This window comes from Bradyrhizobium sp. SRL28 (assembly GCF_018596315.1).
In the GTDB taxonomy this organism is placed as follows: domain Bacteria; phylum Pseudomonadota; class Alphaproteobacteria; order Rhizobiales; family Xanthobacteraceae; genus Bradyrhizobium.
The window spans coordinates 1-57671 of sequence record NZ_JAHEAG010000029.1 but is presented as its reverse complement, the minus strand read 5'-3'; the positions used below and the strand labels follow the sequence as shown (position 1 = coordinate 57671).

Genomic DNA, 57671 nt, shown 5'->3' with positions numbered 1-57671 from the left:
CCGCGACCCGCGCCGCGCGCGAAGCCAACATCGCCAAGCGGCGTGACGTGCTGACGGGCGCGAGTGAATTTCCGAACCTGCATGAGGCTGAGATCGCCGTGCTCGAGGCGACGCCGGTGGTGCTGCCGCCCTATGGCGAGGCGAAATTCAAGTTCGATCCCGTCCCGCCGATGCGGCTGGCCGCGCCGTTCGAGGCGCTACGGGACAAGTCGGACGACAAGCTCAAGACGTCGGGCGCGCGGCCAAAGATATTCCTCGCCAATCTCGGCACGGCCGCCGACTTCACCGCGCGCGCCACCTTCGCCAAGAGCTTTTTCGAGACCGGCGGCATCGAGGCGATCGACACGCAAGGCTTTGCCGACCCAGCGGCGCTCGCCGCCGCGTTCAAGGGGTCCGGCGCGGCTATTGTTTGCCTGTGCTCGTCCGACAAGGTCTATGCGGAACACGCGGCGGCCGCCGCAAAGGCCCTTCAAGCCGCCGGCGCCAAGCATATCTATCTGGCAGGCCGGCCCGGCGAGCAGGAGGCCGCGCTGCGCACGGCTGGCGTCGGCGACTTCATCTTTGCCGGCGGCGACGCGCTGGCGATGCTGCAGGAAACCTGGCGGCGGATGGAGCGAGCATGACGGAGAACAACCACAAGACGGTCCTGACCGGCGGCTGTCAGTGCGGCGCCGTCCGCTTTTCGGTGTCGAAAGTGCCGCCCAAGGTCAGCATCTGCCATTGCCGGATGTGCCAGAAGGCATCGGGCGCGCCCTTCGCCTCCCTCGCCGATATCGAGCACGAGCATTTCAGCTGGACCCGCGGCAAGCCGGCGACGTTTCAGTCCTCCTCCATCGCCGAGCGCGATTTCTGCGCGGCCTGCGGCACGCCCCTGACCTACCGGCTGATCGGCGGCCCCCATATCGAGATCATGACCGGCGCGTTCGACCGCCCCGACCGGGTGGTGCCGACGCGGCAGTATGGAACCGAATCCCGGCTCGGCTGGGTGGTCGGCATCGCCAACCTGCCGAGCCAGACCACGCAGCAGAATTACGGCCCGGAGAAGATGGCGACCATCAGCAGCCACCAGCATCCGGACCATGATTAGGGGTGACGATCCCCGACGTTCACATGTGCTATAATGGGTACCATGAGCCGCATACCGAACTTCGCAGATATCGCCTTTGAATCGACCGCGCCCGCGCAGCCCGCCGGTAGCGCCGAGCCGTGGCTGACGCCCGAGGGCATCCCGGTCAAGCCCGGTTACAGCGAGGCCGATCTCGAAGGCATCGACTTCCTTGAGACGTACCCGGGCGTCGCGCCCTATCTGCGCGGCCCCTACCCGACCATGTACGTCAACCAGCCCTGGACCATCAGACAGTACGCCGGGTTCTCGACGGCGGAAGATTCCAACGCGTTCTATCGCCGCAACCTCGCGGCCGGACAGAAGGGCCTTTCGGTCGCGTTCGACCTCGCCACCCACCGCGGCTACGATTCCGATCATCCGCGCGTCTCCGGCGACGTCGGCATGGCGGGCGTGGCGATCGATTCCATCTACGACATGCGCACGCTGTTCGCGGGCATTCCGCTCGACCAGATGAGCGTGTCGATGACCATGAACGGCGCGGTGCTGCCGATCCTCGCGCTGTTCGTCGCAACCGCTGAGGAACAGGGCGTACCGCCGGAGAAATTGTCGGGCACCATTCAGAACGACATTCTGAAAGAGTTCATGGTGCGCAACACCTACATCTATCCGCCCACCCCTTCGATGCGGATCATCTCCGACATTTTTGCGTACACCTCGCAAAGAATGCCGAAGTACAACTCCATTTCCATTTCCGGCTACCACATGCAGGAAGCCGGCGCGACACAGGATCTCGAGCTCGCTTACACGCTGGCCGACGGTGTCGAATATCTGCGCGCCGGGCTTGCAGCGGGCCTCGACGTCGACCGCTTTGCGCCGCGGCTGTCGTTCTTCTGGGCGATCGGCATGAACTTCTTCATGGAAGTCGCCAAGATGCGCGCCGCGCGGCTGCTCTGGGCCAAGCTGTTGAAGCAGTTCAACCCGAAGGACCCGCGCTCGCTCTCGCTGCGCACGCACTGCCAGACTTCCGGCTGGTCGCTGACCGCGCAGGACGTCTTCAACAACGTGATGCGCACCACCATCGAGGCGATGGCGGCGACCCAAGGGCATACGCAATCGCTGCATACCAACGCGCTCGACGAGGCGCTCGCGCTGCCGACGGATTTTTCGGCCCGCATCGCGCGCAACACGCAATTGTTCCTGCAGCAGGAAAGCGGCACCAACCGCATCATCGATCCCTGGGGCGGCTCCTATTATGTCGAACGGCTGACGCGCGATCTCGCCGCGAAAGCCTGGGGCCATATCCAGGAAGTCGAGGCGCTCGGCGGCATGGCCAAGGCGATCGAGGCCGGCGTGCCGAAACTTCGGATCGAGGAAGCCTCCGCCAAGACGCAGGCGCGAATTGACGCCGGACGTCAGGCCGTGATCGGCGTCAACAAGTACAAGCCGGTCAACGAGGCCGCGATCGACGTACTCAAGGTGGAGAATTCCACCGTGCGGCGGCTACAGATCGACAAGCTGAAGCGGCTGCGCACCGAGCGCGACCAGAAGGAAGTCGATTCTGCGCTGGCTGCGCTGACGCGCAGCGCCGGCGAAGGCAACGGTAACCTTCTGGCGCTGGCGATCGATGCTGCGCGCGCGAAGGCAACCGTCGGCGAAATTTCGGACGCGATGGAAAAAGTATTCGGGCGTCACCGCGCCGAAATCAAATCCATCACCGGCGTCTACAAGCGGGAGGCGTCGGCCATGTCCAACCGGGTCGAAAAGGTGCAGGAGCTGATCGATGCGTTCGAGACTGCTGAGGGCCGCCGCCCCCGCATCCTCGTCGCCAAGATCGGCCAGGACGGCCACGACCGCGGCCAGAAGGTGATCGCATCGGCCTTTGCCGATGTCGGCTTCGACGTCGATATCGGGCCGCTGTTCGCCACCGCCGACGAGGCAGCGCGGCAGGCGGTGGAGAACGACGTGCATATCCTAGGCGTATCGTCGCTGGCGGCCGCCCATCTCACCGCGGTGCCGGAATTGAAGGCGGCGCTGAAGAAGCACGGCCGCGAGGACATCATGATCATCATCGGCGGCGTGGTGCCGCCGCAGGATTATGACGCGCTCTACAAGGCCGGTGCAGAAGCGATCTTCCCGCCCGGCACCGTGATCTCGGATGCCGCCGAAGAGCTGATCCAGAAGCTCAACGCCCGGCTCGGCCATAGCAGCGAGGCGGCGGAGTAGTTCTCCGCCGGGCGCAGCTACTTTCCAAAGGATCGCCCTTGCGCGGCATTGCATTCCTCACACGCGTCAGGACCATTGGTTTTGCGGGCGCAGTCGCATGCGGTGCGGCGCTGGGCTTGGCGTTTGCCGCCGAGCCCAAGCCAGATTTTTCCATCAAGACCAAATGGGTCGAGGCCAGCGTCATCCTCGACGCGAAGGTCAAGGCCGATCCGGCGCTGGCGGCGAACTGCCTGGCCGAGGGAAAGGCATGGGCCGTGAAGAACCGCAGCGATGCCGACAAGGAACGCAAGCAGGATCCCGAGTTGTTCCGCAACCCGTGGTCGTTTGAGCGGAAATACGAGACGCGCTCGGTGGTCGATGGCCGCTATGTCAGCATCGTCAGGAGTGACTACGAATATACTGGCGGCGCGCACCCCAACAGTTCGTCCGACACGATCCTGTGGGACAGGTCAGCGGGCAAACGCATCAGCATCCGTCCGTTCTTCACCGAAACAGCCGACAACGGCCCGACGCTGAAAGCGATGCGGCAAGGCGTCATTGCATCCCTCGAGGCCGAGAAAAAGAAACGCGGCGCGGAAGGCACTGACACCAGCGCCATCGAAGCCATCGAGGCAAAGCTGCTCAAGATCGGGCCGGTCTCGCTGGCGCCATCGACCGAGGAAGGCAAGAGCTCCGGCCTGACGTTTCACTACGCCCCTTACGCGGTTGGCTCCTACGCCGAAGGCGAGTATATCGCCTTCGTGCCGTGGGAGACGTTAAGGCCGTATCTGACGCCGGAAGGTGCAAAAATTTTCGGCGGCGCGCGACCGAAGGACGACGAAGACCGGCCGCAATGACGGCTGCACCATCAAGCAGCCTGGCGGCCGAGCGCCCTTTCGAGCGAATGGGTCCAGTCCGGAATCCATGACTGGAACAAATTCTGCCAGCGATCGCTATCCTGCGGTTCGGTGTCGAGCCGGACCGACCATTCGATGAACGTCCTGTTGCCCTCAACGACCGGCAGCAGGTGCATCGTCCCCTCGTAGTGCGTCGGCGCGGGCGCGTCCGGAACAAGCCCGGCAGGAAACGGGAACGGCTCGATGCCCGCATAGGTGAGCGAGTGCGCTTCTTCGGAATGGCCGGCCAGCCGCTGCCTGATCCAGTTGCCGAGGTAGCAGAAGCGCCTGACCGCGCCGACTTCGTCGCCGCCCTTGTCGTCTTCGATCACGCTTTCGCTGACCCCGCCGATATAGGCCGGGTAGTTGTTGAAATCGCGGATCAGGTCCCACACGGTTTCCAGGGGATGGTCCAGCACGGTGCTGTAATAGGCTGTCGTCATGGTTCTCTCCGCAATCGATCGCGGCTCGATGACTGAGCCGCACACGGATACCTATTTCGGCTAGCCCGCTCGCCGCCACCCGATTTCCGGATGTGGCGAGATGCCCACCGGGCGATGATCCTCCTCATGAGCCAATGCCTTGCGACCACAACGCAAAGCCGCCTAGAATGTCGCATCACAAGAGCGTCCGGCTTCACGGATGCCGCAGGGGAGGACCACCAATGTCCAAGAAAATCACGCGCCGCGCCTTCGCGGCTTCATCCGCCGCTGCTGCGGCCGTCGCGGGTTTGGGCTTCAAGCCGGCTTTGGCGCAGGCCTATCCGGCGCGCCCCGTAACCGTGATCGTGCCCTGGGGCGCCGGCGGCGGCACCGACGCCACCGCGCGCATCGTGGCGGCGCTTTTGGAAAAGGATCTCGGCCAGCCTTTCAACGTGGTCAACCGGACCGGCGGCTCCGGCGTGGTCGGCCATTCGGCGATCGCGACCGCGCAGCCCGACGGCTACACCATCGGCATGCTGACGGTGGAAATCTCGATGATGCACTGGCAGGGGCTTACGGAACTCGCACCCAAGAGCTACACGCCGCTTGCGCTGATGAACGAGGATCCGCCCGGCATCCAGGTCAGTTCCACCTCGCCCTACAAGACCGTGAAGGAGCTCGCCGACGCCATCAAGGCCGCGCCTGCCGGCAAGTTCAAAGCCTCGGGCACCGGCCAGGGCGGCATCTGGCACCTAGCGCTGGTCGGCTGGATGCAGGCGATGGGACTTGCGCCGAACCACGTGGCCTGGGTGCCGTCGAACGGTGCTGCGCCCGCGATGCAGGATCTCGCGGCAGGCGGCCTCGACCTCACCACCTGCTCGGTGCCGGAAGCGCGCGCCATCATCGAGGCCGGCAAGGCGCGCAGCCTCGCCGTCATGGCTACGGCGCGCAACCCCGCCTTCCCCGATGTGCCGACGCTGAAGGAGGCGATTGGCATCGACTATTCGACCGGCGCGTGGCGCGGCATTGCCGGCCCCAAGGGCCTGCCCGCCGACGTCGCGACTAAACTCACCGCATCGCTGAAGAAGGTTTTCGACTCCAAGGAGTTCAAGGAGTTCATGAGCAATCGCGGCTTCGGAACGGTGTGGGGCGACGCGTCCGAATTCGCCACCTTCATGGACAAGGGCGACGCCCAGATGGGTGTGGCGATGAAGGCCGCCGGTCTCTCCAAGGCCTGATCTTCATCGGTTAGTCTCGTCCGGTATCCGCGGAGCTTCCTATGCGTCTTCCCGATCGCGTCACGGGATTGTTTCTCGTTGGCCTCGGCGCGGCGGCCGCCTATGGCGGCTGGCAGTTGCCGCCGGTGCCCGGCCAGCCGGTCGGGCCCAATGTGTTTCCGCTGGTGATCGGAACGGGCCTGGCGCTGTGCGGCCTCGCGATCGCGTTCGGGATCGGCCATTCCTTCGAAGAGGAAGAGGAGCTCATTCCGGTCGAGGGCGGCGGCCAGCCGGCGCCACCGACCGGAAAGTTTTACGGCCTGCGCGCCCTGCTGCCGCCGGCGCTCTTGCTGTTCTACGTGGCAGTGGCCGACCGGCTTGGCTTCATCATCACGGCGGGGCTGATCGTTTTCGTAACGTCAACCGCACTCGGCGCCCGCTGGAAGCTTTCGCTGCCGCTTGCGGTGCTGGCGCCGATCGGCGTCCATCTGATTTTCTCAAAGTTGCTGCGCGTGCCCTTGCCGGCCGGGCTGCTGCCGATGCCCTGGTGATCGATGCTCAACACCCTCGCCCAAGCGTTCGCGCTCATCTCCACCTGGGAAGTCATCATCGCGATGTTCGCGGCCTCGGTCTATGGCCTCGTCATCGGATCGCTGCCCGGGCTATCAGCGACGATGGCGACCGCGCTGCTGGTCCCCGTCACCTTTTATCTGTCGCCGATCGCTGCAATCGCCACCATCGTGGCTGCGTCCACAATGGCGATCTTCTCCGGTGACATCCCCGGCGCGCTGCTGCGCATTCCCGGAACCCCCGCCTCTGCGGCTTACGCGGACGAAGCCTATGCGATGACGCGCAAGGGCGAGGCCGAACTGGCGCTCGGCGCCGGCGTATGGTTCTCCGCCGTCGGCGGCATCGCGGGCACGCTCTCGCTAATGATCCTGGCACCGCCGCTGGCCGAGATCGCGCTGTCGTTCTCGACCTTCGAATATTTCTGGCTCGCATTCCTGGGCCTGATGTGCGCCACGCTGGTCGCGCGCTCCTCCCCGGTGAAAGCCATCGCGGCCATGTTTATCGGCCTGCTCGTCGCCTGCATCGGCATCGAAAACCCCGGCGGCGTGCCGCGCTTCACGTTTGGCATGACCGACCTGTTCGGCGGCATCGAGCCGATCCCGGCGCTGGTGGGCGTCTTCGCCGTGGCGCAGGTGATGCGCGCGATGCTGACGCCGGAGCCGCCGCCGATCCCACGCCGCAAATTCGGGAGCATCATGGCGGGCCAGTGGAGGCTCACCAAAAAGTATCACGTGCAGATGACGCGCGGGAACATCATCGGCATCATCATCGGCGTGCTGCCGGGTGCCGGCGCCGACATGGCCGCCTGGGTCAGCTACGCCATGTCCAAGCGTTTTTCGAAGGAGCCGGAGAAATTCGGTACCGGCCATGTCGAGGGCCTGGTCGAAGCCGGCGCCAGCAACAACGCCAGCATCGCCTCGGGCTGGGTGCCCTCGCTGCTGTTCGGCATCCCCGGCGACACCATCGCGGCGATCGCCATCGGCGTGCTCTACATGAAGGGCCTCAACCCCGGTCCGACGCTGTTCACCGAAAAAGCGTCGAGCATGTATGCGATCTACCTGATGTTCATCATCGCCAACATCATCATGATCCCGCTGGGAATCATCATGATTCGCCTGGCGAGCTACGTGCTGCGCGCGCCACGCTCCTCCGTGATGCCGGTCATCATGCTGTGCTGCGCGGTCGGATCGTTCGCGATCGGCAACAACATGTTCGGCGTCGTCACCGTCGCAACCTTCGGCATCATCGGCTACGTCATGGAAGAAAACGGCTACCCGGTCGCCGCGATGGTGCTCGGCATCGTGATGGGCACCATGATCGAGCAGAGTTTCGTCACCTCGCTGATCAAATCCGACGGCAGCGTATTCCCGTTCTTCGAGCGGCCGATCGCAGCGATCCTCGCCGCCATGGCGATCGGCGCGCTGATCTGGCCGGTGCTGGTCTGGATATGGCGGCGGCTCAGGCGCGAGGCGCCCACCGCCGCGTCGGCGCGCTGAAGGACTGCGTAGGGCCCCCTCGCCTGCTTGGCGCGGGCGTTGTAAACCAAGCCATGACCCTGCCGAAGAATCCTTCCCCCGATGTCGGGAAACTCGCCAAAGAACTCCGCGCCGGTCACCGCGCCGCCCTGGCGCGCGCGATCACCCTGATCGAAAGCAGGCGCGCCGATCATCAGGCCGCGGCGCGCGATCTGGTGCAGGTGCTGCTATCAGACACCGGCAAGGCGGTCCGCGTCGGCATCACCGGCTCGCCCGGCGTCGGCAAATCCACCACCATCGACGCGCTTGGCATGTTCCTGATCGAGCGCGGCCACAAGGTCGCGGTGCTGGCGGTCGATCCCTCCTCGGCCCGCACCGGCGGCTCGATCCTCGGCGACAAGACGCGGATGGCGCGGCTGGCGAACTCGGAAGCCGCCTTCATCCGGCCCTCGCCTGCGTCCGGCACCCTCGGCGGGGTCGCGGCAAAAACCCGCGAGGCGATGCTGTTGTGCGAGGCCGCCGGCTTCGACGTCGTGCTGGTGGAAACCGTCGGCATCGGCCAGTCCGAGACCGCCGTCTGCGACATGACCGATTTCTTCCTGGCCCTGATGCTGCCCGGCGCCGGTGACGAATTGCAGGGTATCAAGAAGGGCCTGGTCGAACTCGCCGACATGATCGCGATCAACAAGGCCGACGGCGACAACATCAAGCGCGCCAACCTGGCGGCGGCCGAATACCGCGGCGCGCTGCATATTCTCACCCCCCGCTCGGAGCATTGGCATCCGCCGGTCCTGACTTACTCGGCGCTGACGGGCACGGGTATGGACACGTTGTGGCAGAAGATTCTCGATCACCGCACCGCCATGAACGCCTCGGGCGAGTTCGCAGGCCGGCGGCGGGAGCAGCAGGTGAAATGGATGTGGTCGATGCTGGAGCAACGGATGATGGCCCGCCTGCGTTCCGACGCCGCGATCCGCGCCAAGGTAAAGAAGACCGAGACCGAGGTCGCCGACGGCCGCATCACGCCGGCGGTCGCCGCCGAACAGATCGCGGAGTGGCTGCGGTGAGCGAGAAACTTCGCATTCTCGTCACCGGCTTCGGTCCGTTCCCCGGTGCGCCCTACAACCCGACGCAGCCCCTGGTGGCGCGGCTAATGCGCCTGCGTCGTCCTGCCTTCACCGACGTCGAACTGTCGAGCCATATCTTTCCGGTGACGTACAAGGCGGTCGATCGCGAATTGCCGCTGGCGCTCGCGAAACACCGGCCGCATGCGCTGTTGATGTTCGGCCTCGCCGGCCGCACCGGATACGTCCGGATCGAGACCCGCGCCCGCAACGCCGTCACCATGCTGTGGCCCGATGCCGCGCAAACCCGCGCCCGCAAGGGTTCGATCGCCGATGGCGCCGCTGCGCAAAACTTCGGCCCGCATACCGCGAAACTGCTGCGTGCCGCTGAGGGTACCGGCCTCGATGCCCGCGCCTCGCGCGATGCCGGAAGCTATCTCTGCAACTATCTGAGCTGGCGCGCGATCGAGGCCGTCAATGCCGATAGCGGCCCCCGGCTCGCCGCCTTCGTCCATATCCCGCCGCTCGCGCGCGGTGGCGCGGTCAGGCGCAAGGGGTTTTCGCGCATTACGCTGGACGAACTGGTCGATGCCGGCGAAGCGATGCTGCTGGAAATGGTTCGGTTGGCGAGAAGGGCGAACTAGACTCCGTTGTCGTCCCTGCGAACGCAGGGACCCATAGCCACCGTTGCCAATTGTGAGAAAAGCCGTCTGCCATTGTGCCCCTTCCAAGGGCCGCGGCGTATGGGTCCCGGCTCGCGCTTCGCTTGGCCGGGACGACGTGGATTGACTGTCGTACCCAACATTAACCCTACCCCGAACAATCGCCGCCCTCGGCCTGCGTCTTCACCATGCTGCGCTGCATTTTCGCGATACCTATGAATTCGCGAATGCCAGAACTTGCATCGCGCGAGGGCCATTCACCATGGACATGAACCGCCGCCATCTCATTGGAGGATCCGCCGCCGGTATGGCCGGCGCACTTGCGATGTCGCCCGAGCCCACGCGCGCGGCGCCGCTGACCTCCACGCTCGGCCGCGACGTCACGCAGTATGGCGTGCGTCCCGGCAGCCCCGACGATCAAACAGCAAAACTGCAGCGCGCGATCGACGAAGCCGCACGCGCGCAAGCGCCGCTGGCGCTGCCGCCGGGGGTCTATCGCACCGGCATGCTGCGCCTTTCGAACGGCACGCAACTGGTCGGCGTGCGCGGCGCGACCAAGCTCGTGTTCAATGGCGGCGTCTCGATGCTGCAGGGCGAAGGTGCCAACAATGTCGGCCTGACCGGCATCACCTTCGACGGCGGCGGCATTCCGTTGCCAGAGCGGCGCGGTCTCGTGCATTGCCTTGGCGGGCGCGACGTCCGCATCGCCGACTGCGAAATATCGCGCAGTGGCGGCAACGGCATCTGGCTGGAGCAGGTCTCGGGCGACATCTCCGGCAACATCTTCACGAAGATCGCGACAACAGCGGTTGTATCCTTCGACGCGAAGGGCCTGATCGTCTCCCGCAACACCATCACCGATACCAATGACAACGGCATCGAAATCCTGCGCACGGCGATCGGTGACGACGGTACGCTGGTGATCGACAACCGCATCGAGGACATCAAGGCCGGCCCCGGCGGCTCCGGGCAATACGGCAACGCCATCAACGCTTTCCGCGCCGGCAACGTCATCGTGCGCGGCAATCGCATCAAGAATTGCGACTACTCGGCGGTGCGCGGCAATTCGGCATCGAATATTCACATCACCGGCAACAGCGTCAGCAATGTCCGCGAGGTCGCGCTCTATTCGGAATTCGCGTTCGAGGGCGCCGTGATCGCCAACAACACGGTGGATGGCGCGGCCGTCGGCGTCTCCGTCTGCAATTTCAACGAGGGCGGGCGCATCGCCGTCGTGCAGGGCAACATCGTCAGAAATCTGCTGCCGAAGCGGCCGATCGGCACCGCACCCGACGACGACGCCGGCATCGGCATCTATGTCGAGGCAGACTCGACGGTGACCGGCAACGTGATCGAAAACGCGCCCTCCTTCGGCATCATTGCCGGCTGGGGCAAATATCTCCGCGACGTCGCCATCACAGGCAATGTGATCCGCAAGGCCTTTGTCGGCGTCGGCGTGTCGGTAGTGCCCGGCGCCGGCACGGCGCTGGTCAACAACAACATGATCTCGGAAACCCCGCGCGGTGCCGTGGTCGGGCTCGATCACGCCCGTACCATCACGACCGACCTTTCTAGCGAGGGCGCCCAGCGTTACGCGCAGGTGGTGGTCGGAGGCAATGCGGTGCGGCGGTAACCCCTCCTCGCCCGCTTACAGCGCGTTGCGCAGCAATGGATAGCGGTCTTTCATCGCGTCGAGATCGAGTGCGGGGAACTGCATTTCGTCGAGCGCCAGCACGTCGGGTACGGAAGGCGCCTCATTCGCGACGAGCTGGCTTTCCAGCGCGACCAGAACGTCGGCGGGGACATCGCGCGACGGCGGCCCTGCAACTGGCGCTGGTTTCGGCTGAGGCTGCACCGCCGGCCGACGGAACCCTTCATCGCGCGGCAGCGGCGTCAGCAGCAGCGGCGCGGTTCGACGGCGGCCAAGCCAGGCCAAGTCGACCGCGGAATTGTCGAGCGCGGCCTCGCGGCTCAACAGGTCACGCCAGGTTTCGACGGCGGCCTTGGCTTCCTGGATGTTTTCGAGAAATTCGCGTTCGGTGTGAAAGCGGCGCCAGCGACCGGTCTCGAACAGTTCAGTGAGGTATGCCAGCCGTTGCTCGGCAAGGTTGCACCAGCGCGCAACGATGTTGCGGCCACGTGCCACGTCTGCAGGATGTGCCATAAATCAGCCCGTAAGAGAGAGACGGACGCAGACGCAACCTGTGACGAATCAATTGGACGTGACAGGTATATTCTGTGGAAAACTTTCTCATTGTCCAGTGCGTGCAGCTACGGAGCACGCGGCAATCGAACAAAATCCGCACAAATACGGAGTTATCAGCTCTATCCACCGTCAAGCTGCACGGCAGCATGGCCGCGTTGCGATGCGCAGCGCGATCATGTCGTTCGAAAAGGCGCGAGGAAATATCGGGGCGTCACGCAAACAGACGGAGAGCTTGCGGTTCGCAAAGCCGGGACGGCACCGCGCACGACGCGGCTTCTTCCAAGAAAACCTGTGCCAGAAATGAAAGACCCGTCCGGGGGGACAACCGGACGGGTCAAGCCATATGGGGCGCTTGGGGTGGATGGGCGCTCGCGCCGAATACAGCCGATGGGGAGGGATTACCGCTCCCACATAGATAAGTCGCAGCACCCTCGCCGGACGTTCAAAATATCAGGCGATTTTTTTGACCTCGGCTTCAGGGGAGATTGCCGGAAAATCGCTGCGGAGCAGGCTATTTCGCGGCGTTTGCGGCCGATTTGTCCGACGCCATCGACGGCGGGGGATCGTTCAGCGCCCGGCTCACGGAAGCGTTATCGGCAGACGGGTCAAGCGCCGGCGATTTTTCTCCCGCAGGCTTGCCGGAAACCGAGGCAAGCGGAACTGCCGGCGCGGCGGTCGCCGCGGTGACGGCGGCGAAGGCGTCCGTCCCGCCTGCTCCGAACTGATCGTCGCGGCCGGGGGCGCCGAGATCGCGGGCGGTCTTCGTCAGGATCGCGCGAACATCGCCAGGCTTCAATGCAGGATTGCGCTCCAGCATCAGCGCCACAACGCCGCTGACATAGGCCGCGGAGAACGACGTGCCCGACGTGATCTGATATTTTTCATCCGGCGCCGGCAGGAAGATATCCGCGCCCGGAGCTGCTATCGCGATGTGGTTGCCCCGGTTCGACGCCGCAAACAGCCTTTCCTGCGCGTCGGTTCCGCTCACCGCGATCACGTTCGGATTGGCGCCCGGATAGAGCGGCGGCGATTTCGCGCCGGCATTGCCGGCCGCAGCCACCATCAGGATGCCACGGGCTGCGGTGGCGGCGATCCCCCGCTCGATCAGCGGATCCTTTGGACCGGCAAAGCTCATATTGATGATCTGCGCGCCATGCTCCGCCGCGTAGTCCAATCCCCTCAGGATCACATAGGAGGTGCTCTCCGCGCCCTTCGATCCCGCACCGAATGCGCGGATCGCAAGCAACCTCGCCTCCGGCGCGCTGCCCATCAGTTTGGCATGCGCGACGATCGCGCCGGCAATGCCGGTACCGTGGACATGCGGACCCTCGCTGCTGCCGAGCGCGTCGAAACTGTCGGCGACCGAATTGGCGAGTTCGGGATGTTTGACGTCGACACCTGAATCGATCACCGCGATGGTGACGTTCATGCCGCGGACGAGCGCGTGTGCCTGCGGCAGCCGGAGCTGGGCGATCGCGTATTGCGCGGCGTCACCCTCGATCGCGGGCTTCTTCTGCTGCTGCAGAAAGTAGCGGAAATTGAGCTGCACCGAACGCACGCTGCCGTCGGCCGCGAGTTCGCGGCGCACCGTGTCCACCGGCCGCCGATCGACGATGCGGAACAGGCCGATGGTGCCGCCGAGCAGCGGGAAACTCTGCGAGGCGATGCGCTCCAGGCCATGACGCCGCGCCAGTTCATCGGCCTCGGCGGTGGATAACGCGCCGTCGATTTCGGCGACGAGCTCGTTCTGGACCGTGCGCAGATTGACCGCGGCCTGCGCGTTGTTGTTGCGCGATCCGCCATTGCCCTTCTGGGCCGAGCCGCCATTGCCGTCGCCGGCCGACATCACCGGACGATCGAAACATTCGCCGTCGGGGCCGCGGAACGCATACTGGCAGGCCGGATAGAGGTTGGGCGAAAACCGCGCATGGGGCAGCGTCGACGGCACGCCCGCCCCCGGGCGGACCCGCAGGGTCGAACTCATGGTGCCGATCCGGGACGGCGGCGTCCGCGCGACGGTATCGGCGCGCACGACCGGCCGAGCCGCGATGGTCGGGTTGACCCGCGGCGTAATCGTTGGATTGATGGTAGGCGTCCGCGCCCCGACATTGAGATTGGGCGTGCGCATGATGCTTTGCGCATGAACCGCCGAGGCTGCGAACGCCATCAATGGCAGAAACGCCGCCGACAAAATCAATGCCGCGCGGCGCGTCTTCATCAGCCAATTCGGGCCATCGTGAATCATGGAACCTCGGCCTTCCCGGGGCGCCGGCAGCCTCTACGGCGTTGCCACCGCGAGGCTGACGATCTTCTCGCGCTGCAGCCTGGCGAGCAGGCCAGCAGCTTCATCCTTGCTCATCGCCTTGTTGCCAAACTGCAGCCGGAACATGCCGCCCTTGGCGCCGTCGACGATCGAGGCCTGGTAATTGTCGAGCAACGCGGTGATGTCGGCGATCCGGGCTTCCGGCGCAAACCGCACCAGCGCGCGCGTCGGCGCGGCGCTGCTGCCAAGATCGCGCGTGATGGGCGCGGACGACGACTCGTTCATGCTAAGCGAGGCGGTCTGGAACGAAGCGGTCTGGTTCTTCATCAGCACGGCGCCAATCACGCCGGCCTGCAACAGCAACGCCACGGCGCCGAGGCTCGCCGACCAGGCCAACGTGCGCGGCGACAGCCTTGCGAAAAATTCCGATATCCGGGCAGACAGGCTGACCTGGACCGACGGCTTGCGCTCGGGCTCTTCGTCGATCGCAGCAAACAACTTCGCCATGGCGCGCGCCGACGGCGCACCCAGGCTCTCGTTGAGGCTGATCGTCTCGGCATATTCTTCGCGGATGACGGCAAATTGGCGGGCGAGGTCTGCATCGGCGGCGAGCGCTTCCTCGACGCGACGTGCATCGCGCGCGCTCAAGGTACCGGCCGCATGGAACGGCAACAGCATCTCGATATCGCTGGGCTCTTGATCCAGCATTTTTGTGCTCGCTGCCATCATGGCCAACCTCGCTCTATGCCTGCTGCCTTGAGCAACTCGGCCAATTTCTTGCGCGCATAAAACAGGCGCGTCTTGACGGTGTTCTCCGGAATACCGACGATTTCGGCCACCTCTTCCACGGACTTCTCGTGGTAGTAGACGAGATCGACGATTTCCCGATGCTCTGGCGAAAGTCCCGTCAGGCACTTCCGCAACGCTTCACCCGTATCCTTTTTCTGCACCACCACTTCCGGATCGTCGGACGTATCCTCGATCGCGTTCGCGGTCTCGTCGTCCAGCCCAACGTCCTTGCGACGCCTAAGTGCCGAAAGGGCCTTGAACCGCGTAATCGCCAACAGCCAGGTGGTAACGGCGGATCGGCCTTCGAACTTGCCGGCCTGGCGCCACACATCGAGAAAAACCTCGCTGATGAGGTCTTCCGCAATCTGTTCATCCCTTACGAGCCGAAGCCCGAAACGGAACACCCTGACATGGTGCCTTCCGTAAAGCACCTGCATGGCGAGCCGGTCGCCTTGAGCGATCCGAGCGATCAGAACTTCGTCTGAAGCCGCCTGTGTCGCGCTCAATGGCCGTCTCGCAAAGTTGGTCTGACGGGAGAGGCCGGCGGTTCGATGTGAAAGGTGAGATTCTTCACATTACGGCAATGCCCGGAGTGCATGTGTGATCTACCCCACAGACGGCCTTTACCAGGCCACTTTTCCGGCGAGAACGAGCTGAATCGCAAAATTGGTACCATAATACGGAAACACTTTCCTAAAGACGCCTCACCCCACAACCTTAGCAAGGCTTCGCGGGCGGGGCAGCATCTGCGTTACGCCCAGGGCTCCCGTACAAGCGGGTTCCGCGCTATCGGAATCCGGCAGATTTCCGTTACGAAACAGTGCAATGGCAGGGTTTTAACGGACCCGATTCAGCTCAAAAGATACCAAACCTAAAGGCTTTATTCCCTAAAGTTTCGTCCGGCACACTCCAATAGCGACGGGACATGAGCAGCGCGGCTTCATTGCTTCAGGGGCAAGGCTCCAATAGTGCGATCGCGCACGCGGCCCGCCTTCCGCTCGAAGTATTACAGCGCCGCGTCGGCCAGCGCCGCCATATGCTGGCCGTCCAGGGCGTCAGCTACGCGCTCATTACTTCGGTCCTGCTGGTCTATTGCTACGCCGGCACCATCCCGATCATCATTCCGTCGGCCTATTTCCTTTCCGGCATCGGATTGCTCTCGGTGTTTGTCGTGTTGTCGGAAGCCCACTTCAACGACCGTTTCGAAGACCACTATCTCACGATCTTCCAGGTCGCCGGCCACCTCGCACTCCAGATTTGTTTTCTGCTGGCGGCCCCACAGATCGGGTTTGTCTTCCTGAGCGTCGTATTCCTAATATTCGGATTCGGCGCGCTGCGAATGACCTCACAGCAGGCGATCATCTCCTGGACGCTCACCATGATCGGGCTGGCGCCGATCTTCCTCTTCAGCAGCACCCCGATCGGCCTGCCGATTACCACCCAGACCGAACGCGTTGCGGCCATGCTTTCCTTTGTCCTCACGATCGGACAGTGCGCCTTCGTGGGACTGTATGGCAGCACCATGCGCAAGATGCTCTACGACCGCAGCTTCGAACTGAAAGCGGCGTACAAGCGCATCGAGGAGCTTGCCGAACTCGACGAATTGACGGGGGCATCCAACCGGCGCTGCATCATGCGAATGCTGGAGGAGGAGATCGCCCGCGCGACCCGCGGCGGATCGCCCTGCTCCATCGCACTGATCGACCTCGACTGGTTCAAGCGCATCAACGACGCCTACGGCCATCCGACCGGCGACGAGGTGTTGCGGACATTCTCGATCACCATGTTCGCCAACATCCGCAGCGTCGACCGGTTCGGCCGCTATGGCGGCGAGGAATTCCTGCTGGTGCTGCCCGACATGGACGCCGGCCAGGCCATGCGGGCGCTCGACCGGCTGCGCGCCATTATTGCCGAGCTCGACTGGAGCGCATTCTCGCCCGGCATGAAGGTGACGATGTCGGCAGGCGTTGCAACGCTGAATTCGAACGAGACGTCAGACACATTCCTCGCGCGCGCCGACAGCGCGCTTTATGCAGCCAAGGCACAGGGACGCAACCGCATTACCAGCGCCTGATCCGACATATTCCAGCTCCGGTCGCGGAGAATCCGCCGCCGGTCTTTGCTCCAGGACAGAGTCATGATTTCGAAAGCCGCCAAGTCTTCCTCTCCCGGATCTCCCTCCCCCGGAAGTCTGCTCGACGAGTTGCAGTCCACCCTTGCGCACGGAACCGTCGCTCGCCGGGTAGAAACCCTGCGCCGGGTAACCGATCTCTTCATCAACGGCGCGGTGGACTATTCGGACGAGCAGGTCGGGCTGTTCGACGATGTCTTCCAGTGCCTGATCGACCACATCGAAACCTCGGCCAAGATGCTGCTGGCCAACCGTCTAGCCCCGGTCGACACCGCCCCGCCGCTCACCATTCGCGCGCTTGCTTTCGATGATGTCATCGAGGTGGCAGGTCCCGTGCTGTCGCAGTCGATGCGACTCGACGACAAGACCCTGATCGAGAATGCGCGCAGCAAGAGCCAGGCGCATTTGATGGCGATTTCGACCCGCAAGACCCTGAGCGGCGCGGTCACCGATGTACTGGTCCAGCGCGGCAACGATGAGGTGATCCAGTCGACCGTGAAGAATCCGGGCGCGGAGTTCACCGAGCGCGGCTTTACCCGCCTCGTCAGCCGCGCCGAGGGCGACGACAATCTCACGACCTGTATCGGCCTGCGTCCGTCCGTGCCGCGGCATCTCTATCTGAAACTGCTCGCCAAGGCCTCCGACACGGTGCGGCAGCGGCTGGAGGCCGCCAACCCGCAGCAGGCGGCGCAAGTGCCGACCGCGGTCAAGGAAGCGACGCGGCGCGCGCGCTCGGCGACCGCGACGATCACCAAGGACACTGCGATTGCGCACGCGCTGGTCAAGTCGCTGTACGAGGACGGCCGGCTCGACGAATCCGAGGTGGCGTCGTTTGCCAAGGCCGGCAAGTTCGACGAGGCCAATGCGTCGATCGCAGCGCTCGCCAACGTCCCGGTGGCGATCGCCGAGAACATGATGATCGAAACCCGAGCCGAAGGCGTGATGATCCTGGCGAAGGTCGCAGGGCTGTCGTGGTCGACAGTCAGGACCATCATCAGGATGCGCGACGAACTGTCCGGCGGGGAGCCGGCCGACCTTGCCGCCTGCCAGGACACCTATGAGCGGCTGCGGCCGTCGACGGCGCAGCAGGTGCTGCGCTTCCACCGCATGCAGCAGAATGCGCCCACAGCGCCCGCGCCTGGTATCTGAGCCCTGCTGCCAGAATTCAGCTAGTAGCCCGGATGGAGCGCAGCGCAATCCGGGGTTCCTGCCCGCTAGCGAAAGAGTCCCGGATTTCGCGGAGCCTGTCATCGGGCGCGCATTCGCGCGACCCGTTGGCTGCATCCGGGCTACGCTCTGGCGCCTAGTACCTGAGCAGCTTCGCTCCGGCGAGCGCGCCGATCGCCGTCACCAGCGCGGTCGCGATCGTGTACCAGGCAGCCACGAACAGCGGTGAATCGTCCGTGCAATGCGAGGCGTAGAGCGTCGCCGCCAGTCCCGCCGACAACAGCCCGGCGATGGCGCCGGCGACCGCCGGCCGCGCCGGCGCACCGTGACGCAGCCCGATCAGCGCACCGGCCAGCAGCGGTAGCGACATCAGCGGGATCGCGGTCAGGCACGTCCACCAATTCTTGCCGACCAGCCGCGTCATCATCGGCAACCGCTGCGGCATCATCATCTCGCCGCCGATCGCCGCGCTCAAAATCCCGACCGGCGCCAGCAGCAGCCAGCCAAATCCGCGCAGCGAGGCCTCAGGCCGCGACAGATGCAGGCTGACGGCAATCGCCGCAATCGCCAGCGCCAGCGTCACCGCGAATTTCAGGTCGAAGAACGGGTTGCGCATCGCAACCATCACGTCGGGCCTGACGCCGAGTTCGGTAAAGAACATCAGAAGCGAAACCGGCGCGGCAGCCAAAAGCGCCAGCATCAGCGCAAAGCCGACGGGCCGCGCCCGGTGCGTATTGTCGGCTGCTAGCGTTCGAATGAGCTGATCGGTATCCATTCTCACAGTTCCCGTAGCTTCGCCGTCAGGCTGGCCAGCCCCCGGTGCAGCGCCACCCGCACCGCGCCCTCCGTCATCGAAAATTTCGCGGCCGTATCCTTGATCGAGGCGCTGTCGACGGCGATCGACTGCAACACGTCGCGCTGCCGCGCCGGCAGCGTCTGAAGCTGGGCGGCAACCTCGCTCGCCGAAGCGGTCTCAGCCGGCGCTTCGCCCGGCAGCGTCTCGGCGAAATCGTCGATATCGACGAAAATGCGCCGGCCGCGGCGGCGCAACGCATCGATCAGCTTGTTACGGGCGATCGCAAACAGCCATGGGGCAAACGGGGCGGTGACGTCCCAGGTGTGCCGCTTCAGATGGACCGCCAGCAAAATGTCCTGCACGATGTCCTCGGATTGATCGACCGGTTGCCCTGCCCGAGCCAGACCACGGCGCGCCGCGGCCCGGAGCACCGGCGTGACGGCCTTGAGCAGGCGATGATACGCCGCACTGTCGCCTGCAATGGCCGACCGCATCAGGCCGGTCCATTCGTCATCCCGTTCGCGCAAGAGCGCTCCTACCCTGCAATTCGGTCGATCTTTCAATTTGTTACGTCAGGACGATCCGATCACAAGGTCGTGATCTGAGTTCCCGGCGCACCGGCGCGGCGGCCCCCGTCCGGGGATCGGAACGATCGCCTGCGCGGACGGCAGGCTCATATCATTGATTGCGCGGGCTCGCATCCGGCGCAGCCCTCCCGAGGGAGGCCCGCATCGGCAAAAATGCCGACGGCATATGCTCGCTGCAACACCATTGCCCAGCTTTTGCCCGGTGTTGCCCGAAGATTCCCAGTTTTCGCCGTGCTGTGGACACGGGGCGGGGTCTTTTCTCGCGGTTGGGCGGCGGCCAATGGGGAGACTCCATAATGACGATCAAAGCCAGCGCGCGGTCGGCCTTGATTCTAGCGGCAGGACTTTTGGTAGGTTTCGCAGGATCACCGCCGGCGATGGCTGCCGGTACGGATGCGGATAGCGCCGCGGTCTCGAAGTCGGAAAGTGCGACGTCGGGCAAGTCCGTCAGGCAAGGTTCGCGTTCCCTGAAGAAGCGCTACGCCCATCGCAAAGATGCGCGCGCGGCATCGACATCCACCGAGAGCAAGAAAACCGACGAAAAGCAGGTCGCTGATGCGGGCGGCACACCGCCCGCGATTCCGGAATGGCTCGCCAACGCCAACGCGCAAATGACGGCAGCCGATGCGGCCCCCGATAGCGCCAAAGGGATGTCGGCGGCAATGTCGGAGAAAGCCAGCACGGTCCTGCAAGCGGCGGCAGACAAGCCAGCCGACGCGGAGGCGGAGACGCCGGCCGATACCGCCGTGGTTCCCCCCGACCAGCTCAACGATGTCGATCGGGCGCTGCACCCCTCGTCGCAGACGGTTGCGATGGCCTCGGCCAAACCGGCAGCGGACGCCGCTCAGGCCGCGAACAGCGACAGTTCCACCCTGGACAAGACCTCGCTGATCGGAAAGGTCTTCATCGCCTTCGGCGCCCTGCTGACGATGGCATCGGCCGCGCGGATGTTCATGGCGTAGCCATCGGCGCATCGGACGCGGACCACCCCGCGTCCGGGATCCGTTCCCGCCCCACTTGAAGCCTACCTCGGCAGCGGGCACATTGCCCGCAATCGGTACCCGGGGTGGATCATGGCGACGTACGAATACATCATTGTCGACAGCAAGGGCGCAGTCGGCATCATCACGCTGAACCGGCCGAAAATGCTCAACGCGCTGTCGTTCGGCGTGTTTCGCGAGATCGCGGCAGCCGTCGACGACCTCGAGGCCGACGACAAGATCGGCTGCATCCTGCTCACCGGCAGCGAAAAAGCGTTCGCCGCCGGCGCCGACATCAAGGAGATGCAGCCGAAGAGCTTCATCGACATGTTCTCCAGCGATTTCGCCGCCATCGGCGGCGACCGCGTCGCCACCTGCCGGAAACCGACGATCGCGGCCGTCAGCGGCTATGCGCTCGGCGGCGGCTGCGAGCTCGCCATGATGTGCGACATCATCATCGCATCCGACACCGCAAAATTCGGCCAGCCGGAAATCACGCTCGGCACCATCCCGGGCATCGGCGGCACCCAGCGGCTGACGCGCGCGATCGGCAAGTCCAAGGCGATGGATCTGTGCCTCACCGGGCGCATGATGGATGCGGCGGAAGCCGAACGCTCCGGCCTCGTCAGCCGCGTCGTCCCGGCCGACAAGCTGATGGAAGAAGCGCTCTCGGCTGCGGAAAAGATCGCCTCGATGTCGCGTCCGGCCGCGGCCATGGCCAAGGAAGCCATCAACCGCGCGTTCGAGACGCCGTTGTCGGAAGGCATGAATGTCGAGCGCAATCTGTTCCACTCGACCTTTGCATTGGAAGACCGCTCCGAAGGCATGGCGGCGTTCATCGAGAAGCGCAAGCCGGTGAACAAGAACAGGTAGGGCTTGCTCGAACTTGTAGGGTGGGCAAAGCCAACGGGTCGCGCGAATGCGCGCCCGATGACAGGCTCCGCGTGCCCACCATTTCGAAGCGCGATCGGTGATAGATGGTGGGCACGTCGCTAGCGCTCCTTTGCCCACCCTACAGCACCGGTGCTACTTCGCCCGCGCCAGCGCCGCATTGACCAGCGCACGATAGGCGCGCTCGGCAAACGTCGTCGGCCGATCGAGACCCAACCGCGCCAGGCATTCGCGCTTCCAAGCATCCGGCGGCTGCCTCATCCCCTGCCACAGCAACCCGGGCAAAAGCAGCGGCGTCCGCTGCGCTTCCCGCAGCAACTGCAGCGCCGGGATCAGCCGTTGCTCGACCTCGTCAAAATCGCTACCGAACGGGAATGACGGTAGCAGCCCAGCGTCGCGCGCAGGCTTCAGGGCTTGCGTGATCCGCTCCGGAAAGTTCTCGCGGTGGCTGCGCGGAATTTCATGATCCTTCGGCAGCTTGCCGGCATCCTTGGCGATCCCGGCCAGTTCATCCTGGAAACGGGAATCCGTGACCGCCAGCATGGCCGCGATCGTCTCGGCGTCTGATTTGCCCCTGACGTCGGCAACGCCGTATTCGGTGACGAACACGTCGCGCAGATGCCGCGGGATGGTCTGGTGGCCGTAATTCCAGCGGATGTTGGAAAGCGTTTGACGACCTGCCTGCCGTGTCGATTCCAGCGCGAGGACCGAGCGCGCGCCCTGAAGCGCGAATCCCTGCGCGACAAAATTATACTGGCCGCCGACGCCGCTCACGACCTGGCCGTCCTCGAGGCCGTCCGAGATCGCGGCTCCCATCAGCGTCGCCATCATCGCGGTGTTGACAAAGCGCGCGTCGACCCGCGCCCGGCGTTTGGCATCCTCCTCGCCATAGAGCTGGTTGGTGAAGGATACCGGCATCATCTGGATGCGCGCGAGTTGGTCGGCCGGCATCTCGCGCAACGCGCGATAGAACGATTTGGGTCCTAGGAAAAACGCGCCGTGCAGCGTCACGCCATCGACCTCGCGCTTGAGAATGCCGGCGTCGATCAGGCCGAGAAACGCCTCGATCAGCATTTCGCTGACCCCATAAAGCCCCTTCGTGAACGGCGCGCTCTCCGCAAGTGCCGCTCCCGGCGCGAGCCGCTTCATGATGGCGTGGAACTGCGCGTTGTCGCGGTGGCGAACGATCAGCCCCTGCGCCAGCGCGTCGCCGACCTGGCCGATGCCGATCTGCAAGGTACCGCCGTCAGGCACGAGCCCCGCTGCATGAAGCCCGATCGCGTATTTGGTGTCGCTGACCGGTTCGGCCGGCGGGGCGAACAGCGGGAAATCCGTCGTGGGGCTGTCGAGAACAGCGGAAAATTCATCCCCCCGCAGATCGCCCGGGCCCGGCATGAACGGCAGTTCGGAATTGACCTGCCCGATCAGCTTGAACGATGCGCGGCCCTCGTTGCGAGCGCGCAGGATGTCGAGCGTGGTATCGGTGTTGCAGCTCAGGCTGTAGCGCGTCACACCTTCGACCACACGTTTCGCGACCAGTTGGGTGACAACGTTCAGCCCGCGCGACAGCAGATAAGACGAAGCATGGGTATAGTTCGCGGAGATGTAATGCTCTTGCGCGTACGGCACGTGCAGCCATTTGCCGGCCAGGAAGAAGAACTCGATCAGCTGGATGTTGGGCGGCAGTTCGCCCTTATGCAACGCATTCGCATACGTCAGGTCGGGATAGCCGCCGAACAGGCGATCGATCACCGGGCCGATGAAGCGCCGCTCGAGCAGGCTCGAGGGCCGCGGTTTTTCCAGCGTCAGCGCCGAAAACAGAGTGAGCTTGATCGAGCGATCGGCGGCGGCGCGCGCGTACAGCGCGTTGACGATATGATTCGCTTTGCCGAGCCCGAGCGGCAAGCCGACCACGAGGTTGGGTCCGACATCGCGGATGATGTCCTCCGCGATCGCTTCGGGATCGGAAAACAGCTTTGGCATTACGTACGGACCCGGGGCATAGCTGCGGAGCCAATCGCCCTGAGTCGGACGCCAGCCAGCGAAGCTATAGCGCATTTGCTACCGAACTTCGTCTGTGACGAACCGGCAACAGCCAAGCACTGATTTCACCGAATTAATGTACTGATGTCGCGCGGCAGTTTGCCTGTGGCGGCGGCGCCCCCTAAACAGGTAAACGCGCCAAGGCTGTCGGCAGGGGCGGACAAGCAATGCATGATCCGGAATGACGGGTGACCGGCATCGAAGATCATGCCCAAACAAGCAGATAGAGCGGGATGGCTCGAAGCAGGGTTATCACGTTCTTGTGTTGGCTACGGGATCAAATGGCTGGGCGTGCCGCTAGGGTTGGCCACGTTGAAAGGCGGTTGCTTCGAACGGGCATTTGCCTTGCGGCGGCTTGCTTTGCGTTTGCGGCGCCGGCCGCACATGGCGAAGGCCTCCCTGACGCGCTGGCCAAGGCCTACCAGACCAACCCCGCGCTCAATGCCGAACGTGCCCGCCAGCGCGCCACCGACGAGAATGTGCCGCAGGCGCTTTCGGGCTACCGGCCGCAGATCGTCGCGAATCTTTCCGCTGGCCTGCAGGCGGTGCGCGACCTCTTGCCTAACAACACCATCCAGTCCGCGAACCTGAAACCCTGGACCATCGGGGTAACGGTGACCCAGACGCTGTTCAACGGTTTCAAGACCGCCAACAGCGTCCGCGTGGCGGAACTGCAGGTGCAGTCCGGCCGCGAAGCCCTGCGCAATGTCGGCCAGGGCGTGCTGCTCGACGCCGTCACCGTCTATACCAACGTGCTCGCCAACCAATCGCTGGTCGAAGCGCAGCGCGCCAACGTGGCGTTCCTGCAGGAAACGCTCGGCATCACCCAGAAGCGTCTCAATGCCGGCGACGTCACGCCCACGGACACCGCGCAGGCCGAGGCACGCCTGAGCCGGGGCCGTGCCGATCTGAACGCCGCCGAGGTCAACCTCGCCGTCAGCCAGGCGACCTATACCCAGGTCATCGGCAACGCGCCCAACTCGCTGCGCCCCGCGGATACCGTGGACCGCCTGCTGCCGCGCAGCCGCGATGATTCCACCGGTCTTGCCTTCCGCGAGCATCCGGCGGTGATGGCGGCAAGCTTCGACTTCGACGTCGCCACGACCACCATTCGCGTCGCCGAAAGCAGCCTGATGCCGACCATCACGCTGCAAGGCAGCGCCAGCCGCAGCAAGCAGTCCGACCCCACGCTCGGCACCTTGGGGACCGATCAGGCCTCCGTGACCACCCAGCTCACTCAGCCGATCTATGACGGCGGCATGGCGGCGTCACAGACCCGGCAGGCCAAGGAAATCGCAACCCAAAGCCGGCAGGTGCTGGATCAGGTCCGCAATCAGGCCCGCACCGCCGCGGTCGGCGCCTGGGTCGCCAATGAAGGCGCCAAGATCGCGGTCACCGCCTCCGAAGCCGAAGTCCGCGCCGCCACCGTCGCCCTGCAGGGCGTTCAGCGGGAGGCAGCCGGCGGCCAGCGTACCACCGTCGACGTACTGAACGCGCAGCAGGACCTGATTTTGGCCAAGGCTCGCCTGATCGGCGCGCAGCGCGACCGCGTGATCGCCTCTTACACCCTGCTCAGCGCGATCGGCCGGCTCGACGTCAAGAACCTCGGCCTCAATACGCCCGACTATCTGCCGGAAGTGCATTACCATCAGGTGCGCGATGCCTGGCATGGCCTGCGGACGCCGTCGGGGCAGTAGGTTGTATTTTCTCCCGGTGTTAACCGGGCGCTGATTATTTCTGGTATTTTCAGTCGCCAGCCATTCGCGTTGGCCTAAAACTCGGCCCGTTTCCGTCCCCGTTTTGATCGATCGATTTTGCGAGGCCTCGTGGTTGCAAACATTCTGCGCTGGTCGGCCAACGGCTTGTTGGTCCTGCTCCTGTCCGTAATCCTTGTGATCACCTCATTCCGCATGGCGGCGTCCATCCGCGAAACCGGAGCACGCGCCCAGCTGGCGCCAAAGACCGGCCACCTGGTGCCGACGCGTTCAGGCGGCGTGTTCGTGCAGGAGAAGGGTCCGGCGGATGGCATTCCCGTGGTGCTGTTTCACGGCACGGCCGCGTGGAGCGAGCTATGGCGGCATACCAGCGACGTGCTGGCCGCGGCCGGCTTTCGTGTGATCGCCCTCGATCTCCCGCCGTTTGGATTCTCAGACCGTCCCGGCGGTTATACGCGGCAGGACCAGGCCGCGCGGATCAATGACGTGCTTGATACGCTGGAAGCTGCGCCCGCCATTATCGTCGGTCACTCCTTCGGCGCCGGTGCGGCGACCGAACTCGTGATGCGATATCCGGATCGGGCGCGGGGACTGGTGCTGGTCGATGCGGCGCTCGGATTGATGGCTGCGCCGTCAGCCGCGCCCTGGGTGATCCAGCCGCAATGGATTCGCGAAATCCTGGTGTCGCTGACCATCACCAATCCGGTGGCGACGCAAATGCTGCTGCAATCGATGATCGCGAAAAAAGAGCGCGCCTCGTCGGAATATGTCGCGATCCTGCAAAGGCCGTTGGCGCAACGCGACAGCACGAGCGATATCGCCGACTGGCTGTATTATTTCCTCGGCTCCGACACACACGCCGCGAGCGCGGACCGCAATGCCTATGCGAAGCTGGAAGTCCCCGTCGCGATCCTGTGGGGCGACAAGGATACGATCACCCCGGTCGAGCAAGCTCTCGATCTCCGGACGCTGCTGCCATCAGATACGGACCTGACATTGCTGCCGGGGCTCGGCCACATTCCGCAGATCGAGGACCCCGGCATGTTCAACGATGCCCTGCTCAAGACACTCGGAAAACTCTAGACTAAATAGAGATTCGACAAGTCTTACAGATCGCTGCCGGAGACATCATGGACATCATCAGACTGTGCGCCTGGGGCTACGCCGCCCTGCTCGGCTTCGTGATTCTCACCGGCTACATCCCGGCCTTCATCGACGCCAATGACATGATCTTCGGCCTGTTTCGCCGCACCTGGTACGCCGACGGGCTGCATCTCGTCTCGGCGCTGTGGGCGGCTGCGGCGGCGATGACCTCGCGCCGCGCCTCGGAATTGTTTTTTCAATTGTTCGGCGTGTTCTACTTTGCCGATGGCGTGCTCGGGCTGGCTACTGGCAGCGGCTATCTCGACTTCGGCATCCTGATCAACGGCGTGCTCAACCTGCCGCTCTCGACGCGGTTTTTCGCCAATGCCCCGCATCTCGGCCTCGGTGGCGTGGCGATCCTGATCGGCTATGTGCTGGCGCCGCGGACGCGGTCCGTCGTTCATGCTTAGGTGGCTGCGGCGCATCCTGGCTGTTGTCGCGATCTTGATCGCGCTGTCGGTGCTTGTGCCGCTGGCCTATATCGAGGGGACCTGCCGCCCCTCTCCCGTCGCCGCAGCGGCCAGTGCGCCGGCGGTGCCCCTCCCCGCGATCGACGAGCCGGGCTACCGGCGCAAACTGAACAACACCTTCTTCACCTTCCCCGAATGGTACATCGTCTATTCCTTCGAGGATTTCGGCCGCTTCCTCGACCGCTCCAGCGAAAGCCATTTTGGCTATCTCGGTCACATCTTCGGGTTCTGGCGCAGTTTCTGCACCATCAACCGCGCCGTGCCTGCGACGGGAGAATCGCTGACCGAAGTAAAGACGATGATCTATATCATCGGCATCAGCTATTCCGTCGAATACGCCGTCAAGGGTTTCTATGAGAATACCATCGGCCGCGTGTTCGAATGGATCAGGGGCGAGAAGCGCACGCCGCAGGACGAGTTCGGCCGCGCCGTGCTGCAGGATTATGCTGCGTTCCTCTACACTATCCCTTGGTACAAATATCCGTTCCGCGAGAAGCTCGACGGCCTCTTCGCGATCTCGGCGCCGACGCCGAGCAATTTGCGCACCTGGGAGCGCGACTTCGCACTCGGCGCGGAATATTTCGTCAAGATCGGCTATGCCTCGCTGATCCAGAAGGCGCTCGATGCCGGTGGTGATACCGAGCCGCGCGACATCATGTTCGCGGTGGCGACGCTGCCACCGGGCGTGTTGGCAAAGGAACCGCGCATCAAGCCGATCCGCGCGTTAACGCCGCAATGGCAGCTGGTGCAAACGCCGCGCTACAAGGCCTTCACCGAGATTGTCCAAAGCCTGTTGGACCAGGGATACAGCCTTGCGGAAATCGCTGGGAATCACGACATCCTCATCACCGTGGTTGCGCCCGATGCCGCGAAACTCAACATCAAGGGTGCGACGGAGCTGTTCTCGCTGGAGCTGGATGCGCGGCCCGGGTTTCGCAGGGCCGGCCTGAAAGCCAGGATAGATCGATTGGTGGATATCAACCGCGAGCTCAAGGCCAGCGGCGCGAGCATTGAGCACTTCTATGACTACTGACGGGCGTCAGCAGAATCGGGCGTTGCCGCTGTGCCGCATCGCCGGCGCCATCGCCCTCGTCGTCTTTGGCTGGCTTGCTGTCGTCGTTGCGTTGACCTTTGGCTCGGCCCCCGGCAAGTCGATGGCCATTGTCGGTCCCCCTTCGCAGGCGCTGGCCGCCATCGCCAAGGCCAACGGACGGATCCTCGCCTCGAACGACTACTTCACCATCGCGCGTTCCGACGATGCCGGCTTTGTCGCCCGCCTCTATGCGGCGGGCGCGTTGCTGGTATTGGACGCCGAACAGGCCGGTGGCTGCAGCGGCCTGCCCCCATCGCTCGCCGCGTCGTCATTGCGAGCGAAGCGAAGCAATCCATATCTCGGCTAGGCGGGCTTTGGATTGCTTCGTCGCTTCGCTCCTCGCAATGACGACGAGGCGCTACGACGCGTACTTCTGGTAAAACGTATTCGTGAACAATTCCGCCGGATCGTACTTCCGCTTCGCCGCGAAGAAATCATTGATCTGCGGATACGAGCGCTGCAACTGATCGCGCGAATAATAGAGCTGGTAGGGCAGGAAAAACCGGCCCTTGTGCGCGATGGTGAGGTCGATCAGTTCTTCCGTCGCCTTCTTCATCCGCCGATTGCCCTCTTCATCGGTGGTCTGGTTGATGTAGAGCACCAGCGAGAACGCCGGCTCCGGCGAATAGGTCAGGAAATTGTTCTCCTGATGCACGACGCGCACCGAAGCGTTCAACAGATTGGTCTTGTTGTCGGTCAGCACCTTGCGCATGCCGTCGACGAACGAGACGAACTGGCTGCGCGGGATGAAATATTCGTGCAGGATGTCGGTATCGTTCGGCAGCGAGTTGCGCAGGTAAGGCACCGAATCGTGCATCGGGTCGTTGCGGTTGACGAGGCAGGCCTCCGCCGATCCGATCGCCTGCGCACGCGTCACCGTACAGGTTTCCATCCGGTGCTCGATGTGCTTTTCCGACAGCCACTTCACTTCCTGGAATAGCGGTCCCTGCTTGGACAGGTTGATGGTGAGCCGCCGCAATTTGGTGCCTGAGACCTCGCCGAGCGGTTCGCGTTTGAAATCGGTGCCGTCCACCTTGGTGTAGGTATAGAGCAGCAATTCCTTCAGGAACGAGCTTGGTGCGGTCGAGAGGTGGCCGTACATCAGGCCGATATTGCCGTCCTTCTCGATCTCGCTGGCGAACAGCGCCGGAAACTCCTTGTAGTCCATCATGCGCCGTCCGGTCTGATAGACCAGATTAGCGGCAATATCGAGTTCGGCCTCGACGATGACGCCGAACAGGCCGTAGCCGCCGACCACGAGGTTGAATAGATCCTTGTTCTCGGTCGCCGATACCGTCTGCAACGAGCCGTCCGCCAGCATCACCTTCATCGACTTGATCGACTTCGCCAGCGCGCCCGCCTGATGGTCCATGCCGTGGGCGTTGACCGAGATCGAGCCGCCGACGCTGAAAATATCGGTCGACTGCATGGCGCGAACCGCAAAGCGCGGGTGCAGCACGTTCTGGATGTCGTGCCAGGTCGCGCCCGGCTGCACCGTGACCGATCGCGAACTCTCGTTGAGCACGATCTTGTTGAAGCCGCGCATGTCGAGCACAACGCCACCCTTGCGGAAGGCGTGCCCGCCCATGCTGTGACGCACGCCGGCGGTGGTGACGGAGAGCTTGTTGTCGCGCGCAAAGGCCAGCGTCTTCGCGACATCCTCGACGCTGCGCACCTCGACCACGCCGTAGATCTCGGTCTTGTTGAGGCAGCTCGCATCATTGATGCTGCCGCCAAGCTGCGACCATTTCACGTCCTTGAGCGGCGCAATCGCCTTGATCCGCTCCAGATCGATTTTCGCCTGCTCGCCGCCGACCGACGGCCCGCAATCCTTTTCCCCGGCGGGATCGGCCGCCAGCGCCTGAAGCTTGCGATAGCTGTAAACGCCTAGCAACACGACGACCACGGCAACCACCGACGCGCCGGTTTTGAATTTTTGTGAAAATTTTCGCATGAACTGATTCCAGAGGATTACGAGATATTCCGGGCGGGCGGATGATTAGTCAAATCGGAGCGCCTTCCGGTTCGATAGAGCGGCAGCGTTACTGAACCGATAAGGCGATAGGAGACGGGCGCCCTTCCCGCGCCTCACTTCTCCCGATAATCTCCTGATCGCACCACGGGCGAAGCAACGCCCGGCGTCGAGGAGGAACGCTGAAGTCGATGGGCACGACGCGCCCTGTCCGGACACCAATAATCAACAACATAATCCCAGGGAGAACCCCAATGCTGACGCGACGCAGTATGATGCTTACCTCCATCGCAGCCGGAGTGATGATGAACAACAGAACCGCCACCGCCAAAGCGGCGCAGCCGGCAACGCCGGTGAATTTCGACGTGCCCGCAGGCGCCTGCGACTGCCACACCCATATTCATCCGGACCCTGAGAAATTCCCGTTCTTCTCCGGCCGCGTCTATACGCCCGAACTGGCCTCGCCTGAGGAAATGACCGCCCTGCACAAGTCGCTGCGCATGGAGCGCGTGGTGATCGTCACGCCTTCCATCTACGGCACCGACAATTCGGCCACGCTGTTCGGCATGGCGGCGCGGGGACCGACCGCGCGCGGGGTCGCCGTAATCGACGACAAGACGTCGGAGAGCGATCTCGACCTGATGGGCAAGGCCGGCATCCGCGGCGTCCGCCTCAATCTCGCAACCGGCGGCGTCAATGATCCGGCGGTAGCCCGGCCACGCTTCACGGCCGCCGTCGAGCGCATGAAGGCGCGCGGGTGGCACGTGCAGCTTTACACGAACCCCGCGATGATTTCCGCAATCAAGGATCTGGTCGCCACTTCGCCGGTGCCCGTCGTGTTCGACCATTTCGGTGGCGCGCAGGCGGCCCTTGGCGTCGAGCAGCCCGGATTTTCCGACCTGGCGGAACTGGTGAAATCCGGCAAGGCCTATGTGAAGATCTCCGGCGCCTACCGCGCCTCGAAGCTTGGGCCTGATTATGCCGATTGCGTGCCGCTCGCGCAGTCGCTGATCGCAGCCAACCCCGACCGGATCGTCTGGGGTACCGACTGGCCGCACCCGAACTCGGTGACACCACCCGACAAGAAGATCACCGACGTGACGCCGCTGTTTCAGATCGACGACGGGCGGCTGTTGAACCAGTTGCCGGTGTGGACGCCGGACGCAGCGATCCGCAAGAAGATCCTGGTCGACAACCCGGCGCAGCTTTACGGGTTCTGAAGCCCCGCGCTCGACATCGCGACCCGCTCAATTCCGGGCGGATCGCGATCGTAGTTGCGCAGCCAGTCGCCGGCCTTGCGCAGGCCGCCGAACGGGAACAGGTGAAATCCCGCGATCGGCGCGGTCGCGGCCGCGGGCGCACAGCGCAATCCCCTGACGACATCGTCCGGTCCGTTATCCGTCAACAGTCGGCCGAACCGGCCGATCTGGGCCCGCAGCGCGCGCATGGAATTGCCGATGCCGCAGCGGAGCGCGAATTTTGTTAATGTCGCCGGCGTGGCCGGACCGGCCAGACCGACGATGACGGGAAGATCGACGCCGGCTCGATCAAGCGCAGCGATCCATTGCAGGATCGGAGCGCTCTCGAAGCAGAATTGCGTGACGACGTCCACGCGCGCGCCTGTCCGCCGTCCCCAATCGCGCCAGGCTTTAAGCCCGTTCAGCGCGTCCGGCAGTTCGAGGAACGGATGGCCTTCGGGATGCCCCGCCACGCTGACGGCCGTGATCCCGTGCGCCTCTATTGATCCGCTCGCGCAGACATCGAGTGTGGACTTGAATGGCCCCCTTGCGGCGGCGACATCGCCTGCGATCAGGACAACGCGCGTGACGTCAGCCTCGCCCCGCGCCCGCGCCAGAAAATCGTCAAGCGCCTCGCGCGAAGCCATTTCACGCGCCGCGATGTGCGGCACCGGATTGTAGCCAGCCCGGTGCAGCGCCGTGGCGGTCTCGATATTGTGACGATAATTGTCGCCGGGCAGGAACGTGATGGTGACATCAGTGCCAGCAGCGAAATGGTCACGCAGTTCCGCGATCTGATGCCCGCGCGAGGAGATTTCGACGGATGCCGACGGCAGCAGCGCCGCTAGTCGGGGGGATGACGGATCGGAGACGGTCACAGGCGCCTCCCAAGGTCAGGCCGGCGCGCGGCGGCGCGAGATCACATAGGTTTCATCGTTGAACCACAGGCCGCCATGCTTCTTCAGCACACGGTCGGTGGCTTCGAGGTAGCGGCCGTCGCGAACCACTTCCGACAACCTGTTGTCTTCGATCTGTGCCACGTAAATCGCAGCGTTCCAGGCCGCGAACAGCGTCGATGTCCCGATCGGCCCGCTGACCTCGTCAGGCAGCGTGTGCATGCGGTAGCGGAAGATCGAACGTGCGTCGGAGGATGCGTTGAAATTGTAGTGCCGAGCCGCCGCGCCAAGCTCGTGCTTGACCTGGCGCAGGATGGCGTAGCGGTCGGTCTTGAAGGGATCATCTCCCGGCCAGACCTGGTCGATGATTTCGATTCCGGGATCCTTGCCGTGCGAATGGATGCCGATCAGCCGTCCGCCCGGCCGCAGCGACCTGACCAGCGGCGTCAGCACCTTCGAGGCCTTGAACTCCACGCTCGCCCGCGCCCGGTAGGGCTGAGAGGCAATAACGAGATCGTAATCCGCCATCACCCGGCCGGGCCGCGGCATGATCGGATCGAGCAGGAACGAATGATCCTCGCGCCGCAGTGTCAGGATGACGGGACGCTGATAGACCGGATTGCCGGTGGTCGGGCTGATGCCTGCGCGCCAGTTCTCGGCGAGGAAGCCTTCGAGCTCGCCGATCTGTTCGGCGAAGCCGTGCGCGGTGTTGCCGGTCAGCGTGACGTCCTTCCAGATCAAGCCTTGCGCTGATGTCACCGAGCGTGGCGTCAACCAGGGCGCCTCGGCGTAATAGAGGTTGGTGACGACCAGCACCGTGGCGGGATGCTCGAACAGGCGGTCCGCCATCTTCTCCAGCATCAGGCGAACGTCTTCGTAACTGATCTCCTTCGCCACGACATAGAGCGGCATGGTCGGAAATCGCGCATGCACCGCCCGCATCACCCGCGACAGCACGGTGCCGTCGCCGACGCCGGCGTCGAAGATGCGAAGCGCCGGCGGTGCCGGTTGCAGGTTGCCGAGTTCGAGCGAGATGCGATTCCCAACCTCGGTCTTCTCGCTGCAGGTCGAGACGAACAGCAGATATTTCTGGCGATTGTCGAAGAATCGGAAGCCCGGCGGCGCGACGGCTGGCGTGGCGGCCGCACCATTCAGCAGCTTCGCGGCTGGCGAGCTGGATGGCCCGGCGGTTGAATCCGGCCTGTGCTCAGACAGGTAGGCGCGGACCTTGTCGAGCGTGCCCGTCGTGATCCTGGCGCCGTCGCGCAGCCGCGAGACCAGCTTGCCGTCGTTGACCACCAGCCGCCCGAAGGTGGATTCGGCCGTGCGCGTCTCGCGGCAATAGTCGCGGATTTCGCCGAGAATCTGCTCGGCAGTCGGCGGCGATTTCGCCGGCTGCACGTGGCCGTTCTGTTGGCTGGCAGATCCTTGGCTTTCCTCGGTCCGCATGGTGTTCTCCCGCGGTTGTCCCCTGCCGACATCTGGGGACGGCCACCGGATTGCGTCAACCACAAACCGAGTGGGCAGGAAACATGGGCGTGTGCCCACACCGAATTCACGCTGGAATCACCTGGCCCGGCGCGAGAATACCGAGATCAGCACCGGCAGCGTCACCAGGATGACGATTGGCGCCAGCATCATGCCGGTCACGACCACGATCGCCAGCGGCTTTTGCACCTGCGAACCGATCCCCTCCGAGAGCGCCGCCGGCAACAGCCCGACACCAGCCACCACGCAAGTCATCAGCACCGGCCGCAACTGCAATTCGCCGGCGCGGATCACCGCGCGCATCCGCTCATAGCCTTCGTCGATCAGCTGGTTGTACTGCGACAGGATGATGATGCCGTCCATCACGGCGATGCCGAACAGCGCAATGAAGCCGATCGCGGCCGACACGCTGAAGGGGATGCCGGTAATCAGCAGACCGAGCACGCCGCCGAAGATCGCCATCGGGATCACGCTCATGGCCAGCAGGGTGTCGACGATGGAGCCGAAATTGAAGAACAGCAGCACGCCGATCAGGGCGAGGCTGATCGGCACCACGATCGACAGCCGCTTGATGGCGTCCTGCAGGTTGCCGAACTCGCCGACCCATTCGATCCGCGACCCCGGCGGCAGCTGGACCTGGGCTGCGACCTTTTCCTGCGCTTCCTGGATCGCGCTGCCGAGGTCGCGGTTGCGCACCGAGAACTTGATCGGCAGATAGCGTTCCTGCCCTTCGCGGTAGATATAGGCGGCGCCCGAGATCAGGTTGATCGAGGCAACCTCGCTGAGCGGAATCTGCGTGATCGTGCCGCCCTGCCCTGCCACGCCGATCCGCAAATTGTGAATCGCCTCCGCGCTCTTGCGGTATTCGGGCGCGAGCCGAACGATGATCGGGAAATGCCGGTCGCTGCCGGGTTCATAGAGGTCGCCGGCGCTGTCGCCGCCGACCGCGACCTTGATGGTGGCGTTGATATCGCCGGGTGACAGGCCATAGCGCGCCGCGCGCGCACGGTCGATATCGATCTGGATCGTGGGCTGGCCGAGCGAGGTGAACACCGCAAGATCGGTGACGCCCTGCACGGTGCTGAGCACGGATTTGATCTTGTTGGCCGTATCCGTCAGCGCCTGCAGATCGTTGCCGTACAGCTTGATCGAGTTCTCGCCCTTGACGCCCGAGACAGCCTCCGAGACGTTGTCCTGCAGATATTGCGAGAAGTTGAATTCGACGCCCGGGAATTTGTCCTGCAACTGGCCCAGCAATTGCGCGGTCAGTTCGTCCTTGTCGCGGGTGCCGGGCCATTCGCTGTTGGGCTTGAGCGGCGCGAAAAATTCGGCGTTGAACAGGCCGGCGGCGTCGGTGCCGTCGTCGGGACGTCCGTGCTGCGATACCACCGATTCCACTTCGGGACGCGCGCGGATCATCTTGCGCATCTCGTTGACATAGGCGTTGCCCTCCTGCAGCGAGATGGTCGGCGGCAGCGTGGCGCGAATCCACAAGTTTCCTTCTTCCAGCTTGGGCAGGAATTCCAGTCCCAGCAGCCGCGCGAACACGATGGTCAGCAGTACCAGACCCGCGGCAGCGGTCATGACGATCTTGCGGTTCGCGACCGCCCATTTCAGTACCGGCACATAAAGCCCGTCGAGCTTCTTGACGATCCAGGTTTCGGCCTCTTCCAGATGCGACGGCAGGATGATCGCGCTCAGCGCGGGCGTCACCGTGAAGGTCGCCAGCAGTCCGCCCGCCAGCGCGTAGGCATAGGTCCGCGCCATCGGCCCGAAGATATTGCCTTCGACGCCACTCAGCGTGAACAGCGGCAGGAAGGCGGCGATGATGATGGCGGCGGCGAAAAATATCGAGCGCGACACGTCGGCGGACGCCGACATGATCGCGTGGCTCTTCATCCCCATCGTGGTATCGAACGAGATGTGGCTGCGCTCGGCTTCCGACAGGGCGGTGGTCTGCGTCAGCCGGCGGAAGATCGCCTCCACCATGATCACGGTGGCGTCGACGATCAGGCCAAAATCGATCGCGCCGACCGACAGCAAATTGGCGGATTCACCGCGCAGCACCAGGATGATGACGGCGAAGAACAGCGCGAACGGAATCGTCGCGCCGACGATCATCGCGCTGCGGAGATCGCCGAGGAAGACCCATTGCAGCAGCACGATCAGGATGATCCCGACCACCATGTTGTGCAGCACCGTATGCGTGGTGATGTCGATCAGGTCCTTGCGGTCGTAGATCCGCTCGATTCTGACGCCGGGCGGCAGAATGCTGGAATTGTTGATTTCGTGGACCAGCTTTTCGACCCGGGCTATGGTCGGCGAACTCTGCTCGCCGCGCCGCATCAGCACGATGCCCTGCACGATGTCGTCGTCCTGGTCGAGGCCGGCGATGCCAAGCCGCGGCTTCTCGCCGATCGTGACATGCGCAATGTCGCGGACCAGCACCGGATTGCCGCCCGACTGCGACACCATGGTGTTGTTGAGGTCGTCGATCGAGCGGATCAGGCCGACGCCGCGCACCACGGCGGATTGCGCGCCGATATTGACGGTGTTGCCGCCGACATTGATGTTGGCATTGGAAACAGCCTGCAGCACCTGCGGCAGCGTCAGCCCGTTGGCGACCAGCTTGTTGAAATCGACCTGCAGCTCGTAGGTCTTGGTCTTGCCGCCCCAGCCGGTAACGTCGACGACGCCGGGCACGGCGCGGAAACGTCGCTGCAACACCCAGTCCTGCAGCGTCTTGAGGTCGAGCACGCTGTAATTCGGCGGGCCTTTCAGACGGTAACGAAAAATCTCGCCGGTCGGACTGAGCGGCGAGATGGTCGGCTGCGCATTGCCCGGCAACGGCGCAAGCTGCGACAGCCGGTTCAACACCTGCTGCAGCGCCTCTTCATAGGTGTAGTCGAACGAGAACTGCAGTTTGACGTCGGACAATCCGTACAGCGAGATGGTGCGGATGGTGCGCAGGTTCTTAATGCCGGCGACCTGGGTCTCGATCGGGATCGTGATGTAGCGTTCGATCTCTTCCGACGACAGGCCCGGACTTTGCGTCACGATGTCGACCATCGGCGGGGTCGGATCGGGATAGGCCTCGATGTTGAGCTGCTTGAATGCGATCAGGCCGCCGACCAGCACGGCTATGAACATGCCGACCATCAAATAGCGGCGGCTGACTGCTAGGGCGACCAGGCGATCCATTCAGACCGGAGCTTTCAATGAGGGGGTCAGCTACCGGACGCGGCGCGGTCGATGAATAGCGCACCCTTGGTGACGATCTGCTCGCCGGGCTTCAGATTGCCGACCACCTCGACGAGATCGCCATTGGTGAGGCCGGGCTTGATCTGACGCAATTCGATCGTCTTGTCCGGATGCGCGACCCAGATCCGCACCTGTTCGCCTTCATAGATCAGCGCCTGCTTCGGTACGCCGACCGCCGGACGGTCGCCCGCCGAATAGATCGTCACGTTGGCGAACATTTCCGGCTTCAGCGTGCCGTTCTTGTTGTCGATGGTGGCGCGCACCAGCAGCCGCCGCGTCGCAGGATCGATCGCCGTGGCGACGTAGTTGATCCGCGCCGACAGCGAACGGCCCGGCAGCGCCAGCACGTTGAAACTCACGTCCTGTCCGACCGCGACGTTCGCGCAATCGCTTTCGCGAACGAAGGCCGTCATCCAGACGGTGGAGAGATCGCCGATCACATAGACGGGGTCGCTGGCGCCGGCGTTGACATATTGCCCGGGACCGATCTTGCGCTGGACCACGGTGCCCGCGATCGGCGCAAAGATGGTGGTCTCCGGATTGATGCGGCCCTTTTCCTGGAAGGTCGCGATGTCGTCGTCGGTGAGACCGAGAATGCGCAATTTGTTGCGCGCCGCCTGCATCGCCGTTTCCGACGAGCGCACGTCGTTCTGCGCCTGGATCAGCGTCGCCTGGCTCTGCTGATAATCCTTCAGCGGGACGGCCTTGCCTTCGAACAGATCCTTGGCGCGCGTTCCTTGCAACTGTGCAAGTTCGAGCGCGGACTTCGCCTTGTTCATGGTGGTCATCGACGCGATGAAATCGTTTTGCGCCTGAACGTTGTCGGCGGCCTCGATCACGAACAGCGGCTGCCCCTTGACGACGCTATCGCCCGGCTTGGCCAGCAGCTTGGTGACGCGGCCTGCATAGGGCGAGAACACCGGCGTCGAGCGATCTTCGTCGATCGCGATCTTGCCTTCGGTGACGTTTTCGGCGCGGAAGCCGCGTTCGGTGACGGGCTGAATGGTCAGGCTGGCCCATTCGGCAGGGCTCGGCGTGTAGCGCTGCAATCCCTTGCGGGACTGGCTCGAGACTTCCGAATGCCCGCGCTTTGGACCGCCGATCTGGGCGTAGCCGTAGGCGCCCGCGCCGACGAGAGCCAGCAGGCCGATGGCCACGGCCAGCCGCTGCCGGGTAACGATCTGCAATCGCTTGGTAAACACGTTCATCCGGCCCGGAACCACTCAGCGACGATTTGCCTCACCCCTGCGCTAATAGTGCCCAATTCACATTCCAACAACATGAAAAACGAAAATAGCCTTGGCGGGAGAGATTAAAGTTTGGAGAGTCGGCCCGAACGCCGGCAAGCGGCCTATGCCGGTGGCGGCCATTGCGGCGGGTGACTGCCGAGCGGCATGGCCGGACGGGCCCAAAACGCCGGGGTTTTCGACAAGATCGCGGAGTGCCTGACCGACCGCAGTGCACCAAAGCCTGACGGAATCTCCTCGATGAAGGGCGTTACCGCCTCCCCCGTAAGATCACGGGTATCGAGGCCGTCGGCGACCCGGCCGAGATTCCACAGCCAGCGTCCGGTCTGCGCCAGCGACACCTGGACGTGCCAACTTCCCCCTTCACGCGCCTGGCGCGCTTTGGCCATCATGGCGCCGAACGCCATGATGTAGCCGGTGGCGTGGTCGAGCATCTGTGCGGGCAATTCCTTTGGTCCATCGACACCAGCGGCCTGCCCCTCAGCATGGTTGAATCCGGTCGCCGTCTGCACCAGCGAGTCGAAGCCGCGGCGCTCGGCCCAGGGACCTGCGGCACCATAGGCCGACAACGTGACATAAATGATACCGGGATTGATGCGCGCGGCATCCTCCGGCGAGAAGCCGAGACTAGGGATCGCGCGCGGCCGGTAGCCTTGCGAGAAAATATCCGCATGCGCCAGCAGATCGCGCAGCACGCTGCGCCCCTGCGCGTTCTTGAGTTCGACAAAACTCGTCAGCTTGCCCCGGCCGGTGTCGATGGTGAGCCACGGGATCGCCGGTAGCTCCGGGCCGGAGATCAGCAGCACGTCGGCGCCATGCGCAGCGAGCGTCCGCCCCGCAACGGGACCTGCGATCACCCGCGACAGATCGAGCACGCGAAGCCCCGCGAGCGGACGATCGCCTTTGGGCCACGGCTTCGGCGCGGCCTCGCCGATCTTGGCAATCGAGATAAGCGGTACCCCGGCGAGCGCCTTGGCATGCGGTGTCGCCGACCATTGGTCATGGGAGCGCATGAAAGCGACGACGCCGCCGCCGGCATAGGCTGAGGTCTCGAACGCCTCGCCGTCCCATTGCATCAGCGCGGCCTGAACCGCGTCACGCTCGGGCTTGCAGTTCAGTACCTTGCAGACGGCGTCGCGGTGATGGGGAAAATTGGTGTGCAGGCGCACGAAGCCATCGCGGGTCTTGTAGACACCGGCAATCGCGTCCCAGGCCGGCGGCGGCGGTTTGCCGTCGACGCGCAGATAGCGTTCGCTCCGGCATTCGACCACGGCATGGCGCATGTCGACCGTGACCCGCTGCGCCTGCCCGCTGCGCATTTTCCAGATCTCGGTCGCCGCAAGGGCGGTCGCGGCAACGCTGACCTGTGCGGCAGCAGCGACGCGAAACGAGGACGGCAGTTGTGGTTCGTCGCCGGTCAATGTCAGTGCGTCGAGCGCGGACGTCTCGCCGCCGACCGACGTCCAGATATCGCGAAGGATTCCCTGGGGGCTTTGCATCAGCGCCTCTCTTCCCTAGCCTTTGGAAGATCTGCCCGACCAGGAGAGGAGTTGCAATGGCTGCCATCGACCCCCTGACGGCGGGAGCCGTTTTCCTTGCGACCGCAGGGACCGACGCGGTCTATGTGATGTTCACTTCGGCGGTGGTGCACCGCAAGCGCGTGCCGGCGGCGACCTGGAGCAGCATCTGGTACGTGCTCTCGTCCTACGCCGTGATCAGCTACACCGACAACTGGGTCTATGTCGTGTTCGCCGCTATCGGCTCGTGGGTCGGCGCTTATCTGACTATTACCTTCCTGCATCGTCCACCCGGCGGCCCGCCGGTTGGCGCTGCGCCGGAGTAGAGCATCCGTCATTGCGAGCGCAGCGAAGCAAACCATTGCGCGGCTTGCGGAGATGTGGATTGCTTCGCTGCGCTCGCAGTGACGGCGAGAGTTCGTAGGGTGGGCAAAGCGAAAGCGTGCCCACCATCAAGCAACGCAATCGATGATAGATGGTGGGCACGTCGCTAACGAGCCTTTGCCCACCCTACGAACTGCGCGCTACAATGCGGCGGAATCACATAAGGAAAAACAAAATGGACTTGGGTTTGAAGGGCAGAAACGCGGTCGTGCTCGGCGGCACGCGCGGCATCGGGCGGGCGATTGCGGACACGCTGGCGGGCGAAGGCGCAGGCGTCGCGGTGTGCGCCCGCAACGCGGATCAGGTCGCCGGCACCGTTGCCGAGCTGCAGGCGATGGGCGTGAAGGCGACCGGCGCCCCCGTGGACGTCACCGATGCGGCCGCGCTGAAATCATGGATATCGGATGCGGCCAGGGAGCTGGGCAGTGTCGACATGCTGTTTTCCAATGCCGGGGCCATGGCGCAAGGCGGCGATCCCGCTTCATGGGAGCAGAACTTTCGGCTCGACGTGCTCGGCGCCGTCAACGCGTTCGAGGCGGCGCGTCCCTTGCTCGAAGCCAGCGGCGAGAAGACCGGCGACGCGGCCTTCATCATCATTTCATCGATCTCGGCGGCGCAGGCCGACACCGCCAGCTCATACGGCCCGATCAAGGCGGCGCTGATCCACATGGCCAAGGGACTGGCGCGGCAATACGCGGGCAAGAAAATCCGCGTCAACGTGGTGTCGCCGGGCACCGTCTATTTCAAGGGCGGGATCTGGAACATGGTCGAGCAGAACATGCCGAAGCGCTATCAGGATGCGGTGGCGCGCAACCCGACCGGCCGCATGGCGACGCCGCTGGAGATCGCCAATGCTGCCGTGTTCCTGGCGAGCCCGGCCTCCTCCTTCACGACGGGTTCGAACCTCGTCGTCGACGGCGCGATCTCGAACCGGGTGAATTTCTGAGGACGTTGTGTGGGGTGGGCAAAGGCGCGCTTGCGCCGTGCCCACCATCTCTCGGCAGCGGCACTGAGATGGTGGGCACGCTACGCTTTGCCCACCCTACAATTCTTGCACGGCCGCGAAGACAATTACGTCCCAACGCACCCGACGGCACGGGCACGGTTGCGAGAACTCGCCTTACAACTCGCGAAGTAAACCGGTAAATTTGAAACGATAAACTAAGGGAAGTTTACGAAATTGCCTTCACTCTAAAGGCCTGCTTCAAACCCAGCCGACTGGGTATCAACGACGGATGGCCACGATGATTGTCGACGAGCAAAGGACAAAAGTGCAGCGCGAACCGCGGCGCGAGCTGCGCAAACGGCCGACATGGCTGACGATCGACAACGGGATGACGAAGATTGAATGCTTCGTCCTGGACGTCTCGCCGGGCGGCGCCAAGATCGCGACCGATACTGCGCTGGACGTGAGAGACAGCTTTGAATTGGCGCTGGTGCCCGGACATACGACGCGCCAGTCGTGCGAAGTGGTCTGGCGCCGCGGAAAGACCTACGGCGTAAAATTCCTGTCCTGAGTTCGCGACACGGCCGGTGCGACGAGGTCAATTGTCGCCTTGCTGCGATCGCTTCATCTCGCCCCGCGTCAGCACCGGCTTCAACTCCCGCAAACAAAATTCAAAGACGGCGCTCACCCTCGGTAGTCTTCTGACGTCCTTGTGCGCTGGCGAGATCATCGGTGCTGCCCGTCCCTGCCCCCAAATTGCCCCGTTGCCCACACGCATTTTTGTCGTGACCTGCCGCCATCTGTGACAGTATTACTACAAACAGATGTCAATTCGATTACGGCGGAGCAGCGAATGAGTTTGGAATGGCAGGCGCGGTCAGGGTCCCTGGCCTGGTCAAATCCCGTGTCCTGGTGGTGGGGCCTGTTGACGCTCGTGAGCGGCGTCAATATCGCCGTCTGGTTCGTGCTGTATCGCGAGCTTTCCGTCCTGCCGGCCGGCGCTGCCGGCAGTGCGTCCGGCATCGGGGTCATGCTGCTTTTCTGTGCCGCCTATGTGTTCGGCTGCGCCTTCAGGTCGTTCCTGCCGCGCGCGGACGTTCAGCGGATCTGCCTGTTCGACACCTGGTGGTCGAGCGTTCTGGTCGGACGGTCGGTGGCGACGGTGGCCGAGATCGCTTTTGTGGCGCAATGGGCGATTCTCCTGCACCAGCTCGGCACGATGACCGGGGCGGAAACGACCGTGAATGCCGCGTGGGTGATCGTACCGCTGATCGTGATCGCGGAATGCCTGTCATGGTATGCGGTGCTGACCAGAAACTATCTCGGCAACGCCATCGAAAATTCGCTGTGGGCGGTTGCCTTCTTCATCATCGGCGTAGGTCTTTGCCGCCTGCTGCCGGAATTCAACGGTGCGGTTCGCGTGGTCCTGGCCACAGCCATTGCCGGCATTGCCGGCTTCCTGGCGTTTCTGATGACGATCGACGTCCCGATGTACCTGAACCGCTGGCGGACCGGAGAAGCCGACGGCGACAAGCGCCTGACACCCCGCGAGGGCCTGCGCGACGTCAGCACGCGCTGGGTCGTGACGCACGATCTGGCCGAGTGGAAGGACGAGATCGCGTGGATGTCGCTTTATTTCAGCCTGGCGGTCTGGTCCAGCCTCGCGCTGTGCGTCTTCTATGCGCTCGAAAATCATCTTCCGCAGTACCGGACCGCGGCGCCGATCGTGAGCGTGTCGCCTGACGCGGCGGCTGGTCATGGTGTGAACGGTGGCGTGCCGGCCGTGAACATTTCCGCGGCAGATGCGTTGAGGAAGAACGCGGCGCCGTAGCTCCATCGCGGTTGCCCGCTGAAGCTTCGCGTGACGGGCGTTGGTTTATCGCCGGCGCGGGGCTTTGGTTTTCGAGGGCGAGCTTTGGACAGATTTCAGATAGGCGTTCATTTTGTGGCACTGGCAGCCGCCTTCGCCCTCGCCGTTCCGATCGGCTGGGACCGCGAGAAGCGGGCGCGAAGCGCGGGCTTGCGCACCTTCCCGCTGGTCGCCATGGCAAGCTGCGGATTTGTGCAGGCCAGTGAAAATCTGCTGGTGCATTCCCCCGACGGCATGGCGAAGGTGATCGAAGGCCTGATCACCGGCATCGGCTTCATCGGCGGCGGCGCAATCCTCAAGCAGGGAACGACCGTACAGGGCACGGCGACAGCCGCGAGCCTGTGGGCCACCGGCGCGATCGGCGTTTCCGTCGGGCTCGGCAGCTACGATGTCGCGGTGACTGTGGCGGTGTTCACGTTCCTGACGCTGAGGCTGCTGACGCTGGTCAAGGACGAAGACGACCTCAAGGACGACGGCGAGAGCGAGCGCAAGAGCAAGACCAAGAGCGATACCAGGTCGGATTGAGCCAAGGTTCGATTGTACCGGGACTGGTCGCGAAGGGATCAAGCCGGCGGGAGCAATCCAGCGCACGATGCATAACAGTCACCGCGCCGTGAGGCTGTTTCGCCGCTCGCGATGGCATGAAATATTCCGCGCCGTCCGCGAAGCCATTTTCCCGGCCGAGGAAGAAATCCCGAAACGATATCGTCGTAGTGTGATCCTTTGATCAGACATGGGATCGATCACGTGGAACCTCGTCGAAATACTTTACCGAGAATATTGCATTCTTTACCGAAAACACTGCCTGGCTCGGCTACGGGGGATGCGCAGGTTTCTTGCTGAAGCCAAGTGAAGCGCGAGCAATCTGTCGCAGCCGGCATTTGCGATTCCTGTGATTTGCCGACTTGCGGTGAACCGAAATCAGGAGTGATCTCGTCGGACCGAGATCGAAGGAGAAGGTTATGCAGCCATCGACAGACGATCTGCTGATACGTCAAATCAGTGCGCTGATATCTGCCACCGCCGATGCAGCATCCAGCAGCAGCGAACACACCCCCTTTATGGAGGCAAGGCTATACGAGAGTCTGGCTGCACATTGCGCCGAAAAGCAAAGGCTCGCGGCAGCATTTGCCAGAAGTGGAGCCGGAAAGACGCAACGGGGATTGATTTACTGGTAGATCGGAACCAGCGGGTCGGGATCGTGGGAAAACCCATGCTCCACGGGATACCTTTTGATTTCTCTCACGCCGTGCCCGAGGGAATACGAGTTGGTCCGTTACCTCCAATCAGGTCCGCTCGGGCGCACGATCTCCTGAATTGTCCTGGCGGAATACCGAACTCGCGCTTGAACGCCCGATTGAACGCCGCCTCCGAGTCATACCCGACCTCGGAGGCCACCTGTATCACGGCCTCCCGCGTGGTTTGCAGCATTCTCGCGGCAAGCTGCAATCGCCAGCGCGCCAGATAGGTCAGTGGCGGCTCGCCGAGAAACCGGGAGAACCTCTCGGCAAGGACCGAGCGAGACACGCCGGCCTCGGCGGCAAGTTCTTCCACGGTCCAATGATGACAGGGTTTTCGGTGCAGCAGCGCCAGTGCGCCGCCGACGACCGGATCCCGCGCACCTGCAAGCCAGCCGGTCTGTTCCGGCGGCAACGCCTCCATATAGCGGCGGATGGTTTCGATGAAGAGCGCTTCCGCCATTTTGGACAGCAGGACCGCCTGTCCCGGCCGCGCGGATCCAGCCTCCGAGACAAGGTGGCGAACCGAGCTCTCCAGCCATTCGCCGGCCGGGTCACCCCGCAGGTTGATCTTGATCATCAGCGGCAGGCCGGCAAGGAAGAGCCGATCGGCATGACGTTCGCAGCCGAAATAGCCGCAGACGAACCTTGTCACCTCGCCTCCGCCGCCCAATCGCATCGTGGTCAGATGGCCGACCAGGAACTCGCCGATCGAAGCGCCGCTGTCGAGGTAGGTCGATGGCGAGCCGTTCGAAACGGTATGGGCATCGCCGTGGGGGATGATCAGGATATCGCCCGCAGCGACGGCGATGTCGTCTTCGCCCGGGAAGCGCACGACCGCCTTCCCGTCCGTGACCAGATGATAGCTGACCAGGCGCTCGGTTCCGGGAGCAAGGACGTGGGCGACGTTTTGCAGGTGAGGCACCTGGAACCCCCAGGGCGCTGTGCACTCTGCGTGGTAGAAGATGGCGCCTGTCATGTGCACCGACGCGAGAGCTTCCGATAGGGCATCCATTGCCTTGGCTCCCGAACGTGGACCCTACGGGCTGCAAAGAACCACGGAGTTTCGGCAAAGTTGGGGCTTCGGTTTCCCGCTAGATTCGAGCCACGAGTTCCGGCCGCTGCGGCCAGTCAGCTCGCTGGCGCCATGAACCGGCACGGAAGAATTTTGCTGGGAGATTTCGATGGACAAGGCATTCGACGTGATCGTCGTGGGCGCGCGCTGCGCCGGTTCGCCGACCGCAATGTTGCTGGCGCGCAAGGGGTACCGGGTGCTGGCGGTCGACCGCGCTTCATTTCCGAGCGACACCGTGTCGACGCATCTCGTGCATCCCCGCGCGGTGAATGCGCTGTCGCGATGGGGGCTGCTCGACCGCCTGGTGGCGACCGGATGCCCGCCGATCCATACCTACGCCTTCGACTTCGGCGCGTTCACCATTGCCGGCGCCCCCGGCACGGACAAGGATCCCGTCGCCTATTGCCCGCGGCGGACCATCCTCGACAAACTGCTCGTCGATGCCGCGGCCGAAGCCGGCGCGGAAATCCGTCAGGGTTTCGTCGTCGAGGAAATCATCGTCGAAGGAGAGCGCGTCGTCGGCATCAAGGGCCGATCGAAGCACGGCGGCACTGTTACGGAATATGCCGAAATAATCGTAGGTGCCGACGGCCGGCACTCCATGCTGAGCGAGGCGGTGCATCCTGAGCACTACCGCGAGAAGGCGCCACTATGCGCGGGTTACTACAGCTATTGGAGAGGACTGCCCACCGACGGCCGCTTTGAGGTTTATATCCGTGACAGGCGCGCGTTTGCGGCAATGCCGACCCATGACGACCTGACGCTCGTCATCGCCGGATGGCCTTACGCGGAGTTTGCGGAAAACAAGCGGGATATCGAGGGCAATTACCTGAAAGCCATCGAGCAGGCGCCGGACTTTGCCAAGCGGTTGCGGAGCGCGACGCGCGAAGCACCGTTCGCTGGAGCTGCGGTCCCGAACTATTTTCGCAAGCCTTACGGCCCCGGCTGGGCGCTCGTCGGCGACGCCGGCTATAATAGGGACTTCATAACGGCGCAGGGAATTCTCGACGCCTTCCGCGACGCCGAACTCTGCACTGGAGCAATCGACCAATCCTTGTCGGGCGCGCGGCCGTTCGAGGAAGCCATGGGTGAATACCAGCGCATCCGTGACGCGGACGTTGACGCGATGTTCGATTTCACCTGCGACCTCGCAACGCTCGAACCGCCGCCACCCGAGCTGCAGCGGATCCTTGGCGCGGTTCACGGCAACCAGGCAGCCATGGACGGCTTTGCGCGCTTGAACGCTGGGACGATATCGCCGACGGAGTTTTTTGCGCCTGAGAACGTCGAAGCGATCTTTGCCGCTGCAGCCACGGGAACTCAAAGGGCGAGTGCATCGTAACGCGCACCGTCGGCTTTCCGCTGTCGGTTCTGCCCTATTAAGATACTCGTTTTTCTGCCAAGATGCTGCCTGTAAACTCTTGGGGACGGACGTTCGACAACGCGAGTTTTTTTGCGCCCCTCGGCGGCACAGCGTTGGCATCCCCGCTCGATTTCGAGCCCAATTGACAAGAATGCCGACTCCAATTTCGACGGTCGCATTGCGATGACGTTGAGGGAGGACATCATGATTGACGAAAGGAAACTTCAGCAATTCCTCGGAAAGATGATAGTCGATCTCGGCGCTGCGGCGAGCGTGCCGTTGATGCGCATCGGTGTACGTCTTGGTCTCTACAAGGCAATGGACGGTGCCGGCCCGATGACCAGCGCAGAGCTAGCCGCGAAGGCAAACATCTCCGAACGCTATGCCCGCGAATGGCTCGCGCAAAGCGCGGCATCTGGCTATCTGACTTACGACTCGGCCAGCCGACGATTCGAGTTGCCTCCGGAACAAGCGATGGTATTCGCGAATGAAGAAAGTGCGTTCTTCACGGGTGGTGGATTTGACGCTGTCGCGGCGCTGTATCAGACCCAACCGTTAGTCGAACAGGCCTTCAAGTCCGGCGACGGGATCGATTGGGGAGATCATGCGGGGTGCCTTTTCTGCGCCATCGGCGCGATGCTGCGACCGCGTTATTCCGCGAATATTGTCCAAAACTGGTTGCCGGCTCTAAATGGCGTAGTAGCCAAACTGGAACGAGGCGCTGAGGTCGCTGATATCGGCTGCGGCACGGGCTATTCGACGTTCATCATGGCGAAGGCATTCCCAAACTCAACCTTTGTCGGTTACGACTTCCACGAGCCATCGATTGATCACGCCACGGCCTATGCGCGCCAGAGCGGCGGTGCCGGTAACATTCGATTCGAGGTGGCCAAGGCAAAGGATTTTTCCGCCAAGGATCTCGACCTGGTGACATGCTTCGACGTACTGCACGATCTCGGCGATCCCGTGGGGGCCGCAGCCCACATCTGCCGCTCGCTTAAGCCCGACGGGACCTGGATGCTGATGGAGCCGCTTGCGGGCGACGCGACGGAAGACAATCTCGGGCCGTTCGGACGCGTCGCCTATGCGTTTTCGACCATGGCGTGCGTACCGGTGTCCCTGTCGCAGGAGGTGGGTATGGCGCTCGGCGCCCAGGCCGGACAGGCGAAACTGACCGAAGTAATCAAGGCAGGCGGTTTCAGTCAGGTCCGTCGCGCCGCGGAAACGCCACTCAATATGGTTCTCGAAGTGCGGCACTGAGTCTGTTGAACGATCGCTGTCACCACGCCCTGGCTCGGCTCAGTGAAAATCCCGTGACGGCGGCAGGATGCGGACGTCGCGCGGGTGGCGGATTTTTTGCGCAGGGTTTTCCGGGTGATCGCGGCGGTCGTCGTTGAGCGGTTCGATCAGCGCGGGGCCTGCCGGTACAGGATGCTTGCGGCTCGGCGCGTCGTTGGCGAGGCCGATCAGGTCGTGGGAGCGGTCGAACATCCGCTGCGCCACCAGATGCGTGACGTGTTCCGGGCTGCTCTGGATATAGCCTTCCACCAGGATGAGGCGGGCGCCCATCACTTCCTTCCGGTACTGCTCCATCACCTTTGGCCACACCACGATATTGGCGATGCCGGTCTCGTCCTCGAGCGTCATGAAGACGACGCCCTTGGCGCTGCCCGGGCGCTGCCGCACCAGCACCACGCCGGCGCAGCTGATACGGCGCTTGTCGTTCTTGTGGTTGACGTCCTGGCAGGCGACGACGCGCTCTTTGGTGAACCGCTCGCGCAAAAATTCCATCGGGTGGCCCTTCAGCGACAGCCGCACCGTCTGGTAATCGGCGACCACCTGTTCCGGCAGCGGCATCTCAGGCAGCGGCTTGGCGTTCTCGTCGGGCTGCTCGCGAGCGACGGCGGCCTTGAACAACGGCAGCGGCACATCGTCGGGCAGCCGCCGCACCGCCCAGAGCGCGGCGCGGCGGTCGAGCCCGATGGAGCGGAAGGCATCGGCATCGGCGAGCAGGATCAGCGCGCGTTTCGGTAAGCCCGTGTCGCGGGCGAATTCCTCCAGCGAGGTGAAGGGACGGCGTTTGCGGGCGGCGACGATGCGGTCGGCCCAATCTGAGGTCACCTCCCCCGCTTGCGGGGGTCGAGACGAGCGAAGCTCGCTCTTAGGCCGTATCGCATCGCAAGATGCGATACGGGTGGGGGAAACTCTCTCCACACGGGCAGTGTGACTCGCGGAGACCCCCCCACCCCGACCCTCCCCCACAAGCGGGAGAGGGAGCACAGTCCCCGCGCGGCTAGTTGCATCTGTGCGTCGGAATGACGCCTGAAGTTGTTTCAACCGCTCCTCGTCCGCATCAACCCAGCTAAACCCATCGATCTGGCGGAAGCCGAGCCGCACTGCGCAGTATTTCCCATCCCCCTGCTCCAGCGTGTTCTGCGCAAAGCTGTAGGAGACATCGATCTCGCGCACCTCGACGCCGTTGGTGCGGGCGTCGCCGACGATCTGGGCGGGCGCGTAAAACCCCATCGGCTGCGAATTGAGCAGGCCACAGCAGAAGGCGTCCGGGTGATAATGCTTCAGCCATGAAGAGATATAGACGAGCTGGGCGAAGCTGGCGGCGTGGCTTTCCGGAAAACCGTAGGAGCCAAAACCCTTGATCTGCTCGAAGCAGTTTCTGGCAAACTCCGGCGCATAACCGCGCGCGATCATGTTGCCGATCATCTTGTCTTCGAACTTGCCGATGGTGCCGACATTGCGAAACGTCGCCATCGCGCGGCGCAAGCCGTTGGCTTCCTCAGGCGAGAATTTTGCGGCCTCGATCGCGATCCGCATCGCCTGTTCCTGGAACAGCGGCACGCCGAGCGTCTTGTGCAGCACCTTGTACAGTTCGTCGGGAGATCCGTGTTCGGGCGACGGCGACGGATAGTTTTCCTTCTCGACGCCGTTCCGCCGCCGCAAGTACGGATGCACCATATCGCCCTGGATCGGACCGGGCCGCACGATCGCGACCTCAATGACGAGATCGTAGAAGGTCCGCGGCTTCAAGCGCGGCAGCATGTTCATCTGCGCGCGGCTTTCGACCTGGAATACGCCGAGCGATTCACCGCGGCACAGCATGTCGTAAACCTTCTGGTCGTCCTGCTCGACGGTGGCGAGCTCCCAGCGCGCGCCCTTGTGGTCGGCGATGAGATCAAAGCATTTGCGGATGCAGGTCAGCATGCCCAGCGCCAGCACGTCGACCTTCATCATGCTCAACGCGTCAACATCGTCCTTGTCCCATTCGATGAAGGTGCGGTCGTCCATCGCCGCATTGCCGATCGGCACATAGGTGTCGAGCCGGTCCTGCGTCAGCACATAGCCGCCGACATGCTGCGACAAATGGCGCGGGAATTCGATCAGCTCGGTGGCGAGTTCGACCGCGAGCTCGACCATCGCATTCTGGGGGTCCAGCCCGGCCTGCCGGATCTGCATCTCATTGAGGCCCTTGCCCCAGCTTCCCCACACCGTATCGGCGAGCGCCGCAGTGACGTCCTCCGTCAGCCCCAGCGCCTTGCCGACATCGCGGATCGCGCTGCGCGGACGATAGTGAATGACGGTGGCGATGATCGCGGCGCGATGGCGGCCGTAGCGGCGATAGACATACTGCATCACCTCCTCGCGTCGCGAATGTTCGAAATCGACGTCGATATCGGGCGGCTCCAGCCGCTCCTTGGAAATGAAGCGCTCGAACAAGAGATCGACCTTGGTCGGATCGACCGAGGTGATGCCGAGCACGTAGCAGACGGCGGAGTTGGCCGCCGAGCCCCGTCCCTGGCACAGGATGTTCTGGCTGCGGGCGTAATGGACGATGTCGTGCACGGTCAGGAAATAATGCGCGTATTTCAGCTCGGCGATCAGCGCGAGTTCTTTGCGCAAGGTGGCGCGCAAGGTATCGCTGATTTCGCCGCCGAAATATTTGTCGACACCAGCCCAGGTGAGATCTTCGAGGTGCTGCTGCGCGGTCTTGCCCGGCGGCACCGGCTCGTCCGGATACTGATACTTGAGCTGGTCGAGCGAAAACGAAATGCGGTTGGCAAAGCGCATGGTTTCCGCGATGGCCTCGGGCAAATCGCGAAACAGCCGCGCCATTTCGCGGGGCGGCTTCAGGTATCGCTCGGCATTGGCTTCGAGCCGCCGGCCGATGGCGTCGATGGTGGTCTTCTCTCTGATACAGGTGAGCACGTCCTGCAGCGGGCGGCGGGCGGGATGGTGGTACAGCACCTCGTTGGTCGCGAGCAGCGGCACTTTTGCCGCGAGCGCCAGATGATGCAGCCGGGCCAGCCGGCGTTTGTCGTCGCCGCGATAGAGCAGGCTTGCGGCAAGCCAGACGCCATCGGCGCGGCTGTTCTTCAGTCGCGCTAGAATTGTTTGGGCGCTCGCCGCGTCGAACCGGTGCGGCAGCGCCAGTACCAGAAGCTGGCCTTCGGCAAATTCCAGGAGATCGCCAAGCTTCAGATGGCATTCGCCCTTCTCGATCCGCGTGATGTCGTCGCCGCGCTTGCCGCGGGTGAGCAACTGGCAGAGCCGGCCATAGGCGGCGCGGTCGCGAGGGTAGACGAGAATATCAGGCGTGCCATCGATGAAGACGAGCCGCGCGCCGATCAGGAGTTTTGGCTTGTGCTTGACCTCGGGATTATCGAGCTCCTTGTACGCGCGCACCACGCCGGCCAGCGTGTTGTGGTCGGCGATTCCGATCGCGGGAATGCCGAGTTCGCTTGCCTGATGCACATAGGCGCGCGGATCGGAGCCGCCGCGCAGGAAGGAGAAATTGGTGGTGATGCCGATTTCGGCATAACCGGGAATGTTCACGGGGCCATTCATGCGAATAGTCCGTGCACGAACCATCTGACGGATGCGGGTTCGCCTTCTTCGGCGGCCAGTTCGCTTTCATAGAGCCCATCGCGAAAGATCCAGAAACGAAGTCCCGCTTCGTCCTCGATGCGGAAATAGTCCCGCGTCGGGCCATCGCCGTTCTGCTTCCACCATTCCATGGCGATGCGTTCGGGCCCTTCCACCCGCACCACCGCATGCGTCACGCGGCGCCAGGTGAATTGATGCGGCGGCCCGTCGGGCACGCTCGCAAACGGTACCTTGATCGGCTCCGGTCTGTCGAACAGCCGCAACGGCCGCAGCGGCGGCTCGCTCTCGATACGCTCCGGCCATGCGGCCTGCGTGGCCGCCGCCAGATGGTGCTGCGCTGCTACGGCCAGCACGGCGCGTTCAGGAATGTGAGTATCCTGCGGCAGGTGTACGACGACACGCTTGCCCCCGATGCGCGCGGCGATGCGGTCGATCAGCGCTGCCAGTTCGTCATTGTCATGGACATTGGCGTCGAGATCGCGCTGCTGCTGCACCACGATTTCGGTGCGGCTGGCGGACAGCCTGATGAGATCGAAACCGAAGCCGGGATCGAGGGGATCGTTGAGCGCATCGAGCCGCTCGCGAAACAGGCGGTCCATCACCTCTGGCTTCGTCACCGGACGCCCGGTATCGACCGAGATCGTGCGCACCGCGCCGTCGGTGCGGAAAAAACTCGCGTCCAGCCGCCGCGCGCCCTTGCCCTGCTTGTCCATCGCCGTGACCAGCATGGCGGCGAGCGCGGACAGATTCATCGCGATCACGGTGTCGGTGGCGACCGGTTCGGGAAAGCGCTTTTCGACGATGTAATCCGGCAGCGGTTTGCGCGGGCTGATCGGCGCATCACCCTGCCCCAGCGCCTGCTCCAAGAGCGTCGTGAAGCCGGCGCCGAACCGCGCCGTGATTTCGTGGCGTCCGCGGGAAGCGACGTCGCCGATGGTTTTCAGGCCGGCGCGGCGCAGGCCGCCGGTGATGGCGTCACCGGCGCCGAGCGCAGACACCGGCAGCGGAGCGACGGCCGCGGCCTCCTCGCCATCGGCAATGATCTTTCCGGAAGCCTGGCGCGTCAGCGTCCGGGCGCAGATCGCGGTGCTCGCGATCGCGGCGCTGACGGCAAAGCCGCGCCGGCTCAATGCACCGCTCACGATCTGCAGCAGCGCGCGCTCGCCGCCGAACAGATGGGCGCAGCCGGTGATGTCGAGATAGAGCCCATGCGGCGGATCGAGCGCCACCAGTGGGGTGAAGCGGTCGCACCAGTCGGCGATGTCGTCGAGCGTCTTGCGGTCGGCGACCTCGTCGGCGTCGAACACCGTCAGCTCGGGGCAGATGGCGCGGGCATTGGCGAGCGGCAGGCCGATCGAGAGGCCGGCGCGCACGGCAAGGTCATCGAGCGCGTAGATCAGGATGGCGTTGTGCTGCTTGGCGACGACGACGCTGGGTGTTTTATCCAGCGCGTCGCCGTTCTGTGAAAGCTTGCGCTTGATGCGGTCGATGGGCAGGCGTGGCAGCCACAGGCTGAGGATACGCCGCCGGTTCGCTGAATAGGCACTCATCACATTTCCATTCCATGATCCAGCGGCCGACCGGGCCATGACGGTTACGAACGAGCTGCGCGTCGAACACGGGCGCGCCCCAGGCGTGCCAGGAAGCCGAAGGTGGCGAATGCGCCGCGCGCACGATCCATCGGGTCTCTGCGGTCGAGGGCCGCGGCTCCGCCGCCATCCGCAGCAGCAATGCGGTGACGCCGGAGGCTGCCGCGGCCAGTGTGAGCTTGCGGCTGGCGACGAGATCGAGCTGGCGTGCCTGCCCCCAGACTTCCAGCACGACGGCGCCGAGCGCATCGCAGGCCAGCGCATCGGCGGCGGTGCGCAACGCGGCGTCGGTGTCCGGGGCGCGCACGGTCACGAGCAGCCGCGGATCGAGACCCAGCTCGCACAGCCCGCTCATCGACAGCGCGCCGGATTCAATTTCCGAAAAATCCTGCCGCACCCAGACCAGAGGCCGGCGCGGCGATACCCTTCCCGCCAGTCCTGCAATGAAGCCGGTTGCCGCCGCGCTCTGATGGCCCTCGGCGAACACTTCATGCACCGCTGCGACCGCAAGGCCGCCGCACAGCGTCTCATCCGCTGCCGCATGGCCGAGCGCGACCTTGTTGAGGTCATGCGCATCGCCATGCGTCTCGATCCGCTCGATGCGTCCTCGCAAACTTGCAAGCGTGCTTGTGTGTGCGGTGCTCATGCCCCGCTCCTTCAGAAAATTTGGCCTTTACCGCTTTTTCCTAGTGAACCCGCGGCTGGCTCATTTGTTCATGATATGTTCTAATATAAAGCTAACCGGCCCGGCAGAGTCAATCGGGATCGACGCTTTGGCGATTCATGAATGGAATCAAAGGGATTCAACGATGGACGTGCAACGTAAGCTGGAAATCCTGGCGGATGCGGCGAAATACGACGCTTCCTGCGCGTCCTCAGGGACAGAGAAGCGGGATTCCAGCGATGGCAAGGGCCTCGGCTCGACCGCGCCGGGCATGGGCATCTGCCATTCCTACGCGCCGGACGGACGCTGCATCTCGCTGTTGAAGGTGCTGCTCACCAACGCCTGCAATTACGATTGCTTATATTGCGTCAACCGCACTTCTTCGAACGTGCCGCGGGCGCGTTTCACGGTCGACGAGGTGGTGAAACTGACGATCGACTTCTATCGTCGCAACTACATCGAGGGATTGTTTCTCTCCTCCGGCATCATCCGCAGCGCCGACTACACCATGGAGCAGGTCGTGAGCGTCGCGCGAAAACTGCGCGAGGAGCATCACTTCCGCGGCTACATTCATCTGAAAACCATCCCCGAGGCTGACGATGCGCTGATCGCGGAAGCCGGCAAATATGCCGACCGTCTTTCCATCAACATCGAAATGCCGCTGGAAAAGAGCCTCGCCAAATTCGCACCTGAAAAGGACGTGCGCGCGATCCGCCGCACCATGGGCCGGCTGCGTTTGAAGCTCGATGAGGCGCAGGAGAACAACCGGACCGCCACGCAAGCAAAGCCGCCGCGCTTCGCGCCTGCCGGCCAGAGCACGCAGATGATCATCGGCGCGGATGCCGCCAGCGACAAAACCATCCTCGACACCAGCGCCAATCTCTACGGTTCCTACCGGCTCAAGCGGGTCTATTATTCGGCCTTCAGCCCGATCCCCGACGCCAGCCGCGCGCTGCCGCTTGTCTCCCCACCGCTCATTCGCGAGCACCGGCTCTATCAGGCCGACTGGCTGATGCGGTTTTACGGCTTTGGCGCACACGAAATCGTCGAGGAGACCAAAGGCATGCTGCCGCTCGACATCGATCCAAAGCTGGCCTGGGCGCTGCGGCATCGTGAGCGCTTTCCGCTCGATGTCGCAACCGCCAGCCGCGAGGATCTGTTGCGGGTGCCGGGGTTCGGCACCAAGGCGGTGGATCGCATCATCGCCACGCGCCGCCTGACCTCGATCCGCCTGGCTGACCTGGGGCGGCTGCACGTCCCGCAGAAGAAGGCGCTGCCGTTCATCGTGCTCAGCGATCACCGCCCCTCGCCGCATTTGCTCGATGGCGCGGGATTGGCAGAGCGGTTCAAGCCGACGGCGGCGCAGTTGGGATTTGGATTCTAAACCCACAGCGTCATTGCGAGGCGCGAAGCGACGAAGCAATCCATACCTCAGCAAGCGGAGAAATGGATTGCTTCGCTTCGCTCGCAATGACGAGGAGGAGAGACATGCACCACATCATCCTCGATGACGAAACCGATTTCGACGGCTGGCGCAAAGCAGCCCGCGCGCTGGCGTTGAGCGATGTAAAACCCTCCGACGTGACCTGGCGCATCGCGGGCGATGCGCCCGAACTGTTCGAGCCGGCCGCCCCGCCGCTCGAGCCGCCACCCGGCACCTTCAACGTACCGGCCAGATTCGTTGAGCTGGCAGAGATGGCGATCCTGCACCGCAACCCCGAGCGGTTTGCCCTGCTCTATCGCCTGCTGTGGCGGCTGCGGCAAAATCACGATCTGCTCGACATCGCGACCGATCCCGACGTGGCCGAGGTCGCCGCGATGGCCAAGGCGGTGCGCCGCGACGAGCACAAGATGCACGCCTTTGTCCGCTTCCGCGAAGTCGGCCGCGAGCACACATCGCACTTCGTCGCCTGGTTCGAGCCGGAGCATCACATCGTTGAACTGGCCGCGCCGTTCTTCGCACGCCGTTTCGCCGACATGCCCTGGTCGATCCTGACCCCGGACGTCTGTGCGCATTGGGACGGTCATGCCGTCTCGATCACGCCGGGCGTGGCCAAGAGCGAAGCTCCGACCGCGGACCGGCTGGAGGAAACCTGGCGGCGCTATTACGCCAGCATTTTCAATCCGGCGCGGCTGAAGGTGAAGGCGATGCAGGCCGAAATGCCGAAGAAGTACTGGCGGAACCTGCCGGAGGCTTCATTGATTAAACCGCTGATCGAAGGTGCAGAACGTTCAACCAGCGCCATGATCGAAAATGGCGCGACCGAACCACACAAGGCGCAGAAACGGCCGGAGCCGCCCATGGTCCGCAGAAAAGGTCAGGACGATATTGAGACGCTGCGTGAGGAAGCCGCCGATTGCCGCGCCTGTCCTCTCTACAAGAATGCCACCCAGACCGTGTTCGGCGAAGGCCCGCAAACCGCGCGGATCATGCTGGTCGGCGAACAGCCCGGCGACAAGGAAGACCTCGCCGGCAAGCCGTTCGTCGGGCCCGCGGGGCAAATGCTCGACCGCGCGCTGGAAGAGGCCGGGATCGACCGCAGCACGGTCTACGTCACCAATGCGGTCAAGCACTTCAAGTTCGTGCCGCGCGGAAAAATCCGCCTGCACCAGAAGCCGAACACGCCGGAAATCAAGGCCTGCCGGCAATGGTACGAAAGGGAACTGGCCGCGATCAAACCCGACCTGGTGGTGGCCATGGGTGCCACCGCGGCGCAAAGCGTGTTCGGGAAGATCACGCCGATCAACAAGAACCGCGGCCACCCGATCGATCTCGACGACGGCACCAGGGCGCTGGTGACGGTGCACCCGTCCTATCTGTTGCGATTGCCCGATGCCGATGCCAAGGCACAGGAATACCGGCGCTTCGTTCAAGACCTCAAAATCGCCGCCGACATGCTGCGAAAATCGGCACATGCGGCCTAAATCCTGCCAACCCGGCAGCCGCAATATCTGGTGAAATATCACGGGAAAAATTGACAATCCCATCTGCAACCATTAATTGATTGAACACACAATCGCATTCTCAAGGGAATGTGGGACGTTTGGTCACGCCATGACGCTCCCATACGGTCGACGCGCTGCGCGGTACCCCTTCAGCCCCGGCGCCGTGCAGCGCGCGACCACTCTTCCTCTCGCCCCTTGTGGCGTTGCGTCGCGCCCGGCGTTCCATCCGCCCAGCCCAAACAAATCCGTGCCGCGGCAAATAACGATGCGTTCTAGAGTCCCGTTCCGATGGAATCGGGACTCTAGATTTTTGATTTGACGCGTTTTCTTGACGCGAACCGGTCTCCACCCCGGGTCAAGTTCGGGGCAGGCTTTCGCTGGAAAGCGCTCTAACCCCTCGCCGCGGCCTCCAGTTCTGCAATATCGAACTTGACCATCTTCAGCATGGCCTCTGCGACGCGCCTGGCCTTGTCGCGGTCGGGATCATTCATCAATTCACCGAGCCGTCTGGGCGCGATCTGCCAGGAGAGGCCCCAGCGATCCCGCAGCCAGCCGCATTGCTCGATTCTGCCGCCCTCCTTCAAAGCATCCCACAGGCGGTCGATCTCGACCTGCGTGTCGCATTCGACCATGATCGAAAAGCTGTGGTTGAACGGGTCGAGGGGGCCAGCCTCGATCGCCATGTAGCGCTGGTCGCCCAGGCTGAAGGCTGCGATCTTGACGCTGCCCGCAGGACCGCTCGGGCTCTCGGCAGGCAGGGACGAAACCCATTCGACCGATGAGCCGCGGATGAGCGAGGTGTAGAAACCGATCGCGGCCTCCATGTCCTTCTCGAACCAGAGATGCTGTGTGACCTTCATCCGCGCAGCCTTCCTCTATCTGATATTCGGCCGCACGCGCGCAGCCGCTCCCGTCCCAAGGACGGATGGAGGGGGCCGGCGCCCGACAGCGCGATTAAATTTTTGTAGCGGACGATCAACCCCTGAACCGACAAACCGGTTCAAGCGGCATCACTCAGCCCACGGATAGCGGACGCCGGAACCAAACTCCGGCCTTCTGCTTTCCGCTAGGTGCCTGGCCGATGATACGGCAGGACATCGACGTTCACACATCACGCGAACCCCAACAGCTCTGCAGCTGGAGCCCACCATGACCAAAAGGCCGCCGAATGGCACGATCCACGACCGCATTCAGGCGGAAATGCTGGATAGTTTCGACGAGGAACTGGAA

Annotated in this window: 48 protein-coding genes (1 of these 48 running past the window's edge); 29 read left to right on the top strand and 19 right to left on the bottom strand. The window is 63.7% G+C overall.

All coding sequences use genetic code 11. The features are described 5' to 3' along the window. The 4 genes in view from KIP88_RS34445 to KIP88_RS34430 are tightly spaced (at most 47 nt apart) and all read left to right on the top strand, a layout consistent with a single transcriptional unit that may run on beyond the window. Window positions 1–623, top strand: partial view of a methylmalonyl-CoA mutase subunit beta gene (locus KIP88_RS34445; RefSeq protein ID WP_214492632.1) — the 3' portion only. It extends 1246 nt beyond the left edge of the window; only the last 623 of its 1869 coding nucleotides appear in the window; its start codon lies beyond the left edge, outside the window; its stop codon occupies window positions 621–623. Then, complete coding sequence (locus tag KIP88_RS34440; protein WP_214492630.1) at window positions 620–1087, top strand: GFA family protein; 468 nt, start codon at window positions 620–622, stop codon at window positions 1085–1087. The genes KIP88_RS34445 and KIP88_RS34440 overlap by 4 nt, the downstream gene beginning before the upstream one ends. A gap of 42 nt (window positions 1088–1129) precedes the next feature. Further along, window positions 1130–3289: a methylmalonyl-CoA mutase gene (scpA, locus tag KIP88_RS34435; RefSeq protein ID WP_214492628.1), complete on the top strand. Its 2160-nt coding sequence runs from the start codon at window positions 1130–1132 to the stop codon at window positions 3287–3289. Between the two features lie 47 nt (window positions 3290–3336). Continuing rightward, the gene (locus KIP88_RS34430) at window positions 3337–4125 is read left to right on the top strand and encodes a PdaC/SigV domain-containing protein (protein WP_374226544.1); all 789 of its coding nucleotides are present in this window, start codon (window positions 3337–3339) and stop codon (window positions 4123–4125) included. A gap of 11 nt (window positions 4126–4136) precedes the next feature. Here KIP88_RS34430 and KIP88_RS34425 read toward each other — a convergent pair whose 3' ends face one another. After that, a complete protein-coding gene (locus tag KIP88_RS34425) occupies window positions 4137–4607 on the bottom strand; it encodes an SRPBCC family protein (protein WP_214492624.1) in 471 nt (156 codons plus the stop codon). A 221-nt stretch (window positions 4608–4828) separates the two neighbouring features. Here KIP88_RS34425 and KIP88_RS34420 point away from each other — a divergent pair, with 221 nt between their 5' ends. From KIP88_RS34420 to KIP88_RS34395, 6 genes are all read left to right on the top strand, one after another. Beyond that, the gene (locus KIP88_RS34420) at window positions 4829–5824 is read left to right on the top strand and encodes a tripartite tricarboxylate transporter substrate binding protein (protein ID WP_214492623.1); all 996 of its coding nucleotides are present in this window, start codon (window positions 4829–4831) and stop codon (window positions 5822–5824) included. A gap of 41 nt (window positions 5825–5865) precedes the next feature. Next, window positions 5866–6354, top strand: coding sequence for a tripartite tricarboxylate transporter TctB family protein (locus KIP88_RS34415; RefSeq protein WP_214492622.1), 489 nt, complete (start codon window positions 5866–5868; stop codon window positions 6352–6354). A 3-nt stretch (window positions 6355–6357) separates the two neighbouring features. Continuing rightward, the gene (locus tag KIP88_RS34410; RefSeq protein WP_214492621.1) at window positions 6358–7869 is read left to right on the top strand and encodes a tripartite tricarboxylate transporter permease; all 1512 of its coding nucleotides are present in this window, start codon (window positions 6358–6360) and stop codon (window positions 7867–7869) included. Window positions 7870–7922: 53 nt separating this feature from the next. Further along, window positions 7923–8915: a methylmalonyl Co-A mutase-associated GTPase MeaB gene (meaB, locus tag KIP88_RS34405; protein ID WP_214492620.1), complete on the top strand. Its 993-nt coding sequence runs from the start codon at window positions 7923–7925 to the stop codon at window positions 8913–8915. After that, a complete protein-coding gene (locus tag KIP88_RS34400; RefSeq protein ID WP_214492618.1) occupies window positions 8912–9556 on the top strand; it encodes a pyroglutamyl-peptidase I in 645 nt (214 codons plus the stop codon). Before meaB ends, KIP88_RS34400 begins: the two co-directional genes overlap by 4 nt. A gap of 280 nt (window positions 9557–9836) precedes the next feature. Beyond that, window positions 9837–11207, top strand: a complete 1371-nt coding sequence (locus KIP88_RS34395) for a TIGR03808 family TAT-translocated repetitive protein (RefSeq protein ID WP_214492616.1) — start codon at window positions 9837–9839, stop codon at window positions 11205–11207. Window positions 11208–11222: 15 nt separating this feature from the next. Here the strand turns inward: KIP88_RS34395 and KIP88_RS34390 are convergent, their stop codons facing one another. From KIP88_RS34390 to KIP88_RS34375, 4 genes are all read right to left on the bottom strand, one after another. Beyond that, window positions 11223–11738, bottom strand: coding sequence for a TIGR03809 family protein (locus tag KIP88_RS34390; RefSeq protein ID WP_214492615.1), 516 nt, complete (start codon window positions 11736–11738; stop codon window positions 11223–11225). A 553-nt stretch (window positions 11739–12291) separates the two neighbouring features. Further along, on the bottom strand, window positions 12292–14025 hold the full coding sequence (locus tag KIP88_RS34385) for a S8 family serine peptidase (RefSeq protein WP_214492614.1): 1734 nt from the start codon (window positions 14023–14025) through the stop codon (window positions 12292–12294). A 33-nt stretch (window positions 14026–14058) separates the two neighbouring features. After that, entirely contained in the window at window positions 14059–14772 is a 714-nt protein-coding gene (locus tag KIP88_RS34380) for a hypothetical protein (protein WP_214492612.1), read from the bottom strand. Then, entirely contained in the window at window positions 14769–15338 is a 570-nt protein-coding gene (locus tag KIP88_RS34375) for a sigma-70 family RNA polymerase sigma factor (protein WP_214492610.1), read from the bottom strand. The genes KIP88_RS34380 and KIP88_RS34375 overlap by 4 nt, the downstream gene beginning before the upstream one ends. 419 nt (window positions 15339–15757) lie before the next feature. Here KIP88_RS34375 and KIP88_RS34370 point away from each other — a divergent pair, with 419 nt between their 5' ends. After that, window positions 15758–16906 (top strand): GGDEF domain-containing protein, encoded by a 1149-nt coding sequence (locus KIP88_RS34370; protein WP_214492609.1) that lies wholly within the window; start codon window positions 15758–15760, stop codon window positions 16904–16906. Between the two features lie 63 nt (window positions 16907–16969). Continuing rightward, window positions 16970–18112 carry a DUF2336 domain-containing protein gene (locus KIP88_RS34365; RefSeq protein ID WP_214492608.1) on the top strand — a complete coding sequence of 381 codons (1143 nt, stop codon included), beginning with the start codon at window positions 16970–16972 and terminating at the stop codon, window positions 18110–18112. A 154-nt stretch (window positions 18113–18266) separates the two neighbouring features. On the opposite strand, the gene KIP88_RS34360 is transcribed toward KIP88_RS34365, so the two are convergent. Together KIP88_RS34360 and KIP88_RS34355 are read right to left on the bottom strand one after the other, a co-directional pair. After that, on the bottom strand, window positions 18267–18905 hold the full coding sequence (locus KIP88_RS34360) for an NrsF family protein (RefSeq protein WP_214492607.1): 639 nt from the start codon (window positions 18903–18905) through the stop codon (window positions 18267–18269). Window positions 18906–18907: 2 nt separating this feature from the next. Continuing rightward, window positions 18908–19453, bottom strand: coding sequence for a sigma-70 family RNA polymerase sigma factor (locus KIP88_RS34355; RefSeq protein ID WP_214492606.1), 546 nt, complete (start codon window positions 19451–19453; stop codon window positions 18908–18910). A 356-nt stretch (window positions 19454–19809) separates the two neighbouring features. Here KIP88_RS34355 and KIP88_RS34350 point away from each other — a divergent pair, with 356 nt between their 5' ends. Together KIP88_RS34350 and KIP88_RS34345 are read left to right on the top strand one after the other, a co-directional pair. Continuing rightward, entirely contained in the window at window positions 19810–20475 is a 666-nt protein-coding gene (locus KIP88_RS34350) for a hypothetical protein (RefSeq protein ID WP_214492605.1), read from the top strand. Between the two features lie 111 nt (window positions 20476–20586). Next, the gene (locus KIP88_RS34345) at window positions 20587–21366 is read left to right on the top strand and encodes an enoyl-CoA hydratase (RefSeq protein ID WP_214492604.1); all 780 of its coding nucleotides are present in this window, start codon (window positions 20587–20589) and stop codon (window positions 21364–21366) included. A gap of 153 nt (window positions 21367–21519) precedes the next feature. Here KIP88_RS34345 and KIP88_RS34340 read toward each other — a convergent pair whose 3' ends face one another. Continuing rightward, window positions 21520–23367 (bottom strand): acetyl-CoA hydrolase/transferase C-terminal domain-containing protein, encoded by a 1848-nt coding sequence (locus KIP88_RS34340; RefSeq protein ID WP_214492603.1) that lies wholly within the window; start codon window positions 23365–23367, stop codon window positions 21520–21522. A 341-nt stretch (window positions 23368–23708) separates the two neighbouring features. Between KIP88_RS34340 and KIP88_RS34335 the strand changes: the two genes are divergently transcribed. The 5 genes from KIP88_RS34335 to KIP88_RS34315 all read left to right on the top strand — a co-directional run bounded on the left by KIP88_RS34335 (window position 23709) and on the right by KIP88_RS34315 (window position 28155). Then, window positions 23709–25124 (top strand): TolC family outer membrane protein, encoded by a 1416-nt coding sequence (locus KIP88_RS34335; RefSeq protein WP_214492601.1) that lies wholly within the window; start codon window positions 23709–23711, stop codon window positions 25122–25124. Window positions 25125–25253: 129 nt separating this feature from the next. Further along, window positions 25254–26225 carry an alpha/beta fold hydrolase gene (locus tag KIP88_RS34330; RefSeq protein WP_214492600.1) on the top strand — a complete coding sequence of 324 codons (972 nt, stop codon included), beginning with the start codon at window positions 25254–25256 and terminating at the stop codon, window positions 26223–26225. Between the two features lie 47 nt (window positions 26226–26272). Next, complete coding sequence (locus KIP88_RS34325) at window positions 26273–26695, top strand: hypothetical protein (RefSeq protein ID WP_214492598.1); 423 nt, start codon at window positions 26273–26275, stop codon at window positions 26693–26695. Next, a complete protein-coding gene (locus KIP88_RS34320; RefSeq protein WP_214492596.1) occupies window positions 26688–27788 on the top strand; it encodes a hypothetical protein in 1101 nt (366 codons plus the stop codon). Before KIP88_RS34325 ends, KIP88_RS34320 begins: the two co-directional genes overlap by 8 nt. Further along, window positions 27778–28155: a hypothetical protein gene (locus KIP88_RS34315; protein ID WP_214492595.1), complete on the top strand. Its 378-nt coding sequence runs from the start codon at window positions 27778–27780 to the stop codon at window positions 28153–28155. Before KIP88_RS34320 ends, KIP88_RS34315 begins: the two co-directional genes overlap by 11 nt. A gap of 51 nt (window positions 28156–28206) precedes the next feature. On the opposite strand, the gene KIP88_RS34310 is transcribed toward KIP88_RS34315, so the two are convergent. Then, window positions 28207–29802 (bottom strand): FAD-binding oxidoreductase, encoded by a 1596-nt coding sequence (locus KIP88_RS34310; protein ID WP_214492593.1) that lies wholly within the window; start codon window positions 29800–29802, stop codon window positions 28207–28209. 272 nt (window positions 29803–30074) lie between these two features. Here KIP88_RS34310 and KIP88_RS34305 point away from each other — a divergent pair, with 272 nt between their 5' ends. After that, window positions 30075–31040, top strand: a complete 966-nt coding sequence (locus tag KIP88_RS34305) for an amidohydrolase (RefSeq protein WP_214492591.1) — start codon at window positions 30075–30077, stop codon at window positions 31038–31040. Here KIP88_RS34305 and KIP88_RS34300 read toward each other — a convergent pair. The 5 genes from KIP88_RS34300 to KIP88_RS34280 all read right to left on the bottom strand — a co-directional run bounded on the left by KIP88_RS34300 (window position 31028) and on the right by KIP88_RS34280 (window position 39449). After that, complete coding sequence (locus KIP88_RS34300; protein WP_214492590.1) at window positions 31028–31936, bottom strand: methylenetetrahydrofolate reductase; 909 nt, start codon at window positions 31934–31936, stop codon at window positions 31028–31030. The genes KIP88_RS34305 and KIP88_RS34300 overlap by 13 nt on opposite strands. 15 nt (window positions 31937–31951) lie before the next feature. Further along, window positions 31952–33403, bottom strand: a complete 1452-nt coding sequence (locus KIP88_RS34295) for a hypothetical protein (RefSeq protein WP_249791223.1) — start codon at window positions 33401–33403, stop codon at window positions 31952–31954. Window positions 33404–33520: 117 nt separating this feature from the next. After that, window positions 33521–36643 (bottom strand): efflux RND transporter permease subunit, encoded by a 3123-nt coding sequence (locus KIP88_RS34290; RefSeq protein ID WP_214492588.1) that lies wholly within the window; start codon window positions 36641–36643, stop codon window positions 33521–33523. Window positions 36644–36669: 26 nt separating this feature from the next. Next, entirely contained in the window at window positions 36670–37911 is a 1242-nt protein-coding gene (locus KIP88_RS34285; RefSeq protein WP_214492586.1) for an efflux RND transporter periplasmic adaptor subunit, read from the bottom strand. Between the two features lie 143 nt (window positions 37912–38054). Continuing rightward, the gene (locus KIP88_RS34280) at window positions 38055–39449 is read right to left on the bottom strand and encodes a CoA transferase (protein WP_214492585.1); all 1395 of its coding nucleotides are present in this window, start codon (window positions 39447–39449) and stop codon (window positions 38055–38057) included. 56 nt (window positions 39450–39505) lie between these two features. On the opposite strand from KIP88_RS34280, the gene KIP88_RS34275 reads away from it, so the two are divergent. The 5 genes from KIP88_RS34275 (at window position 39506) to KIP88_RS34255 (ending at window position 43192) form a co-directional block, all read left to right on the top strand. Next, window positions 39506–39793 carry a hypothetical protein gene (locus tag KIP88_RS34275; protein ID WP_057863276.1) on the top strand — a complete coding sequence of 96 codons (288 nt, stop codon included), beginning with the start codon at window positions 39506–39508 and terminating at the stop codon, window positions 39791–39793. A gap of 233 nt (window positions 39794–40026) precedes the next feature. Then, window positions 40027–40797: an SDR family NAD(P)-dependent oxidoreductase gene (locus tag KIP88_RS34270; RefSeq protein ID WP_214492584.1), complete on the top strand. Its 771-nt coding sequence runs from the start codon at window positions 40027–40029 to the stop codon at window positions 40795–40797. A gap of 289 nt (window positions 40798–41086) precedes the next feature. Next, window positions 41087–41368 (top strand): PilZ domain-containing protein, encoded by a 282-nt coding sequence (locus KIP88_RS34265; protein WP_214492582.1) that lies wholly within the window; start codon window positions 41087–41089, stop codon window positions 41366–41368. A 282-nt stretch (window positions 41369–41650) separates the two neighbouring features. Beyond that, window positions 41651–42628, top strand: coding sequence for a hypothetical protein (locus tag KIP88_RS34260; RefSeq protein ID WP_249791222.1), 978 nt, complete (start codon window positions 41651–41653; stop codon window positions 42626–42628). A gap of 84 nt (window positions 42629–42712) precedes the next feature. Then, complete coding sequence (locus KIP88_RS34255; protein WP_214492580.1) at window positions 42713–43192, top strand: MgtC/SapB family protein; 480 nt, start codon at window positions 42713–42715, stop codon at window positions 43190–43192. Between the two features lie 717 nt (window positions 43193–43909). On the opposite strand, the gene KIP88_RS34250 is transcribed toward KIP88_RS34255, so the two are convergent. After that, entirely contained in the window at window positions 43910–44920 is a 1011-nt protein-coding gene (locus KIP88_RS34250; protein ID WP_214492579.1) for an AraC family transcriptional regulator, read from the bottom strand. A 169-nt stretch (window positions 44921–45089) separates the two neighbouring features. On the opposite strand from KIP88_RS34250, the gene KIP88_RS34245 reads away from it, so the two are divergent. Beyond that, a complete protein-coding gene (locus KIP88_RS34245) occupies window positions 45090–46322 on the top strand; it encodes an NAD(P)/FAD-dependent oxidoreductase (RefSeq protein WP_214492578.1) in 1233 nt (410 codons plus the stop codon). A 225-nt stretch (window positions 46323–46547) separates the two neighbouring features. Further along, window positions 46548–47603 (top strand): class I SAM-dependent methyltransferase, encoded by a 1056-nt coding sequence (locus KIP88_RS34240; protein ID WP_214492662.1) that lies wholly within the window; start codon window positions 46548–46550, stop codon window positions 47601–47603. A gap of 39 nt (window positions 47604–47642) precedes the next feature. Here KIP88_RS34240 and KIP88_RS34235 read toward each other — a convergent pair whose 3' ends face one another. The 3 genes from KIP88_RS34235 to KIP88_RS34225 are packed head-to-tail and all read right to left on the bottom strand — an operon-like array spanning window position 47643 to window position 53477. Next, complete coding sequence (locus KIP88_RS34235) at window positions 47643–51203, bottom strand: error-prone DNA polymerase (RefSeq protein ID WP_214492577.1); 3561 nt, start codon at window positions 51201–51203, stop codon at window positions 47643–47645. Beyond that, window positions 51200–52792, bottom strand: coding sequence for a DNA polymerase Y family protein (locus KIP88_RS34230; RefSeq protein ID WP_214492575.1), 1593 nt, complete (start codon window positions 52790–52792; stop codon window positions 51200–51202). The genes KIP88_RS34235 and KIP88_RS34230 overlap by 4 nt, the downstream gene beginning before the upstream one ends. Further along, window positions 52683–53477: an ImuA family protein gene (locus KIP88_RS34225; RefSeq protein WP_214492573.1), complete on the bottom strand. Its 795-nt coding sequence runs from the start codon at window positions 53475–53477 to the stop codon at window positions 52683–52685. The genes KIP88_RS34230 and KIP88_RS34225 overlap by 110 nt, the downstream gene beginning before the upstream one ends. Window positions 53478–53640: 163 nt before the next feature. Here KIP88_RS34225 and KIP88_RS34220 point away from each other — a divergent pair, with 163 nt between their 5' ends. Continuing rightward, window positions 53641–54879 (top strand): putative DNA modification/repair radical SAM protein, encoded by a 1239-nt coding sequence (locus tag KIP88_RS34220; protein WP_214492572.1) that lies wholly within the window; start codon window positions 53641–53643, stop codon window positions 54877–54879. Between the two features lie 104 nt (window positions 54880–54983). Continuing rightward, a complete protein-coding gene (locus KIP88_RS34215) occupies window positions 54984–56420 on the top strand; it encodes a UdgX family uracil-DNA binding protein (RefSeq protein ID WP_214492570.1) in 1437 nt (478 codons plus the stop codon). A 410-nt stretch (window positions 56421–56830) separates the two neighbouring features. Here the strand turns inward: KIP88_RS34215 and KIP88_RS34210 are convergent, their stop codons facing one another. Further along, the gene (locus KIP88_RS34210) at window positions 56831–57301 is read right to left on the bottom strand and encodes a VOC family protein (protein ID WP_214492564.1); all 471 of its coding nucleotides are present in this window, start codon (window positions 57299–57301) and stop codon (window positions 56831–56833) included. Window positions 57302–57671 lie beyond the last annotated feature (370 nt).

What these genes read in the sequence shown, in the direction of transcription:
- KIP88_RS34220 (WP_214492572.1), top strand. Translation starts at nt 53,641, where the DNA reads ATGGACGTGCAACGTAAGCTGGAAATCCTGGCGGATGCGGCGAAATAC.
- KIP88_RS34270 (WP_214492584.1), top strand. Translation starts at nt 40,027, where the DNA reads ATGGACTTGGGTTTGAAGGGCAGAAACGCGGTCGTGCTCGGCGGCACG.
- KIP88_RS34260 (WP_249791222.1), top strand. Translation starts at nt 41,651, where the DNA reads ATGAGTTTGGAATGGCAGGCGCGGTCAGGGTCCCTGGCCTGGTCAAAT.
- KIP88_RS34305 (WP_214492591.1), top strand. Translation starts at nt 30,075, where the DNA reads ATGCTGACGCGACGCAGTATGATGCTTACCTCCATCGCAGCCGGAGTG.
- KIP88_RS34365 (WP_214492608.1), top strand. Translation starts at nt 16,970, where the DNA reads ATGATTTCGAAAGCCGCCAAGTCTTCCTCTCCCGGATCTCCCTCCCCC.
- KIP88_RS34370 (WP_214492609.1), top strand. Translation starts at nt 15,758, where the DNA reads ATGAGCAGCGCGGCTTCATTGCTTCAGGGGCAAGGCTCCAATAGTGCG.
- KIP88_RS34225 (WP_214492573.1), bottom strand. Translation starts at nt 53,477, where the DNA reads ATGAGCACCGCACACACAAGCACGCTTGCAAGTTTGCGAGGACGCATC.
- KIP88_RS34415 (WP_214492622.1), top strand. Translation starts at nt 5,866, where the DNA reads ATGCGTCTTCCCGATCGCGTCACGGGATTGTTTCTCGTTGGCCTCGGC.
- KIP88_RS34250 (WP_214492579.1), bottom strand. Translation starts at nt 44,920, where the DNA reads ATGGATGCCCTATCGGAAGCTCTCGCGTCGGTGCACATGACAGGCGCC.
- KIP88_RS34320 (WP_214492596.1), top strand. Translation starts at nt 26,688, where the DNA reads ATGCTTAGGTGGCTGCGGCGCATCCTGGCTGTTGTCGCGATCTTGATC.
- KIP88_RS34310 (WP_214492593.1), bottom strand. Translation starts at nt 29,802, where the DNA reads ATGCGAAAATTTTCACAAAAATTCAAAACCGGCGCGTCGGTGGTTGCC.
- KIP88_RS34350 (WP_214492605.1), top strand. Translation starts at nt 19,810, where the DNA reads ATGACGATCAAAGCCAGCGCGCGGTCGGCCTTGATTCTAGCGGCAGGA.
- KIP88_RS34245 (WP_214492578.1), top strand. Translation starts at nt 45,090, where the DNA reads ATGGACAAGGCATTCGACGTGATCGTCGTGGGCGCGCGCTGCGCCGGT.
- scpA (WP_214492628.1), top strand. Translation starts at nt 1,130, where the DNA reads ATGAGCCGCATACCGAACTTCGCAGATATCGCCTTTGAATCGACCGCG.
- KIP88_RS34385 (WP_214492614.1), bottom strand. Translation starts at nt 14,025, where the DNA reads ATGATTCACGATGGCCCGAATTGGCTGATGAAGACGCGCCGCGCGGCA.
- KIP88_RS34235 (WP_214492577.1), bottom strand. Translation starts at nt 51,203, where the DNA reads ATGAATGGCCCCGTGAACATTCCCGGTTATGCCGAAATCGGCATCACC.
- KIP88_RS34325 (WP_214492598.1), top strand. Translation starts at nt 26,273, where the DNA reads ATGGACATCATCAGACTGTGCGCCTGGGGCTACGCCGCCCTGCTCGGC.
- KIP88_RS34380 (WP_214492612.1), bottom strand. Translation starts at nt 14,772, where the DNA reads ATGATGGCAGCGAGCACAAAAATGCTGGATCAAGAGCCCAGCGATATC.
- KIP88_RS34420 (WP_214492623.1), top strand. Translation starts at nt 4,829, where the DNA reads ATGTCCAAGAAAATCACGCGCCGCGCCTTCGCGGCTTCATCCGCCGCT.
- KIP88_RS34395 (WP_214492616.1), top strand. Translation starts at nt 9,837, where the DNA reads ATGGACATGAACCGCCGCCATCTCATTGGAGGATCCGCCGCCGGTATG.
- KIP88_RS34295 (WP_249791223.1), bottom strand. Translation starts at nt 33,403, where the DNA reads ATGCGGACCGAGGAAAGCCAAGGATCTGCCAGCCAACAGAACGGCCAC.
- KIP88_RS34240 (WP_214492662.1), top strand. Translation starts at nt 46,548, where the DNA reads ATGATTGACGAAAGGAAACTTCAGCAATTCCTCGGAAAGATGATAGTC.
- KIP88_RS34340 (WP_214492603.1), bottom strand. Translation starts at nt 23,367, where the DNA reads ATGCCAAAGCTGTTTTCCGATCCCGAAGCGATCGCGGAGGACATCATC.
- KIP88_RS34315 (WP_214492595.1), top strand. Translation starts at nt 27,778, where the DNA reads ATGACTACTGACGGGCGTCAGCAGAATCGGGCGTTGCCGCTGTGCCGC.
- KIP88_RS34410 (WP_214492621.1), top strand. Translation starts at nt 6,358, where the DNA reads ATGCTCAACACCCTCGCCCAAGCGTTCGCGCTCATCTCCACCTGGGAA.
- KIP88_RS34280 (WP_214492585.1), bottom strand. Translation starts at nt 39,449, where the DNA reads ATGCAAAGCCCCCAGGGAATCCTTCGCGATATCTGGACGTCGGTCGGC.
- KIP88_RS34290 (WP_214492588.1), bottom strand. Translation starts at nt 36,643, where the DNA reads ATGGATCGCCTGGTCGCCCTAGCAGTCAGCCGCCGCTATTTGATGGTC.
- KIP88_RS34425 (WP_214492624.1), bottom strand. Translation starts at nt 4,607, where the DNA reads ATGACGACAGCCTATTACAGCACCGTGCTGGACCATCCCCTGGAAACC.
- KIP88_RS34210 (WP_214492564.1), bottom strand. Translation starts at nt 57,301, where the DNA reads ATGAAGGTCACACAGCATCTCTGGTTCGAGAAGGACATGGAGGCCGCG.
- KIP88_RS34360 (WP_214492607.1), bottom strand. Translation starts at nt 18,905, where the DNA reads ATGGATACCGATCAGCTCATTCGAACGCTAGCAGCCGACAATACGCAC.
- KIP88_RS34265 (WP_214492582.1), top strand. Translation starts at nt 41,087, where the DNA reads ATGGCCACGATGATTGTCGACGAGCAAAGGACAAAAGTGCAGCGCGAA.
- KIP88_RS34230 (WP_214492575.1), bottom strand. Translation starts at nt 52,792, where the DNA reads ATGAGTGCCTATTCAGCGAACCGGCGGCGTATCCTCAGCCTGTGGCTG.
- meaB (WP_214492620.1), top strand. Translation starts at nt 7,923, where the DNA reads ATGACCCTGCCGAAGAATCCTTCCCCCGATGTCGGGAAACTCGCCAAA.
- KIP88_RS34345 (WP_214492604.1), top strand. Translation starts at nt 20,587, where the DNA reads ATGGCGACGTACGAATACATCATTGTCGACAGCAAGGGCGCAGTCGGC.
- KIP88_RS34275 (WP_057863276.1), top strand. Translation starts at nt 39,506, where the DNA reads ATGGCTGCCATCGACCCCCTGACGGCGGGAGCCGTTTTCCTTGCGACC.
- KIP88_RS34390 (WP_214492615.1), bottom strand. Translation starts at nt 11,738, where the DNA reads ATGGCACATCCTGCAGACGTGGCACGTGGCCGCAACATCGTTGCGCGC.
- KIP88_RS34285 (WP_214492586.1), bottom strand. Translation starts at nt 37,911, where the DNA reads ATGAACGTGTTTACCAAGCGATTGCAGATCGTTACCCGGCAGCGGCTG.
- KIP88_RS34440 (WP_214492630.1), top strand. Translation starts at nt 620, where the DNA reads ATGACGGAGAACAACCACAAGACGGTCCTGACCGGCGGCTGTCAGTGC.
- KIP88_RS34335 (WP_214492601.1), top strand. Translation starts at nt 23,709, where the DNA reads ATGGCTGGGCGTGCCGCTAGGGTTGGCCACGTTGAAAGGCGGTTGCTT.
- KIP88_RS34215 (WP_214492570.1), top strand. Translation starts at nt 54,984, where the DNA reads ATGCACCACATCATCCTCGATGACGAAACCGATTTCGACGGCTGGCGC.